Genomic DNA, 55785 nt, shown 5'->3' with positions numbered 1-55785 from the left:
GTACTATTAGGCGGTGAATTTTTTGCTAAGTGTCAATGAAAAAGCAATGGAAATTGCAGAAGAAATGATGGATTGGTCAGAGGAGTTAAAAATCAAAGCCCTGGAACTGAAAAACGGCGGCAAAGTAATAGATTGCGGAATAAACGTACCCGGGGGGTATGAAGCCGGTCTTTTGTTCACTGAAATCTGTATGGGGGGATTCGGGGGTTGTTCGGTATCCGTACATAAAATAAGCGATATACCGCTTGCTTTCATAGATGTTACAACCGATCATCCTGCGATGTCATGCCTCGGAGCACAAAAAGCAGGGTGGAGGATAAGTGTGGATAAATATTTCGCCATGGGTTCAGGCCCTGCAAGAGCTCTTGCGTTAAAACCCAAGAAAACCTATGAGCGGATAAAATATGAAGATGATTATGAGTATGCTGTTATCGCTCTTGAATCAAACCAGCTTCCTGATGAAAAAGTAATTGACACAATAGCGGAGGCATGCCATGTTGAGTCTGAAAATGTGATCGCATTAGTTGCGCCAACAGCAAGCATTGTTGGTTCAGTACAGGTTTCAGGACGGGTTGTTGAGACAGCTATATTCAAGCTTAATGAGCTGGGATATGATACCAAAAAGATAATAACAGGCACAGGATGCGCACCTATCGCGCCAGTGGTCAAAGACGACCTGAAGGCAATGGGAAGCACCAATGACAGTGTGATATATTATGGTTCTGTGTTCCTGACGGTCAAGGGATTTGAGGAGGATAAATTCAAAATGGTGCCGTCCAGTACCTCAAAAGATTACGGCAAACCATTCTACAAGACTTTCAAGGATGCTGGATATGATTTCTTCAAGATTGATGCAAATGTGTTCGCTCCGGCTGAAATTTCAGTAAATGACCTGGAGACGGGTAAGACATACCATGCCGGCCACCTGAATAGTGAAGTTATCCTGGAGTCTTACGGTATAAGCGGAATATAAACTATAACATATCAGATAACAGATTTTTCTCAGGTACGTCCCTTAATTTTTCTTCTGGTTCATTTAACTCAAAAAAGGCAATGAATTTTGTGCAAATTTTTTTCCGGGTATACAACAATTGACCCCCTTTTTTAAGGAATAAATTATATACTTCTTCAAACTGTGCTTTTTCCTCATCATTAAGCTCGATGGAGGATAATTTCCCGGATAAATGATTGATAGCGATCATCAAATTTACCTCTCTCACCCTTTTTAGCTTTGCTTTTTCCTCTTCGCTTTCGATATAGACACTTCTTTTTAATTCTGGCGACCAGCCAACGAGCTTTCGTTTAAACTCAATGAAAGTAACAGGAACAAATTCCCCTTCCCGGGGTTTGGAAAATTGCTTTATTAAATGATATTCGTCCATTTATCTGAATCTCGATTTCAAATGATTTAATAACTCCGGGACACTCATGCAAAGAACCACAGACTGCTCTATCATGAGATTCACAGTTCCCTCGATGCCCAGCGTCCTGAAATCAGTCCTGAGGCCAAGAACGGGTTTAGCTTTTGCAAAAGCAAAACCTATTTCCCATGCTGTTCCCGAATCAACATCAGCTCCATCTATAACTGCAACGATTATATCCGAATTCTCAATCCCCTTCAGGTTCTTATTGAAAATTATTTTCTGCCGGTCCAACATACCTTTTACATTGTTGGAATCCTCTTGCGGCAGGAACACATTAAAGCCGGCGCTTATTAACTCATCCCTGAGCTTGCGGTTAAAATCACACTCAGCTTCAGAAAAAAGTGGGGCTGCAAGATAAACAGTTTTCATAATATATATACCACTTGTTAGTTAAATAAGATTTCTAAAGCAACGTGAAAGTATTGACATCCTTTTCCCGGTATCCAATCCATCTTTCAGAATGTCAAACCACCTATTTACCATGCAGATCCAGTTTTGGTGGATTCATGAGTTTTAACCATTTATATAATAATAAGATAAGGCATATAAGTATCCCCAGGACTATTATCTCATCGAGCACCTCAGCACTCTTTTCATCCATTACTCCCTCTAGTAATTCTTCCAGTTCCACAATGGCACGGATTATGAAAAGGATCAATGACATAAGGATCAATTTCCAGCTTCCCTTGAGAAAAGACTCATTAAGAAAAGCACGTGCCCTGAGGGTGGCAGGATCGATCCTCCTCTGGGCTATATAGATCCTGGCTGCAAGATAAACACCTATAAGAGCGAATAATATTGTAAGGATCAATACAGGGATCTTTAACGTAAGCATAAGCTTTCATTTTTAACATATGTTGGATTGTATATATAGGGAGGTGTGAAATTAGTGTGAAATTAGTGTGACGTTATGCGCTGGCTATTGACTAAAAATATTAAAGTTTTTGGATCTCATAATCTCTAACCAGTTCGATATTTTTGACTATGACCTTGCAATCACAACCTTACAATCCCTGCACTCTGGCACGTTGTCAGGTGCCTGAACATTTCCCCCGGCATTGGCAGACCCTGATATATGAAGGCATAGTCGATTTGCAGGCAAAGCATGATTGCATTACGTTCCGGTGTTCCTTTCTTACATACTTCTATTGCCAGGTTCGCCTCTGGCATTATTTCAATTTCCCCCGTTTGTTTATTGATCATATATTCCCCCACTAGCCATTACAATAGGAATCAGGGGCTTCGTATTCTATCCTGAAATGGATTTTATACCAGTCACGCACTTCAGTTTTACTAACCGAATGTGAAGACCGATATCGTATCGAGTTGTAATACGAACAGTTTATCCACGTTCTGCATGGGCATTTTTTCATAATGCATTTAGTCATAACCTAACCCCCATTGTTCTTTAATAAAAGATATTTAAGATATCAATATATATAATCATCGGTCGGAAACATTTAAATTCCAAAAATTCATCATAATTAATGATTGCTGAAGGTTTTTAACTTTTTAACTTATATCCTTATATCCACCTCAGTCCATATTCTGGAATCTGATAAAAAAGGTGAAAATATTTTGAAAAATACTGATGTAATCATAGTCAGGTACGATGAACTTGCCCTGAAGAGCAAGAATGTCCGGACAAGATTTGAGCAGATACTGGTCAGGAATTTAAAATCAATGCTCAAATCAGAAGGCTGCAATTTTTCCAATATAACGCGTGAAATGGGGCGGATCTTCATACATTCCGATGACCCGAATGCCATAAAAAGCGCTTCAAAAGTCTTTGGTGTTGTTTCAGTCAGCCCTGCTTATACGTGCGAGGCTACACTTTCATCCGCTGCAGGATCATGCGCAGAAATCGCTAATGATGTTCTAAAAGAAGGCCAATCATTTGCAATCAGGGCCCGGAGGGCAGGAAATCATGATTTTACATCCAGGCATATAGGTATTGCCTGTGGTGACGCCGTATTTGACGAAATGAACGGTAACGTTACTGTTGACCTTGAGAATCCTGATGTTGAAATTTTTATAGAATTAAGACAGGAAAAAGGTTATGTGTTCACGGGATCGGTTAAAGGCGTGGGAGGCCTGCCGCTTGGAACCCAGGGAAAGATGGTGGCTCTTGTTTCAGGAGGTATTGATTCACCTGTTGCCGCATGGCTGATGATGAAACGGGGTTGCGATATAATACCCCTGTATTTGAATAACGATCCGTTTTCCGATGAGAGTACACGCGAGAGAGCAATGAGCTGCATTGATGTGCTGCAGAAATGGTCGCCGCATAAGAAACTTACAATTTACGAAGCGCCGCATGGTGAAAATCTCCTGGCATTCCTGAGTAATTGCAATAACAGGCTCAATTGCGTATTATGCAGGCGCATGATGTACAGGATCGCTGGCGAGGTACTGAAAATGGAAGATGCGCATGGGATAATTACGGGTTCATCGCTTGGCCAGGTGGCTTCCCAGACATCGGAAAATATGCTCGCAGAGATGTATGGCATGGAATACCCGATCTATCATCCCCTTATCGGGCTTGATAAGCTTGAGATAACCAATATGGCAAGAAATATCGGCACATTAGAGCCCTCAACAAAACCTGCGACATGCTGCATGGCAGTCCCGGAATATCCATCAACAGCATCTAAACCAAAAGAAGTCATAGAAGCTGAGAAACTTATAGATGTTCCCTCGCTGGTTGATAATATGCTGAAAAATATTAAAAAATTCACCCGATGACTCTTAATTCATCCGGTGATTCTTCTTTTTATGATCAACAATGAGACCGCTAATAGCAAGTATAATGCCTGGAATCCCGGTGCTTCCTTTGGTAATTTACCGCGTGATTCCTTTATAGTCTGCACCATATCTTCAGGCCCGAGATATCCGACATGCCGTGAGATCTCACTGCCCTTCGGATCAAGAAATACGATTGTAGGATAATATGCTATATTATATTTATTTTCGATATCGATCCTTATCTGCGTATTTACTTTTATAGCAACAAAATCCTTCAGTTCCGAAACAACACGCGGGTCAGGATACGTGCTCTTTTCCATTTCTATGCACGGGCTGCACCAATCTGCATAAAAATCAAGAATTACGGGTTTTTCCATTGAACTTGCAGCATCCATACCTTTCTCATAAGTGTACCATTGTGTTGTTTCGGCATTTACAGGAATGATTATTAATACTATTAAAAATAGTAATAACATTACTGATCTGCTCATCAGGATAGAATTAACTGTATTGGTATAAAATTATTTGTAAAAACATCAACAGGTTATTATACGATATCGTGATCATTATTATAATGAGAAAACTTTTTAAGCAATGAATGCAAATTCTATAATGGTAACAATGAACAAATATCTTTCCATTATACTAATAATCCTAATAGCCACAGCGTTATCCGGTTGTACAGGTGAGGGTGCTACGAAAGGAACACCTGTCGAGATACAAAAATTCGATAGGGCCAATCCAGACCTCAATGCGAATATAGTTGATATAAAGTTTGATAGAGATGACGTGAGGGCAGGAGAAGCTGTAATAGCCCAATTATTTATTGCTAATACAGGCTCTGAAAAAATCACAAATGAGACCATAGAAATAAAAGCCAGGCTTAAGACTCTTGATGATTCTCTTGCGAATCTTTATTTAAAAACAATGAGCGAGGAAAAGAAAACAAGGTTTATTGACCCGATAGAATTTGGAACAGAGATTGAACCCGGAACAGTAAAATCGATCAGTGCAAAATTCCATACAATCAAAGAGATGGAAGGAAGAAGCCTTGCAGGTACTTATGATATAACTATAACTCTAATAGTTAATGGGCAAAAGATCGAAGCAAGGGTAATTCCGATAACACTTTATCCCGGGGATGTAAGGGAATTTACCCCGGTTCCGACACCCAGCCCATCACCAACACCAACTCCGACAAATACTCCTGCTCCAGAGATCATCGAGACACAAACGCCGACTCCTGCCCCCACACCTGAGCCTGTTGTTGTAGCAACACCTACTGGAAAGAACTTTACAACATTTGTTAAAGATGACAAATACTTCCCCGATAATCTGAATATAGAACCGGGAGATATGGTTCTGTGGATTAATAAGATGGATTCCGACTATACAATTGTTGAAATGGATAAGAAAATCCCGGATATGGTTCTCAGGGCAAGAAATAGTTATATTTTTAACACTACAGGAGAATACAGGCTTGGATTATATTTCAAACCGATGCGTGGGGAGCCAAGAATCCAGACAATCAATGTAAGAGTTAATGCAACTAAATAACTTGCATTAATTCATAATCTTTTTAAAGTTATAAGACGATACCATACCGGTGAAATTATGGTATTAAAAAAAGTTTGTCTTTTTATTTGTCTCGTATTATTAATCACCAGTTATGCAACAGCAGCAACTCTTCAGGTCGGACAGGGTAAGACCTATACAACTATTCAATCAGCTATCGATGCTGCAAAAACAGGCGATACGATTCTTGTAGACGAGGGCATATACAATGAAAATCCTCTTATCAAAACAAATGGAATTTCAATAACAGGAAAAAACAGGGAAAAAACTATTATTGAAGGCAGAAAAACCAGTAGCGGGATCAGGATAGATGAAGTAAACAACATAGTAATAACCGGATTTACAATAAAGAACAGCGGTGGTGGGGGACAGGAAGATGCCGGGGTTGCGATTTATAAAGGGAGTGGAAATACTGTTTCAAACCTGATCATCACTGGTAATTCAGTGGGTATTTCCATATATCAGGGAAGCAGTAACAACATCATTTCAGGGAATACTATCGAATCAAACTCAGGATATGGTATTAATTTATATGCTTCAAATGATAATAAGATTTTCAATAATAATATAAAGGGCAATAAAATCGGAGTTTATGCATATTCTTCAAAAACAAATATCATATACCAGAATAATCTCATAGATAATAAAGACCAGGCTTATGATAATAGCGGCCTGAATTCATGGGATCTGGACAAAATGGGAAATTACTGGAATGATTTTCAAGGCAGCGGGGAGTATGTTATTAAATTAGGCGCTAAAAATGCGAAAGATAATTTTCCCCAGCCAAAAGCCTTTTCAGTAAAGTCTGAGCCTATCCCTCCACAGCCACCACTGAAAATGGAGGAAGCGGAAAAATCCATAACAGGGTTTACAATTATAGTAGCAATTATTTCATTAATTATAACAGGGATATTCCGGAGAAAAACCGGATAATTTTAATCCATGCCATCAAATATCGACTCCAGGTATTCTCTTTCACCTATCAATTCATTAATTTTTCCTTCTCTCGTTAATTGTCCTGGGTAGACCTTATCATCGATTTCAATAGTAAGATCGCCTTTATATCCTGAATCTCGCAAGCGCTGTAATATAATATCCATTTTCTTCTGGTGATGTGATGGAAAATGGGGCTTTCCATTGTGGGGTGCCCCGATATGAACATTTATGATCTTACCGCCAAGCTCGTTTATGAAAGATATGGGCGTCCGGGGCGAATTTAAATATGCATGGACTACATCGAATGTGAAAAACAGGCCTGGGAATTGATCCAGCACTTCTTTCATTTCCTCAGGACCGGAACACATCGATTGAACACCAGGCATGCTATTTTCAAGTGAAAGATTTACACCGCTACTTTTCGCCTTTTTAAAGGAAATTTCAAGATACTTCATGAATTTCTCCCAGTCCTCGTTTGTGGGTTTGCGGCGTGCTGTTCTTTTGCCGGGGTGTATAGTAACAACCCGGGCCTTAAGAATACTGGCAAGCTCAATAGACCACAACGTTTCCTTGAGTGTCGCCTCATAGACAAGATCATTATAAGAAGAAGGATTTAGATCCATGACAGGCGCGTGTAAAGTACAGCCCTGTGGCATGGTGGAAATTGCCTGTATCAACCGCGCAACAGTGGTTTCGTTATTCCGGTCCATCCAGAAAAGAGGTGTTTCTGCCCAGAATTCAACGCTATTAATGCCTGCTTTTTGCAGGATATCCATGATATCATATACAGGATATTCCCAGAGAAAGAGAGATGAGCAGGATAAACGCATCTGTCACCTGTGATTTTCCTATTCCCGGGTGAAATATAGCAATATGCTTAGAGCCACAAACTCAAGGATATCCGGGATCACGACATATATGGGGTTATAGCCCAGCAGGTTTATTATTATGGGATATACATGTGCCGGAGGCGGGCTGTTTATTATCAGAAGCAGCATGATCGCCCGTGAAAAACTCTGTAATAATAATGCGACCGTAAATATCATAAGGCCCAGAGTAAAGTTAGACTTGATCTTATTATATATCTGAATATATGAAACCAGGAGCACCAAAAGCAATACGATATTTCCTGCCGAAACATAATAAGCGATTTCAGTAATCTGAATAAAATTTCCTCCTGTTATTTTCAGTGGCTTTGTTTATCAATTTTTTCCCAAATCTGATTAAATTCATTTATATTAGCCTCCATTGTTTTGGAGATGAAATACATAGCGCCATATTTGTCACCTTCCATAGTTATTACACCGTTCTTGGTAAGCACATCAAGATGATGCCTTATGGTCTTATAATCCATATTCATAGCTTCAGCTAGCTGATTTGCATTATAAGGCCTATCAATGAGCAGTTTCAACATTAATGCACGGGTTTGTCCTCCACGTGTTCCTGCGATCAGATACCAGAGCAACTTCTTCAGAAAATTCTATCTCCTGTCAACACAAATAGATGAATAATATAATAATTATACCTTGTGGTTATAACAGTTCAAACAGAACCACCATAATGTCGTACTTTGAACTGCGCACAATACTCATCTGCGATTTTCTTGCATTTTTCAATATTCACTACTGGCAGATCAACCACTGTGAATCTCAATTCAATCCTGGAACTTGAAATGTCTTTTGCAAACTCAAGCATCTTCTCGTATGCCTTTATGTACCTGGGATCGCATAATTGGTTATAAGTATTAGCATCCTGGGCATTCAGGCTGAGCGATATGACTTTCATACCTGATTCAGCTAATTCTCCTGCAACATTCCTGTCAGGATATAAGAGTTTTGCATGTCCGCTTGTATCAAGCCTCACCGAAATTCCACGGGTAGTAAGCCATTTTGTGATCTCAAGCACATCATCCAGGCGCACAAGAGGTTCACCAAAGCCCGTGAAAACTACTTCATCATATTTTGTGAGGTCATGCTCGGAAAGCTGCTTTATTATTTCGGAAAGCGGGGGTTCCTTCGAGAGACGGAGATTATAACCGTATATCCCATCGGAGTAGCGCTTCAGGCAAAAAATACAATCAGCAGTACATCTATTTGTTATATTCAGGTACAGGTTGCCGTGTGCCTCGTAAATGACGGTATCTTTATTGTTTTTGTTTTTGTTCATCTTGCCTTGTTTATATTTGTGGCTCCTATCTCATATTACTTTCCTCATCTCGTGATTACTTCACACCCTTCTTCGTTGACTATAACAGTATGTTCAGACTGGGCGACAATTTCACCGTTCTTCTCTATTATTTCATAATATTCTCTTGCTCCCTTCAGTTCATTAAGATCAGTTACAGGGATCCATCTTGGAGCAAAAGGAAGCGAACCGAACCTGTTCCTGAGATCTGTAAGCATATTTCCTTTACACCCGTTGTTTATTGCAAAAATAAAGGGGCTGCCGGTTCTTATATTCCCGCTTCCGTATGTTGCGAAGGGCTCGATAGCAAAAACCATATCTTTCCTGATAGTATGGCTAAAAAAGCTTTTATAATTTGGAACTATGACGCCCGCATGCAGTTGATATTGTTCAAGATTATGACCGGTCAGATCTTTTATGGGATTAAAACCACGTTCTTTGATCGTATCTTCAATTATCTTCCCTATCTGATTCGTTTCAACCCCATCCTTTGTGGATGCAATAGCTTTTTCAAGCGCTTCTTCGCATGTACGGATCAACAGGGTGTGGTTATTTGTCCCGACTTCAATAGTAGCAGCAGTATCTGCAATATAGCCTTCAATGTGAGCCCCCAGGTCTAATTTTACGACGTCTCCTTTTCGAAAGCATAGCTGGTAATCCTGCGGAGTATAATGGGAGGCAATTTCATTTATTGAAATATTGCAGGGAAATGCAGGTTTTGCGCCCAGTTCTTCTATCCTTTTTTCAACATATTCCGCGATCTCAAGGAGAGGGATACCTTCCTTTATCCTGGAGAGAGCATCAGTCCGGACTTTTGCCGCAATTCTTCCGGCTTCAACATAGTAATCGTGGATATAATGGTTCATCTGTCTGTAGTAACTAATGCAACTCCTGTCAATATAAGTGCGCCTCCGATAATTTCAAGGGTTGATATCTGCTCATGAAGAAGGAGGACAGACAAAATAACAGCACTTACAGGTTCAATTAATCCGAGTATACTGGCGCTATGTGTCTTTACTTTTTTTAATCCGTTAAAATATAGTGAGACAGCCAGGATAGTAGGAAATATTGACAGGAGAATTAAATAAACCAGGTTATCAAGAACTATATCAAAAGGAGCGATACCAACAGGAAGAAGAATCACGGCCGCTATTAGAAAACTCCAGAAAGCCTGGGTGTAGCCTGAATAAGTTGAACCTGCATATTTCGAGATCATTATCTGGAAAGCATACATGATACCTGATGCAATCCCTGCAAGTATTCCTGCAGGATAATGTGTAAAATCAAGCTTTTGGGGATCAACTATCAATAGAATACCAATTATTGACATAACAAGGGCGATGAACCCCTTTTTTGTGGATCTTTCTTTTAAAAGCCATGGGGATAATATGGTAATATAAACAGGAGCTGTATATAATAATAAGACTGCGATTGAGACTGATCCTTCTAATACGGATATGAAAAATGCCAGCATTGTCCCGGCCTGCATTATGCCAAATAACAGTAAATAGATTTTTTTGTCTTTTAGCTTAATTATCCTGAGGTTTCCGGAAATGAGAATAAATATGAAAAATATAGCAAAAGCCAGTAAAACCCTGTAAAAAATAATACTCCGGGCTGACATCCCATGTATATATTTTGCAAATATCCCGGCCAGGCTCCACAATACCGCTGCAATGATTATTTCCCCGTATCCGGAGAAGCTTTTTTTATCCATTGGGTTCTGAATGGCTCATAAGACAAAAAAGATTGTGGAACGAAGTCTGTATATAAAATCATACAAAGATTTATTAATAATTAAGATTGTATCTTACGAAAATAAATAAAAAGAAGGGAATCTTAGTGGATGAAGAAGAATTTTACAGCAGGCTTAAAGATGAAATGGTTGACTGGCAAAGGGATGGCATTATAGACAGTGCCCGGGCTGAAGCCATAATGAAAAGACATGATGTTGAAAAAAAGACATACAAACCTGGCAATGTAATTACCGCTCTTTCAACGCTTGCCGTGATACTTATTGGGGTTGGCGTAATCCTGTTCTTTGCTTCGAACTGGGAATATATACCTGATCTCATCAAAATCGTATTGCTCTTTACGGCAACATTCTCATCATATTATGCCGGATATGTAATGAGATTTGAAAAACAAAATTACCCCAGGGCCGGTCATGCACTGATTTTCCTGGGTTCGATACTGGTAGGCGCCAGCATATTCCTTATCGGGCAGATATTTAATATTAATGTTGACGCATACTGGCTTGTCCTGCTCTGGTTCATTGCCATATCCCCGATGGGTTATGTTTTTGATTCAAGACCCTCTATCGGCTTAAATATCATCACCTTTACATACTGGCTGGTATTTTCGGTCAGTCCTGAATACAGGGGTATGTCATCACCGCTTCTGCTATTTTTACTGTTCGGCATTGCACTGTATAGTATCGGCCAGCTACATGAACTCACGGATAAATGGGCAAGATTCAGGATGACATATAAAGGATTTGGAATATTTTTTATTCTTATTTCATACTTTTATTTCAGCATCTGGCCGTCCGAATTCCGGTACATATACAACTATCCGCAGCAGGCGGGATTTTCAGTCACTGCACAATTTCTTTATGTTGCCTTTGCGATAATTGCAGTTATTTCTATTCTTGCAAATCTGATGGCAAAGGAAAAACTAAGGAGTATACAATATGAATTCTATTTGCTGCTTGCGGCTTTTATAGGCTGGATAGTCCTGTTCGTCATTAACACATATCCCCAGCAATTTTTTACAATGCGTGTTGAACAATATGGCACTTATTTTGAAATCAGTCCCAGTTCGGAAAAAATGTTATTTGCTGTATTGAGTGCATTCCAGATCGGACTTTCGATAGTGACTATCTCTATAGGATATTATAAGAATGAAGTGGACTTTGTTAATATGGGGATCATTTTTTTTGCCCTCGGCGTGATGCAGGTTTACATTAACCACCTTCAGGGGATGCTTCCTAAGGGCCTTGGACTCATCATTGGCGGGATTTTCCTGTTTTTCTTTGCAACATATCTTGAGAAAAAGAGAAGAAATCTTCTTAATGCCATGAAAGGGGTAGAATAATGGATAGGAAAATATTCGTAAAAGCAATGCTTGTTCCCGCAGTGATCCTTTTAGGATTTATCGGGTATAATTATTACACCTTAAGCCTGGGGCATGAAATATTGCTGAAAACTGTCCCCGTCGATCCAAATGACCTGTTCAGGGGCGATTTTGTGAACCTGCGGTATGAGATCTCGGCTATCGACCTTACCCAGATCGGGTATGACAGTCCTTTTATGGATGGAGAGAATGTTTTTGCGATCCTGGCAAAAGGTGAGAAGTTCTGGTTTGTAACAAGAGTTGGACATTTCAGCCAGCCACCGCAAAGAAATGAAGTATGTATCAAAGGAAAGGTAACAAATTCTTACCAGAATAAGATCAATGTGCAATGGGGCATAGAGAGCTACTTTGTCCCTGAAGGAAAGGGAAGGGATATTGAACGGGAAATCCGTGATGTTTCTGTCAAGGTATCAGTGGACAGGACATGCAGGGCGCTTATAAAGGAATTGTATATAAATGATAAGCCTGTGAGTTTTGGGAATTAAGCGAATTTTAGGCAAATATAAGTTCCAATTCACCCAAACGTATTAATAATCACATCTATATCTATATTGTAATGACCTCGGAAAATCTGATACGTGCAGCAATGGAATCTGATGAAATCTTTATCAGGGAACTCCACAGGATAATTAAGGATGAACTTCATTTGACAGCAGCGGATTTCAGCGAAAAATCAGGTATTCCTGCAAGTACAATATATAAATTATTATCAGGCCAGCGCGAACCTAACATTAAGACCTTAAGGCAGATAGTCTCAGTGCTTCGAAAAATTGAAGGAACTGAAAAAATAGAGTTTATCGCCGTTATCGCCGCTCGGCCAGTCCTTGATTATATCACTGAGAAAAAATTAAAAGTAGCCGGAAGGCTCCTTACGATCAGGGAATATTCCGCAACCTCAATGGAAGAAGCCATTATCGCCGCAGTAAAAGCTGAAAGGGACGGCGCAAAGGCGCTTGTATGCGCTCCTATCGTAAGCACCACGGTTGAAAAGATATTGCGAATTCCAGTTACCTCTATCATGCCAAAAGACAGCCTGATCGAAGCGATAGAACTTGCGGCGAAAAAGATGGGATAGAATTGTTAGAAAGAATTATCAAGCCTTGATTTTTTAAATAAGGTTGAAATGTTGTAATTTCTGATGCATTATTTCCCCTTCGAACTTGCATTACCATCCGCATCTGTCATTGCATCATCCGGAGATGCAGTACCAATAGCTGTATCACTGCTTGTCCAGGTTATGTTGATTTCTTCCATGGGATTACCATTTTGATCATCTGGCTTTTGTGGAGGAGTGGTAGTTCATGCTTACAGAGGATATATATCTTAATAATCTGGCTTTTGTGGAGGAGTGGTAGTTCATGCTTACAGAGGATATATATCTTAATAATCCAATATCTTCGATTTGAATTTTGATGATAAAAAGTACGACACAAACAATAGAAGCAGTATATGAAGATAATGTGTTGAAACCAGTTAAACCTTTAAAGGGAATCATGGAACATCAGAATGTGGTAGTAACGGTACGTCCTCACCCTACCAAAAAAGGACTTCGTGATGTGGCTGGGACATTGACTCATAATGAGGCAAAAGAACAGCAAAAGCTCATAGAAGAGGAGTTTGAAAAAATTGAAGGTGAATGGTAAGCTGGCTGTTGATACTAATGCAGTAATTGCTTATAGGGAAACCATTCCTGAGGTTTGTACCTTGATAGATTCGACTGTTTCTATCTTTCTTCCTGCTATCGTATTGGGTGAACTGCTATATGGTGCAAACAATAGCGCAAAACCTGAAAAAAATGAGCGTGACATAATCCTGTTTGCCAATAATTCTATTCTCATGTTAATTGATGAAGCTGCCGCAATAAGCTATGCTAAAGTACGTTATGATCTAAAAAAGAAAGGAAATCCTATTCCTGAAAATGATATATGGATAGCAGCATATGGCATGCGTCCCCAGTGATGAGGAGGTCTGAAGCCCTTAAGACAATGTGGAAAAACCTGAAAGTCTCAATCAGATAATCTGTTAAGTAAGAATACTACCCTTTAATCCTCTTCAGCCTGAACGTATTCTCACGTTCCATCTCTTCAAGCCTCAGCACAATGAAATCCCTGGCTTCACCAAGCTCCGGGATAACCTTGAACTCAAGAGCATTTACCCTGCGTTTGGTTTTTTCGATATCCTCAAGCAGTTTCTTCATTGTTGTCTCGATCTCAGCTGCCTGGATTATCTTCTCAACAAGGATCTCATAGGAATCAACTGCTTCATCAATACGGGAGCTTGTGCCGATAATACCGTAACCATGCTCGGAAAGGTTCTTATGCACGCTTGAAGCTTCGATTTTCGGGACTACTACTCCCATCACGTTCTTACTTTCAAGTTCAAGTTTGGGGTTATCCTTAAGGGCAAAAGCAGTGGATTTCACAACCACTACGCCATCGACCGATTTGGCGATGGATAGCTTTTGTGTTGCAAGGGCAAACTGCTTCTCAACTTCGCTTCTGATGTCCTTTGCTTTCTCAAGTATCTCGAAAAGTTCAAGGATCAGGCCGTCCCGCTTCATCTTAAGAAGCTTATGACCGCCCTGGCTGAGCTTGATCTTCTTCTTCAGTTCGATAAGCTCCGAACGTGTTGGTTTTATATTGTCCTTTATCGCCATACTACTCTTGCTTTCCTTCCTTTGCCTTATGGGCCGGATGGTATTTCTGGATATACTTGTTATCTATTCTTGTGAGCTGTGCTTCAGGTAGTTCTGCAAGCAGCTCCCAGCCTATGCCCAGAGTTGTCTCTATATCCCTGTTCTCATCAACGCCCTGGCGCACGAACCTGTCTTCGAACATATCCGCAAATTCAAGGAATTTCTTATCTCGATCAGAAAGGGCATCCTTGCCCACGATAGCAACCAAGCCTCTTAAGTCCTTGCCTTCTGCATATGCCGCATAACACTGGTCAGACACAGCTTTATGGTCTTCCCTTGTTCTTGTTGCGCCAATTCCGGAGTTCATCAGTCTTGATAATGATGGCAGTACATTTACTGGAGGATATATTCCTTTCCTGTGGAGTTCCCTTGAAATGACTATCTGGCCTTCGGTGATATATCCTGAAAGATCCGGAATCGGATGCGTAATATCGTCACCAGGCATGGATAAAATAGAGAACTGGGTAACTGATCCTTTTCTTCCTTTTACTACGCCTGCGCGTTCATATAGTGATGCAAGGTCAGTGTACATGTAACCCGGATAACCTCTTCTTCCCGGCACTTCTTCTCTTGCTGCACCCATCTGGCGCAGCGCTTCGCAATAATTTGTGATATCCGTAAGGATAACGAGTACATGCATATCGTGTTCGTATGCAAGATACTCAGCCGCAGTAAGCGCAAGTCTTGGCGTGATGAGACGTTCAACAGCCGGGTCATCCGCAAGATTCAGGAAAACCACTGCGCGCTCCAGTGCACCCGTCCGCTCAAAGTCAGCCATGAAGTACTGGGCTTCCTCATTGGTAATACCCATTGCAGCAAATACTACTGCGAATGGTTCATTTGAGCCCCTCACCCTGGCCTGCCGGGCGATCTGAAGTGCTATCTCATTGTGAGGAAGACCGGAACCTGAGAAGATCGGAAGTTTCTGTCCCCGGACAAGCGTATTCATTCCATCGATGGTGGATATGCCTGTCTGGATGAAATCCTTGGGCGGAAGTCTTGCGTAAGGATTGATAGCAGCGCCTGTTATTTCAAGCCTGTCCTCAGGAACGATGCGCGGCCCGCCGTCTAAGGGCTCGCCAGCTCCTGATAAGATCCTTCCAAGAAGGTCTTTTGAAACCGGCAGTTTGATCGTTTCGCCTGTAAACCTGACACCGCAGTCCCTGTTAAGGCCGCCTGTTCCTTCAAAAACCTGTACTACAACGATATCATCTGAAGTATCCAGTACCTGTCCTCTTTTGGTGGTCCCGTCCGGAAGATTGATATTGACCAGTTCATTGTAACCAACCGGTTCTGTCTTTTCCACAAAGATAAGCGGGCCTGCGATCTGGTTGATTGTCTTGTATTCTTTTGTCATGTTACTTACCTCTTAGTTTTGCAAACTCATCTTCCATGGTTTTCTGGATCACACCAAGCGCTTTGTCGAATTCTTTCTCATATTTGACTTTGGCAAGGTCGTCTTTTGATTTTAATTTGATTATATCTTCAATAGGCGCACCGCTATCCAGGGCATTATGGGCTTTATCGCCCCATGACATGATAGATTTCAATAGTTTGAATTGCTTATCCATGGGGCAGAACGTATCAACTTCATGATAGGCATTCTGCTGCAGGAAATATTCACGGATCATTCTTGCAACCTCAAGGGTCAATTGCTGGTCTTCGGGAAGCGCATCTGAACCCACCAACTGGACAATTTCCTGGAGTTCCGATTCTTTCTGGAGAAGTTCCATTGCGTCATTCCTGATTTTTACCCAGTCAGGAGAAACTTTTTCATCATACCATGGCCCAAGAGCTTTGGTATATAATGAATAACTGTTAAGCCAGTTAATTGAGGGGAAATGCCTCCTCTGGGCAAGCTTGGCATCAAGAGCCCAGAATACTTTGACGATACGAAGTGTATTCTGCGTAATCGGTTCTGAGAAGTCACCACCGGGAGGGGAAACTGCCCCGATGACTGTAATTGAGCCTTCTTTTCCGGAAAGTGCTTTTACTTTTCCTGCCCTCTCGTAGAATTCTGATAGCCTTGCTGCAAGATAAGCGGGATATCCTTCTTCACCCGGCATTTCTTCAAGACGTGAGGATATTTCTCTCATTGCTTCTGCCCAGCGTGATGTTGAATCTGCCATCAGGGATACATCATATCCCATGTCCCTGTAATACTCGGCAATAGTAATTCCTGTATAAACCGAAGCTTCCCTTGCTGCCACTGGCATATTGGATGTATTTGCGATAAGAACAGTCCGCTCCATTAAAGGCCGGCCTGTTTTCGGATCTTTGATCTCAGGGAATTCATATAGAACGTCCGCCATTTCATTGCCGCGTTCGCCGCACCCGATATATACCACTATCTCTGTATCGCTCCATTTTGCAAGCTGCTGCTGCGTAACTGTTTTTCCGCTTCCGAATGGACCGGGGATTGCTGCTGTCCCGCCTTTTGCAACAGGGAAGAGACCATCAAGGATTCGCTGGCCTGTGATCAATGGTGTGCCCGGTGTCATTTTTTTGCTTACCGGCCTTGGCTTCCTTACAGGCCATTTCTGCATCATTGTGAGTTCCTTGCCGTCTTCAAGGGTACAGATCACTTCATCAACTTTGAATTTTCCTTTCTTTATTTCACTTATGGTTCCTGAAACTGTGGGCGGGACAAGAATCCTGTGCTCGATATTCAATGTCTCCCGGACTGTTCCTATTATATCCCCGCCGTTAATTTTATCGCCTTTTTTAACAGTAGGGACAAAATCCCATTCTTTCTCGCGAGATAGGCCGTTCGCAGAAACACCACGTTTAATAAAGTCGCCCATCTTGTCCTTTAATACAGGAAGAGGGCGCTGGATACCATCGTATATGCTCTCAAGAAGTCCGGGTCCGAGTTCGACAGACAGGGACATGCCGGTATTTTCTACAGGTTCGCCGGGTCTTACTCCCGATGTTTCTTCATAAACCTGTACCGTGGATTTGTCTCCTTCAATACCTATTACCTCACCCATCAGGCCTTCATTCCCGACTTTTACCACATCATACATCTTGGTAGTTAAGCCGGTGATAATAACGACAGGTCCTGATATCCTATAAATTTCACCTTTATTTTTCATCTGTGACACCTGCTATTTTAATTTTAATTAGTATTATTTCCAGAGATCTACACCCACCGCTTGTTTTATCTTATCCCTGAGGTTTGTACTCTCACCCTTTCCGCCGATGGCTATCACTGTTGGCTCAACTGAGTCATCAAGTGTTTGTTGCATATGTGTGGGTAACATTTTCAGGTCATCATCATGGACAACAAGAATAGCCACGGTTTTATCATTCAATACACTCTGGATCTTTGATTCTATATCACTTGACGTTGCATCGAAAATTTTCTTGATGCCTGCAAGCCGAAATCCAATAACGAAATCACTATTTCCAACGACTGCTATTTCCATCTACATCACCAGGTGGGCTTTTATTATTTCCTCAGGGAGTTTTGTTTCTTTTCCTCGTACAATGATTCGCAGATTATCAACTTCGAGTTTCTTGCTCACTATATAATCAAGAACCGGAAGGATTGAAAGCGGATAATAATATGATATCCTGGTAACATAGATAAGACCATATTTATCAAGCCGGGTTTCAATATTGATCAGGGAAGCCAGATCATTACTTATGTCTGCTATTGCTTTCCAGTAGGAATATTCTTCAAGAGCCCTCACAAATTCAGGAAAAGATAGCGCTGCAAGCCTCCCAAGCTGTGCTTCTTTAAGTTCAATACCTCCTGGAATCAAGAGTTTGAGGATTTCCTCGCGTTCCATTCCCGCACTTTTCATCCTGAAGAGTGTCTTTAAGTTTTTCAAATCTATTTCTGTCCTCAGGAACTTCAGGAAAAAGTGGTCTTGCGAACTCTCGCCTGCTTTTATAAGGTTAGCATAATATAGTTTATCCAGATTGTTCTCGATATCGGCCAGAACTCCTTTATAACCGGAAAGTGCAGGATAATAGGGTGTTTTTGATAAAGCTGCAATAACCCCTTCTACACTTCCGATCTTGATTAGCTCCAATAGATCCCTGTATCTTAACTGGCCCGCAGAGACCACATCTTCAAGGATTTCCTCTTCGCTTGCTCCTGAGAATTTCCCGCGCAGTATGGTTTTTATATTCCATACGTCCCAATAACGAAGATATTCCGTTATTATATAGTTTGCTTCATTCTGGGATACTTCGATCAATTTGCGGTAAGTCAAAGCCAGGTTCTGGTTCAATGCATGTTCAAAAAGGTCAGTACCCCTGTACTTCTTTCCAAGTTCATCAACCTCATCCTTATATTCAGATTCCCCGATGAACCGTGTGATCTCAGGTATATCCATGTTAAGGAATTTGGGATACATCTCCTTCGGGATAAGTTTACCTCTCATAGCCCGAACCCTGGCCACAATATACGCATATTCGACAGCTTGTGATTTTACCATTCCTTTTTTCACCCGAATAAGATATCGGAAACTTGTTTTAAGGATTGTTCACTGACATTTTTCAGGATCATATCATACTTGAAATCCAGAACTACGCTTCCATCAGCGTTCTCCATAACAACGCCACCGATACAGTCAATCTCGCCTGCAAATTCCAGCTTTGTCATTTTGGAAACTGTTGATTTGTCTTTACTTCTTGAGTATATTTTACTGTTTCCTGACTGGTTTTTTTCGATGATCGATTTCAGGATCTTCTGGTTCTTCTCAGCCGGCAGGTTCAAGATCAGTTCCCTGGTTTCCTTATAGACCTCATCAAGGATTTCCTTGCGGGCATTGAGTTTTGCTTTTTTGACCTCAAGATTGGCGCTTGACAGTTCCTGCTGCTTTATTCTCTCAATTTCTTTTTTCACAGCTTCCTGTTTGGCAGCTTTTATTTTATCTGCGCTGGCCCGGGCATCTGCAATAATCTTAGAAACTTCCTGATAGGTTTCACCGCTTATCCTATCTGCCTCATTTTTGCCCTTGGCCTTTATTTCTTCAACTATCGCATCAAGTCCCATATATTTTCACTTTCTAAGCAGTGTTGAAAACGAACAACAAGATCAAAGCGACTACAAGTCCGAAAATTGCTATGGATTCGGGAATAACTGTCATTAAAAGTCCTTTACCGAAGAATTTTTCATCTTCTGCCATTGCGCCTACTGCTGCGGCTCCGATGGCCTGTTCACCCATACCGGCTCCAATTCCGCAAAGTCCTACTGCTATTCCTGCTCCAACTGCTATCATTCCAGCATCTACTACCATATTTTTTATTCCTCCGTAAATTTTCGTTTATGACCAAAGGGAAGGTATTTTACACCGCCCCCTTCATAAAATTTAGTAAAAAATTCCACATACTGAAGTCTCAATGAATGAAGTCCCGGGCCAAGTATTCCCAATAATAGGTTTATTACATGCCCAATGAACAAAACTACTACACCCGCCAGGGCTACTAATATTCCCTTACCCATTAAAATCCCACCCGGCTCTATGAAGAGATTCATTGCAATTTTATTTACTGCAAGTGCTATTCCTGCAGAAGAAAGTCCTATTGCCAGTATCCTTGAGTATGATAATATATTACTCAGAAGTGTGGGTAATTCAAGTATTGAAATAAAACCTTCACCCTTAATCAAAAGAATCAATCCGATGATCGCTACTACCGTTCCTGTAACCAGTATCGTATCACCTGTTTGGATTGGCGATTTTGACATCATTGCCGGCATTACCTTTGCTATTATTGTAACTCCACCAATTAATATCATCATCCAGCTTCCCTTTGCATAGATCGCATGCTTTAGACCATGCTCTATGACCTGATTCCTGAATCCGATGGCATATCCAAGAAGAACATGGAATATACCTATGGCAAAACACAATATAAGCAATGGTTTTACTTCTCCTAAACGATGTACAGGCAAATGTATCCCTGCTATTGAAGGACCCGCACCCAATATTCCCGGTTCGAACTGTCCATTGGATTCTATATCGAATATGGGAAACCCAAAAAATTCTCCGTAAATCACACCAAAAATTGTCGAGAGTACTCCTGCAATTAATAATATCAATGCTATTGCATTGAGTCCTCCGGATTTAAATTTCCGCATTAAGCCTAAACCCAGTGCTGTTACGATTATACCATATCCCACATCCCCCAGCATGAGCGCATAAAACAATGGATATGTAACGAATAGGAATAATGATGGGTCTATCTCTCCATATCTTGGGGTTGAAAAAGTATTGATCAGAAGTTCAAAAGGTTTTGCAACCGTTGGATTTTCAAGCTCTATCGGAACTTCCTTTTCGTTCACATCTTCCACGATCTTGGTTAAATATACTTTTCCGCCTGTGTTTTTATGCAATTCAGCTTCTATTTCATCAAATTTATTCGATGGGACCCAGCCATCTATGATAAAAGCATTCGGACTCGTGGCAAACTTTAAAGGTGCCTCCGATTTCTGAGTTTCAATTGAAAGATGTTCATCGGTAGCAATTATGAATTCGGAATATTCTTCTTTTAATTTATCAAGTTCTGTTTTTATTAAAGAATATTTCTCTTTAAGGCCGGTTATCTCTTTTGTGAGTTCATCCACTATCACTGGTGGATTGCCTTTTAACTGGGGAACCTTTATTTCAACATAGGTTCTTTCTTCCTGAAGGAGTTTTTGGACCTCTGTTTCAAATGCTTTCGGAATAAAAAGGACAAAAATTTTTCTCTTTTCATATTCCCCTGAGAATAATTCAAAATTACTGGTAATTTTTTTAACCCTGGATTCAAGGTCAATATCTATGTAACCTGTATACACTTTTAAAGTTTCATATCCGGTATAAGATTCCAGAGATAAAGGCAGTCCAAAGAAAGGTTTAACCGAAGATAACAGGTCTTCTTTTTCTTTCAGCCTTGACTCAATATTCCTTAATTCATCAAAACGGGACGAAACCTCTTTCTGGAGATTTGTGATCTTTTCATCAATATCTGAAGATAATTCTACTTTGGTTAATTTCCCGGGTTCGCTTTCCTTAAGTCCCAGCTGGTTGGAAATCGCCCGGAGAGAAAGAAGATGCTCTGAGAATTTAGATGCTGTTTTTAATGGACGGCCGATCTTGAAATCTTCAGTTTCTTTTGAGAAATCAGTAATATGAAGTACATTCAACTTATGAAGTATTGAAATAGTTGGCTCTATCTGGTCTTTTGTGCCAGCTATAACGACCTTTGTCATTTTTGTGGGTTTAAGCATTCGCCGCCCTCTCAAATTCGGTTACAATAAAATTCGCAGCTTTCGGGATATTCTTTTTGGCCTTTAATTTAATTTCTTCTGCTTCCTGATATCCTTTCTTTATGAGCTTTTCTTTTTCTTTCCTGCTTTCTTCCCGAGCTTTTCCAATCTCAGTCATATAATATTTAGATGCTTCTTCTTCTGCAGATTTTAGAATCTTTCTGGCCTCTGATCTCGCTTCATTTACTTTCTGGCTTCTGGCTTCTTGCGCCTGAATTACCATACCTTTGGCTTCATCTTCAGCCTGTTTGATATCAGATAAAATTTCAGCTCTTGTCATTTAATTCCTCTATGATCTAAAATAATAGCTCCGTTTTGAATTTGATTCTGCATAGAAGACCACCTACTTAAATTATTCGGTTTTAACTGAACTTATGCGCTTGCGCATCACTATTTTAAATGATAAATCGTTTTAAATGCTCGTAGATAGGCATTCTTTATGAAGGCTTATTTTTCAACTTCATATCCGGCATTCAGCCACCCTGTGATCCCGCCCTGCATATTGTAAACCTGGGTAAATCCATTTTCTGCAAGTACCCCGCTGGCCTTTGCGCTACGACTACCGCTTCTGCAATAAACGAGAATCTTCCTGTCTTTCGGGAGTTCTTTTAGCTTTTCTGCAAGTTCCTGTTCCGGGATATCCTGGACTGCCAGTAATGTTGAACCTTTGATATGTCCTGCTGCATACTCTCCCTCTGTCCTTACATCAAGAATAAATACTTCCTGGCGGTCGATCATCCCTTTTGCCTGCTGAACACTGACATCTGTATATTGGTATTGGTTTTTCATAGTTGGTTTTGTATAGCTCACACATCCCGAAAATATTGCCAGGATAGCTATACCCAGAATAATAATTTTAAATATCTCCATAATATATCCTTTATTTCTACTATGTATTAAGAAATACGGGTCGTTCTATTCTATTTTTTTCAGGCTGGACACTAAGACTAATTTTTATCTATCTGATAAACATCCGCACCTACACCATTTACCCGTATCTGTTTCAATAATGTTACATTATACATATTATATAGCTTTTCAAGATCAAACATATTGAAATTCTCGATAACAAGGATAGCAGGATATGAGATTGTATAAGGTGACCTGTAGAAATCACCCAGTTCTTTATATTCCCTGTGGGACTTCTGTCCGTACCCGATGTCTATTCCTTTATTGGCAGCCCCGAAAATGCCATAATGATTGAAACGGTTTAATATTAAGGGAGTCGATCCGGTTGTATTGATAAAACCAATGAGTTCGATATCAGCTTTCACATAATCCACATACTTCAAATTGATCTCCATTACACCTGAACCATCCAGGGTCAGTGAAGGGTTTTCCCCGTATATTTTTTGTGTGGCAGGGTCAAGGAAAACATAAGGGTTCTGGCTGTAAACACTATATACAGACTGGGCTGCAAACAGAAGAACCATAGAAACAATGATTATTGCGAACAATTTCCTGTTCTTTCCTGATAAATTAGATATTGCCCATGCAGATTCCAGATAGAATGCAGGATACAGGACTATCACATATCTTGGAAGGTTAAAATCCCTGATAGGTGCCACAGTTATGAAAAACAGGAAGAAGAACAAGATCAAAGGCAAAAGCACCTTAATTTTTTCATGATCCAAGATTCCACACTGTCTATGTCTGTAAAACCAGATTAGAAGAGAACATATTATCAGAACAGCCAATATCCAGTTATAATTTATTACGAACAGTTGTTCAGAGCGCATAATGAGATTTTCATTAAATATTGAGTCAAAATTCATTATTGGGGAATCCCTTGGGAAGAGGAACCAGCCCCTTCTTGTATAGTTCCCGTATGCCCAGCCGATGAATACTAAGATCGGAATTAACTGTGCTACAAAAATATCTCTTAATTTATATTTGTTAAATTTTTTTTTCTGTGTATAATTTATTAAAACGGTATAATTTGTTAAAATTGTGCCAAGTAACATAGCTGCCATAAATAAAATCCCGATTTCTTTTATCATCACAAGCATTATCCCGGAAATAGCTAAAAAAATATAATTTTCTTTTAAATAGAAATAATAAGCTGCCATCAAAAGAGCCATGCTCGGAAGATCAAAATTCAGATTTACGGACTGAGCGATGAACAGGGGGGAAAACGCAAGGAGAAACGATGCACCACATGCGATTTCCTTGCCTGCAAGCATTTCCCCGGCTTTGTATGTAAAGATGATGGCTGCAATTGAAAATACCATCATGAATACATGAATCATTTCAGGCGAATATCCGAATATTTTAAATAACGTGCCAAGTGAGAGAAAAATGAATGGGGGTTTACCGAAAAAATCCACATAGAGGTTTATATTGTTTTTAACAGTATCCAGTGCGGTCATGGCTGTTGTTGCACCGTCCCACCAGGGGGGAAGATCGATAAAATATAGTGTATAAGCCATTACAAACACGCATAAGAATGCTATTTTTTTTTGCATATCGACTGCCCCAGGACTTTAACAATCAGATAATATTTATAAGTAACATCATCTCGATTCAAAACGATGCTTAATTCCCTTAACCGAAATGAGAGTAATAGTGTAAAATGAAGGCCTGATTCAAGCGAATAGATTTTTATAGTTTTAAACCGTTTTTGGTTTTGGCAATAAACAAATCTTGATTTTTATTATTGTAGGGATGGATAAAGGTAAACATGTTATGAAGACAAATCATAAAGTTATTTTCGCAGACTCCAGCGATATGAAAGATGTTCCATCTGGTAGTGTTAATCTAATTGTGACATCTCCGCCGTATCCAATGATCGAAATGTGGGACGAACAGTTTTCTAATCTCAATCATGAGATTAAGAATGCACTTCAAAACGAAGATGGGATGAAAGCATATACCATAATGCACAATGAGTTAAACAAAGTTTGGAATGAAGTAGACAGAGTCCTTGCTCCAGGGAGTATTGCCTGTGTTAATATAGGCGACGCTACAAGAAAAATAGGGGAACATTTTCAACTTTATGCAAACCATTCCCGTATAACCTGTCATTTTGAGAATATGGGATATCAGGTTTTACCTTTGATTATCTGGAGGAAAGAAACAAATAAACCCAATAAATTCATGGGATCCGGTATGCTGCCGCCGAGTGCGTATGTGACCTTAGAACATGAATATATTCTGATATTTCGCAAGGGGAGGAACAGAAATTTCAAATCCGATGAGAAACTAAACAGGCAGCAAAGCGCGTACTTCTGGGAGGAGCGGAATTCCTGGTTTTGTGATATCTGGCAGGATTTGAAAGGTATCTCACAGAAGTTAAATCATGAGGACTTGCGTGAGCGGTCCGGAGCATACCCGTTCGATTTAGCATACAGATTAATAAATATGTATTCAGTCCAGGGCGACACTGTCTTAGATCCCTTCTTCGGTACCGGCACCACTATGCTGGCTGCAATGTGCTCGGCAAGGAATTCAATAGGATATGAGATAGATCCTGAGTTTCAGAAAGTTATCGATTTTAGACTGAATGAGATAATGAGCCTTTCTAAAGAAATAGTTTTTGACAGATTGAAAAGACATATTCAGTTTGTCAATGATAGGGTTGAAGAAAAGGGAGCTTTAAAGCACAAATCCATAAAGTATGGATTCATGGTTATGACCAATCAAGAGACAAACATCTCATTACCCTTCATAAGTGGGATTGTGCCTTCCAATGAAAACGAATTTGATGTAAGTTATAGTGCAGAAATACCTGAACTAATTATTAAAATAAAGAACTCTGGTCCACTTCAACAAAAGTTTGGGTGTTCAAATTTCTAAGTTAGTAAATTCTTAATCTGTTTGATTATCTGCATGTTTATTATTTCACCGTTTGTTTGAGAAAAAATATATAAAACGTCTCCTCCATAATCTTTTCCATATTGGTCATTCTTTCTTTTATTGGCTTCTTTAGCTTTTCTCAAAAAAAGCGAGTCACGTAAGTAACTCTTAGGTTTTATTTGTATTCCGCATATTGCTACGTTATTTTTAAGAAGTTCATAATCTACAGCGTATCTATGATCTATTTCTCCAGAAACTTTTCGAAGTTCAATATCAGGTAACAGTTTTTTTAAATTATTGATTGTATTATGTTCCCTAATAATTATGCCGTTCCATGTTTCACATAGTGTTCTAAATCTTACACAATCCACACATTCAATCAAAGATAGTCCGTATTTATTGCCCCTTTTATTTAATTCTTCAAATAGTATTTTTCCCTTCTCTGCGATTTCTTCCTTAGTTCTGCCATACTGAAAATTAATATTTTTTAGTTTCCAGCTTAGACTATCTAATTTAGTTTCATGTTTGTACTTTAACAAGGAATCATTCAATATATTGACTATGCTTTCTGGAAATCCTTTAGATTTTGATTTTCTTTCATTTCCTGATTCATAATAAAAAGCTTCCCAATCTTCTTTTTCACTACAACTTTGAGACTCAATTAATGTGGATACATATCCAACACTCCAAGTATCGTTAAGACATAAATCATTCCATAACGCATGGTCGATCTAAATTTCTGCTCATCGAGAGTATTTACAAATTCATCCATTTACTTAACCATTATATGAGATTATTAATTCGTTCTATTTCTGCGTGAATTTCTGAACAAATATCTGTGTTAAGATGATTTCCTTTTTTATCTTTGTAAACCATAAAGACTTTTCCACCAAAATCCACAAGAAATTTTCTATGTTGATTTCTTAGATTCCCTTTAAATTTACCATAGACCGAAGGGCTATTATAGCTGTGTGGTTTGACCTGTATCCCCACATATCTTTCACCAATTTTTAGATAGAAATCAACACTATACAATCTATCCCATTCATCGGGCGCCGGGATGAATTGATATCCACAAATTTCGATTCCATTCAACCGAATTCCCTCCGATATCCATCATATGTCCTTTTTATGACTAAATTGAACATATAATCAATGCAATCTTGTTCATTAACTGTATTTAACAAATCTGGATGAAATCGCTTTTCATGTGCGACAGATTCAGTAATTTCTTTGTATAGTTTTTTCCCTAAACCTGTTATGTGGTCTCTTGACCTTACATTTTCAAAGTAGTATTTTTTCCACTCTTCTATAGAATTTGGCTTGCATTTGCGAATATTCTCAGAAGTAGCTCCCACATTTTTTTTAAAATTAAGTTGCCAACGATTCATTGAATAATTTAAAATAAATTCTTTATCTGCTAATGGCATTTTATTAATCCTTCTCAAAACAATTTAAAGATGTTGTGGGTTAAAACAGTTTTCTACTATTATTAGTAAAAAGTTTATATATTATAACATAAAGTTATGATAAGTGTAAAAATAATTAAAATAACGTAAATCATATAGTAGAATTAATGAGATTTTTGAAAGTAGTATTAGAGATTAATGATAAAAATATTGAAAGAATTAAAGTAATAAGTAATGCTTTATCTAACGAATCACGAATCAAGTCACTTTTGCTTATAGGAGAAGATCGGAAAATGTCTTTAGATTCATTTCACAAGGAAGCTGAAATGGAGGGTATCTATTCCAATATCGAGACATCTTATAGAAATTTAGAAATTATGGTGACTTCAGGATTACTAAAGAAAACATATGATTCTACGATAAAAAAATTAGTATATGGTATAAATGAAGAAGTCATTGAAGTGAATAAATGATTAGGTACGCTATAAGGTCTAAACATAACTAAAATTAATCATAACCCCGTACATCCTGGAAACGTCTCGAAACAGCATGATAGAGTTTTCCATGACAGGGAGGTAACCATGGATATTCTTTTGCGTGAAACGGAATAGAAGATCTAATTACTGCGCCCGTACTGCATGACAGCTTCAACCGTAGGAAACATTTAAACGCGACTCTGCGCAGTTCGCAGTATCGCCCAACCCACTCACTCTTAAGCGGCTCGTCCTCCGCAGAGGATGCGGGCTTAGCCTGCACCTTCGGAGAGCCACCGGGGAGGGGCGCAAAAATCCAGAAATATCTTTTTCGCGTGATTAGTAGATGATATATGCTAGTGGTGTGATTTCTACCACTAATTTACAAATAAGTCTTTGCATATTTTAAATACGCTTCTATTTTAAAATCAAGAAAAACCATTCAACACAATTTGATTATAAAATCTTTCTTTGTAGCATCAAACACTTGAAGATGCCTACGGAAGACCAAAAACCGATTTCCTTTCATATTTCTCTTTTAATCCGTTTATTAACTCTTGAGGAATATTAACTTTTATTCCTTTTTCTTCATTTATTTTATAATATTCAAAAAGTAACTCATATAATCTATGAGGTTCAAATTTTAAAATATATTCTTTTTCTTTAATTTCGAAACATTTATGCTTTTTCCATACCTCAAATAATTTTCTATCTATGCCACTTGATTTTGATGGATTTATAACATTTACTTTTAAAATAAATTGTAAAATTATTGGAACCGCAATAAATATCATAAATGTGAGGAAAATGCATGAATAAGAAATAAATTTCTCTCTTTCGTCTATAATTAATGACCAAGTTGCAATATAAGTTATAAAGATTATTACGATAGAAATTATGATCATAAATATAACGCCCATTGCTAAGTCATTAATCCAACATATCTCCCTTGTTAAAGATTCTATTCTACTGCATAACTCATTTTTCTCATTTTTCTTATTATAAACAATATCATTAATCCATATATTATATCCTTCTCTATATTGTCCCATAAATTGTGTGGAAATAACACCAAACAAACCAAAAAGAATCACTAAAAAAACAAGTAATGTCATCATGGTAATCGATAAAATATTTAGCAGTCGATCAAACGGATAAAAATTAATTCAAAAGACTAACCAAAAGCCAACTATTATTAATATGCCACCAATATATCCCAATTGAACCAATTTTGCCATTTTTTCAGTTGCCATGATTTCCTCCAATTAATCTTCGAAAGGGATTATTATATATATATTTTGTTGTTGGATTTAAGACGTTAATATTATATTTACCTATTATATCTTAAACCTTTCCCAATCAAATCTATCCGTAGTAAGATTTTTCCTATTTTCGGAAAGATTCTCAATTTGATGATTCACATTTATGACTACCCGAAATATTCAAATTGAGATTACATCACTCCAAATTACATATGTACAATTTCGTTAATAAATGCTTTGGTTGTCCTAGCTTTGCACTTAAAGTATGAATCTTGCTCCTAAAGTCTGCCATCTACAAAAATTTTAATAAAATCTATGAGAATTAATAAGAAGTTAATACTTAATATATGTTAAAAGCTATTTCGACTGAATATATATGCCTAAAGTCGGAGTAGCTGATACAACTTTTTCCAGGATAAATATGGGGAAGGTTGCGATAGATGAATTGCGAAAAAATGCTTCCGTGCAGATAGAGCGCTATACTGTTCCCGGGGTAAAGGACCTTCCTGTGGCATGCAAGATATTGATCGAAAAGAAAAAGTGTGATATTGTAATGGCGCTTGGCATGCCCGGCTCCCAGCCAATCGATAAAATGTGTGCCCACGAGGCATCACAGGGGATAATCCAGGCGCAATTGATGACAAACACGCACATCATTGAAGTCTTCGTGCATGAAGATGAAGGAAATGATGAAAAAGAGCTTGCATGGCTTATGGAAAAAAGGACCCGTGAACATGCACAGAATGTCATTAAACTCCTTTTTAATAAAGATAAATTAGAGCGCGAGGCCGGTACGGGACAGAGACAGGGGTTTGCTGATGTCGGGGCGATAAGGTAATTCAACCGATGATTCATGTTAAACTCCGCCAGAGGCGGCGCATACGACGGGGCCTGGGGTCGCAACCCCAGCGCCGTTAAAATATTATTACTGAAAGTGTTAATAGTATGCTCTTTGCGGTGATATAATCTTGTGAAAAATCCAGAAAGTCGCTGGATATTAAGGTTAAGAAAAAAATTTTATGAACAAATGATGGACAGGTTGGGGAGTGGGGGTTAGTATAAAATTAGATTACCTGCCCATCGTACCATCCATAATACATTATTCTATTTAAAGTTGACGCTCAAAGGTTCTGTTAAGTTGTCGGTTGCTCTGAGCTTTTCAAATCCTTGCCAAAAATCGTTTGCTGGCTGGATCTGGTGAATCTTCGGTGGTCAGTATAAAATTATTTTGGCGATATGGTGGTTGGTGAATCGGTGGGTCAATTATTAAATAACACTATTTATATTTCGGCAAAGGAAAAACTAATAAAGATTAATCGAATATTATTACTTGAAAAGGTTCATTATTTAGAGATATCGCATCATACAAGATATCATATTCTGGAGATTCTATATCTCCAATCCGAATAACCCATATAAATCTTGGAAACGGTTTTGTTAAAATCTTATATTTATCTGAAAAAGTTTTTGTAAATAAATAATTTTTATATGATTTTATTTCTTTTAATAACAATTCGGCTTGGAATTCTTCTTTGAAATCTAATAAATTCTGGTATATAGAATTAAAAGTTAATCTAATTTTGGGGTATATAGGAATTAATAATTTCTCGACAAAAATATCATCAAAACCATATAAGTTAACCCAATCATTTACCCAATGAGAGAAGTCTCCATTATTATCTCTCGCCAAAACTTTATGATAGCTACCTATTTGATCGTCGTGAATATAAAGTTCTTTTAAGTTACCGTTGTTATCATGTCGGTAACCACTAATAACAACTGCGTGTAATTCCTCCAATCTATTATTTTTACAAAGCTGGATGCATGCAATGATTGGCAATCCTAAACTAATATATGCCTTCACAGCGTCAGAAACAATATGCTTTTGAATCAATGAGGGAGTTTTTTCAACATTTATAAATTCAGCATCCATACCTATTGAATTGAAATAATCTTTCATCTGAAAAATATTCAATCCGCTAGATGGAAAATTACGGTCTAATCCAGGAAACGAAACAGAAGTTCGAGTTATTTCAAATGGAGACTGTATTTGTGTCTCAAAAAGTGCATTTAAAGCATATAGAGATACCCAAATGGCTGTAGTGGCGCATTTGGCAACCATAGTGTCTTGAGTTTGATAAGGGAGGGATCTATGGTCAAAGGAAACCCAAATAAAGAGACTGGATATGAGTTTGTTAGATAATGGCGTTGTTCATTACCATCATATTTTGGATAAGTTTTTAGAAGAGTGCGTCCTATGAAAGGCTCATTACGTTGCTTTATTGGCTTGACAACCACAAAACCAAGATAAGAATTTTTTAATAGATCTTCGATTTCTTCGTCTCGTTCAAACAATTTCCTAAAACGTTGTTTTGAAAAGGATTTTGAAAAAAAATGCAAACGGGTTGTAAATCTTTCATGTGATTCAAAGGAACGTGAATAAAAATAAGAATAATCTAGAAAATAATCTTTATCAATATAATTATATTCTACAATTACAGTTTTTGCTTTCAATGTCGCCAGATAACGATTTAAATATTGACTTTGCTTGGAGTTCCCCATTTCTTCATGAACTCGTATAAATGGGAGTATTTTAGTGATTTTCTTTTTCTTCATGCAATAAATCAAAAATCAAATTGTAAAATATTTTAATAGGTCATCTACGTCTAAATAACCTATTTGTTTGCACAAATCTCTAGATTCATCTGTGCGATTCTTATCTATAATTTTGTCAAGCTTATCTAAAAATGCTCTTCTTGAATAGCCAATTCTATTACGGTCTACGTTTAATTCATAACCACTCATTTATATCCCTCGCTTTTAAATCGTTGTGGTGCTTTGATGAAATAGCCACATTTTTAAACCCGCTCTGTTTAATTTGCATCATTGAATCCATACCAGCATACACGTTTTGCTAGGCTATCTCCTTAAGATACATATCCTATATATATGTATCTACATTGATTTATTATTGCTTCATATATATATAGTAATCGGCATGGTATGCTTCCACTGGAAAAGCTTTCATGTTTTAATCTCATGCTCAACACTTTTCCGATCATTCCTATCCATCTATTTATTGGATATCTCACGAAGTCACAAACACGAAGTTTAAACACGATGCACAAAACCTATTCCATGAAGGTAAGAAGGTTACAGGAAGACGACCTAACGTGCTTATAACCGATGGATTACCATCGTATCACGATGCTTTTAATCATGAATTTTACACTCGTAAACTTCCACAATCCAAACATATCAACTCCATAAAGCTTGATGGGGATACAAATAACAATACAATGGAGAGAGCGAATGGAGAAGTTAAAGATAAAGAAAAAGTTATGAGGGAGGTTAAAGGTAGCATACCCCAATTCTTCCAGGGTATCAGATATTCTATAATTATATCAGACCGCATCAGACATTAAAAGGTAAACACCTGCGGAATCTTGCGGTATTAAGGTTGAAGGAGAAGATAAGTGTCTTACGTTAATTCAGAATCAGAGCACTACAAAAATAACGGTGCTCAGTAAATTATTTAAAATTTAAAACTACCAGTATCAAAATAAATAAAATATATAATCCCATAAACAAACCGAACAACCAGAATGCCGTTAAAATGATATGTGGGATCACCTCAGGGTATGATACTTTTGAATTTCTTAACTCTTTATAAGGCTGGAATATATTATTTTGTGAAGTAAACGCTAAGACCCATCCACTTACAAACAAAACTATTGAAAAAAACATAGTATCTGTGTTAGGATCAATTTTTTTACTCTCTGTTATAATCACAATAACACCAAGTACCATGTTCAATGTACCCAGTAAGTAACGAAGGTTTTTCAAAACAGAAATTACTGAAGGTAATTTAATAATGTTTGCCTCCTTTTCTGGGATGTAATTCTCGGTGTTCATCATCAAGTTTCTCCAACTGCTTTTTTAGTCCACCAACATCTTTTTTAAGAACAATAATGTCACGCTCATATTTATGCACTTTGTTTTTAATATCATTAAATATATTTACTTCCTTTACCACGAAATATCCAACAATAGAAAAAAGTATAAAATCTAAAAGGCTTGCCCCTTCTAATATTTTTGGTAATAAGGTTTCAAATCCCATTTTTAAAATACTTTTATACTTTGAAAGTAGATAAAGATATCAGCATTAAATCAGCAACCGACTTTTGACAACCAATTGAAAATATCAAACCCTCCGACAACTTGACAGCACCCGCTCAAAGAATTGTTTTGTATAGTGAATCGCGGTGGGCGTTCGATTAATCTTTGAATTCCTATCGGGTTATTTAACACTGAATGACTATCCAAAACCAGTTACGATGGACAGGTTGGGGAGTGGGGGTTAGTGTATATAAAAAATGACCTGCCCATCGCAACTCCTGCAACATCATTGTTGTATATATAAGTTCCGATTTTTTTTTCACTATCTTTTTGTGTTGGTATTCTTTCCTAAATACACTTCTGCCTTATCCCATATAGTAAAGAATTTATCCCTCAGATCTTTGGCAAAGTTTGCATCTCTTATATTCACCACAGCGAAAAGTTCATCGGGATTCAGGGGATTCAGCATCTGGAGCAATACATTTTCCCCATCGATAATATCAAAAGGCGTAGCTGGAATCATAGCGAGGCGGCAATTGAATTCCTTTCCAATATGCCTCATCAGTTCCTTGATGATCGGTAAATCTTCAAGCCTGTTGAAATCTACGCTATTATTAAGAATTACTTTAACCTCTACACCTTTTTTTATGGAATCATAAAGAGCCCCCATAATTTCAACATAATCTTCTTTCAAAAGCACATTTTTAATTCTCTCTGAAGTCATTTTCGAAGCCATAAAGAACAACAATTCTTTCCTGGAGCCCGATATGATCTCCCGGACAAGCTCATTAGATTCATTTCCAATGGCTACTGTCCAGAATGTTTTTTCTGTCTTCCTGGCAACAACCCCTGAGAGTTTATTTTTAAGGTCAACCGCAAGAGCTTCGATTTCCTCTGAAGCCTGCTTTAATTCCTCCTGTTTTGTAGAGCAAAGATGTGTCAGCGCAGCTGCAGGGTCAACACATGCGTATCTGCGCGGTCTTGTATCCTGTGCCCTTACAAGATGAACTTCTTCGAGGCTTGAAAGTACACTATAGATGCGTCCCATTGGTATTTTTGCATTGAGCGCAATCTCATCAGCCTCAGCATCCCCGAGTTTTAGAAGAGCAATATAAGCCTGGGATTCGTAGCCTGTAAGTCCGAGTTTTTTTAGTTTCTCAATCACAGGGGATTATTTTTACCTGTTGATATTTAAATTTTTTGATTTAAACAACTGCAAAGTTGTTTAAAACACAACATTTTAAATACTTGTATTTACAAATAAGCGTGAAATCCAGGAGACCTAATGGCTGATTTCCTTCAAACCAATTTAACAGGACTTGCTCAAATACAAAAAAAGCACACAAAAATACTGGCTATAGCAGTGATTCTTATGACAATATTCCTGGGTATAGGCCTTAAGGACCTGACCATAAATTCGGACTTCAGGAAAGAAATGCCAAAAGAACTTCCGATCTTTAAACTCAATGACCGCATTACTGATAAATTCGGGGGGCAGGACGCTGTTGTCATTGCAGTGGAAATCGATGATACAGTAGATTCTAAAAATTCGGTAAGGGATATACGCGACCCAAGGGTAATACAGGCCATGATGCTGCTGGATGAAGATTTAAGAGGCGAGGCAAGCGTCACAAGCGTCAGTTCGCCTGCAAGTTTTTTCAGGGGGCAAAATGGAGTAACACCTGAAAATATAACAAAAACCCTTCGCAGCAATCAAATGGCTGATGGATTCTTCAGTAAGAACTATAAGATGGCACTCATGTTCGTGGGCGCCGATATAGGCACAGGAGAAGAACAGATACAGATTTTTGATAATCTTATCCAGGAGCATATCAAAAATACTCCAAAACCCACTGGTGTGAAATTTGGAATAACCGGGGCGCCCATAATCCGCATGACAATTTTTGATCTTTTAGAAAGGGATGCTGTTTTAACACTCGCTGTTTCGGCTATCATAATCCTGCTTTTGCTTTTTGTAATGCAGCGCTCATTTACTCATGGATTGCTGGTATTTGCTCCGCTCTCCTTTGGATTGATATGGACGATGGGAACACTCGGCTGGCTCGGAATCCCGCTTTCCGTTGCAACTGTGGGTCTATCCTCCATGATCCTGGGGCTTGGAGTAGAATATGGCGTATTCGTACTGAGCAGGTATAAAGAAGAAAGAGCTAAAAATGTGAGCCAGCTTGATTCCATGAAGACCACAGTTTATGCAATCGGTACTGCTGTTATAGGTTCGGGTTTGACTACGATTGTAGGTTTTGGTGTTCTTTCATTTGCAAGCGTTCCCATGATCCAGCATCTTGGCCAGACACTTGCCCTGGGTATAGCATATTGTCTTCTTGCCGCTCTTTTTGTAAATCCTGTTTTCATTCTCCTGGAAGAGGATTATGAATATTGGAGTACACACAGGAAACTTGAGAAACTCGCCATGAAGAAAGAAATGCATGCACAGAGGGTGAGGTAAATATAATATGATCAAACCCCTGGAAAAATACTCAGAGTTCATTACACAGAATCCCTTCACTGTGCTTGTGATCATGCTTCTGGTAACAGCATACGCTATACAGATGATCGGCACGATCGAAACAAAAAAATCCGATATGAAATCAATGCTCCCAAAAGATGTGGATTCAATAACTACATTGAACAGCATTGAAAATGAATTCGGAAGCACAAATTTTGCGTTGTTTGCGGTAGAGGTGGATCCTTCTAATATCGGCTCTGATGAAGTGCGTGATGTCCGTGACCAGCGGGTATTGCTCTATTTGAACCAGCTGTCAGAGCTTGCTATCCATACTGAAAATGTTATTGAAGTAACAAGCGCGGCGACTGTACTTAAAAGTATCAACCAGGGGAGACTCCCGCAGTCAGCAAGGGAAGTCCAGGAACTTGCAGGAAAAAACGGTCTGCTTGACAATTACATCAGCAAGGATTATACTACTGCTCTTGTGAGGATACAAACTACTGATGATGTTGATCTTAAGGCACTTGAAATCGAGCTTGATAAGATAATTAATGAAGTTCCCCAGCCTCCCGGTATCACAACGACTCTCGGTGGTGTGGCAATGGAAAGTGTTGTCATGGAGAAAAATATCGGGCCTGATATGGCAAAGACGTCCCTGTATTCTCTTATCGGAATACTGATAATCATCCTTGTGCTCTTCCGTTCCATTAAATACGGGTTCACCCCGATGACCACAATAATTTTCGGAACGACCTGGGCAATGGGTTATGTAGGATTTATCAGGATGGGCATGAGTTCCCAGACATCGGGAGTCTTATCCATGATCATGGGTATTGGAATTGACTTCGGGATACAGGTTGTAACCAGGTACAGGTTTGAAATGGCAAATATCCCGGAAATAAAAGAACGACACCCTGACCTTGAACTTGGTCCGAAGCATGCAATGGCTGTCACTCTTAACAATGTAATAATCCCAATGTTAACCACAACGCTTGCCGCGCTGATAGGTTTCCAGGCGATGTCTCTCGGGAAACTCACTTTCCTTGGCGATATGGGAACGATTATGAGTTATGGTGTTGCTGCGAGCATGGTCGCAGCCATAACAATAGTCCCGGCGCTTGTAATAATATTAGATACAGTTGATTTAAAAAAGTATATAAAATTATTTAACAGATTTGAGGTAGAAAATGAATAGAATGTTAAAGCAGACAGCAGTAACCGGCATGATTTTCGGGTTGTTGCTGATGATAATGATATCAGGCCCTGTTTCATCCGCTCCCCTGACGGGAGCGCAGGGAAGCAGGATACAGGCAAATTTCATGAACCAGGACCCTGACCCTGCGGATGCAGGAAAGGATGTTGATCTCAGATGGCAGATCACAAACACAATTCCCGGAACAGTAGAGGCTTTGAAATTCCGTCTTGATGCTCAATACCCGTTCCTGTTTGAAGCCGGGGATTCTCCTGATAAAGATCTCGGGGCATCTGTGGGAACAAGTGATAACAAATTGTATTATGTACTCCATTATAAGCTCAGGATAGCGGATAATGCCCTTAAGGGAACGTATAATGTTACGCTGAACTGGGATACCGGAGATGGCTGGACAAAGAAAGAATTCCCCATCTATATAGACCCAAAGAGGGCAGATTTCGTAGTTGGGGCGCTTGTGACATCGCCTGAAAAGATAATTGCCGATACCAAGGAAGCAAAATTATCCGTAAACATTGATAATATCGGAAAAGGCGATGCCCAGAACGTCAAAGTGAAATTATTGTTGCCATCGGGTTTTACGCCCACATATAGTTATTCGGATGAAGACAGCCCCGGGATTATTTCGAAGGGGACGGGCAAGACAACGAACTTCTATGTGGATGTCGATGAAAACGTAAGGGAAGGGGAATACAAAGCACAGCTTGAGATCACTTACAGGGATGAAAATGATGAGAACAACACCTACAGTACAAAGACACTTGACCTTATCATACCCATCAAACCCGCTCCTTATCTAATCGTAGAATCAATAACAACTACACCGGAGAAACTTGTGCCAGGCTCCAATGCTGAATTCAGGATCAAAGTAAAAAATACGGGTAATGAGAAAGCCGATTCCGTATCCCTCCGGGTTTTTAAGGATGCTTCGCAGCCATTTGAATTCAATGAGAAATCAGATTTCATAGGAAAACTTGAAAAGAATGACAGCGGCGATGCTGTGCTTCGAGTTACGGTCGATAAGAATGCTGCAGCCAAGAAATACCTTCTTGACGTTGAATTAAGGGGTATCGATGAAAAGAACAACGTGGTAATATTCAGGCGCACAGTCCCGATAACTGTTGAACCGGCAGCTCCAACACTGCCTGTGGCCGGAATTTTCGGCGGTTTGATCGCTATTGTCGTTGTTGGAACCGCAGGATATCATTTAAGAAAAAGGAAAAACCAGTGAAGGCATTTTTGCCTTCATTTTTCTATTCCTGCATCCGTATGAATGAAACAATAACCGCCCTTGATAGATTCATGCACCCGCATACGTACTTCCTCTGCTATGCGGGCTGCCTCTTCAATGGGAGTCCCTTTTAGTACATCGATATGCATTCCCATATGAATAGTATCAGGTCCTATATACTCAGCGCGTATTTCGTGCACCCCCATTACGCCTTCTACCGAAAGAGCAAGATTTTCCACAGTTTTCAACAATTCTGGTCCCGGTGAACGTCCCAGCAAGAAGCTTAAGTTTTCCCTGAACAGTCCTATGGCGTTGTAAGCTATTATGGTAGCAACTACTATAGAGGCAACAGGATCAGCAATATATTGACCCCGTATGATAAACAACGTGCCTGTAAGCGCAGCAACCAGGCCCAGCTCGTCATTGAATAACTCAGTAAGCTGTGCTCTGGCAGCAGCTCCATGCTTTTTTTGCCTGAGCATGTTTATCAGGGGAATTCCTGCAATAAACATCGATATGATAATCACTCCCAGAGCCAGGTTCAGGTTCTGATAACTCCCTGCTTCAGGCGCAAAGAGTCCTGGGATTGCTTCCCTGTATAATTCGAAACTGGTGAATGAAATAAAAAGAGTTGCTGCCACAAGTGCAGCCACATTCTGTGCCCTGCCATAACCGAACATGTGGACTTCGTCCGCTTGCCTGTGCGAATATATTAATGCTACAAGTAGAAAGCCTGACACAAAGATATCGCTAAGAGTGTGCAGCGCTTCAGCATAAATAGCCATGACTCCGGTCATAAAATATACTGCCAGTTTCATGACGAAAATCAGGATATAGACTCCAACTGCTATCTTCAATGCACGAATATCGCTTTCCTGCGAGGAGGCGGTTGCGTTGCTCATTTCTGCATCATTTGTTTTCTGAAGTCTATATCCCAAGTTTCCGCCTGAAAGATGTCAATATTTCCGGCCCCTCCTTCCCGACAACAACGGTATCCTCAACCCGTACTCCGAATTTTCCGGTATATAATCCGCAATTCCCGACCGCCATAACAGTATTTGTTTGAAGAGGCACAGCTTCTTTTTCACCATGAAAAAAAGCATGGCCGGGCGGAAGAGGCGCTTCTTCGAACTCAATCCCTACGCCATGTATCGGAGGGCCGAAAATATGTTCACCATGCCCAGCATCCCGAATAACAGCATGCAGCGTTTCCTCAAGATCGCCGATATTTGCGCCTGATTTTACTTTCCTGATAGTTTCCTGCTGCGCCTTAAGATATATATCATAGGCCTTCTGCTGTTCTTCATCAGGTTTTCCGGCACAAACTGTCCTGCACATATCAGTGCTATATCCATTAACGATCGGATGAATATCGATCATCACGAGGTCACCGGTCCGGATTTTCCGGGTTGTTGGAAGGCCGTGGGCAATATTGGTTCTGGGACCTGAGCAGACATAAGTCCGCCAGAACTCCTCGGCGCCAGCTTCACGCATCGCATATTCGGCCTCAGCAGCTATATTTGATTCTGTCATGCCGGATTTAAGAGAGTCCACAGCAGCCTCCATCCCGAAATCCGCAGCTGCAGCAGCTCCTTTTATTAATTTTATTTCTTCCTCGTCCTTGACTATCCGTAGTCTTGACATGATATGGGTGCAGTCTTTTACGGAGATATCTCCGGGCTTGGCATGCGGATGGGTAAGCATCCCCATCATCGATTGTGTCAGGAAAGTATATTCAAGACCTATTGCCCCTTTATTTATATTGAAGTCCTTAAAATAGTGAGCTATCGAATGGATCATTCCCACTTCATCATCAAATCCCGCTATATGGTCAAACTCTGCAAGTTCCTTTACATCTTCAATATCTGTCTTTGGCACACCAAGTGCAACTTTTCCATCCTGTGTTATCATGGCAAAAGAGCACAGGCGCCCATCTCCGGTAAGATAGAACATGTTTGCCGGTTTTGCAAGAAGTAACGCATCAAGCCCCTCTTTTTCCAGAAGGCGGCTGCATTTTTTCAAACGCTCTCTATATATGGATTTCATTTTAAATCTCCTTATTTAAATTATTTCGTTCACCTTTTATTTTTATTGTACTTATTAAAATAAGATCATACGCGATCAGCAATCCTCCCACAAAGGCGATCAACCCGCCAATTAATCGCCATTCAAAATACGGTAATAGTGTATTCTGGACGCTCATGAAACTCAAACCCCCGACCCTTTGCTGGTATACCTGGATGACCCCTGCGATTATCAATGCAATGATCATATTTAAAAAACCAATAACAAGAAGCCAGAATCCAATTTTCCCCCTGTACTGTGGAAAATCCAATCTTCCGGATATTTCCGGGATTGCAAGATACGCAATTCCGATAACGAGTAATAGATATGTGCCAGGAGTGGCAAAATGTGCATGTGATGACGTTACCTGGGTCCCGTGCGTGAAAAAATTGATCTGTGGCAAAGTATGGAGAAAGCCCCAGAGTCCTGCCCCGATAAAGTTACCGAGTGTAGCTCCGATAATCATGTAAAGCACAACTTTATTCGGGATAGGTTTTTTGTTCTCTTTCAGGTCTTTATATGCCGACCAGACCATAAGGAAAAGAGGAACAGGTTGAAGTGCGCTAAAAAGCCCGCCAAGGAAAATCCAGATGCCTGGTGTCCCTATCCAGTAATAATGATGACCCTGTCCGATTATCCCTGTAAGAAAAATGAGTGCAACTTCAATAGCCAGGTATTTTTCAATTATTTCACGGTGCACCTGAGTCATTGCCAGGAGAATAAGAGCTATTACGCCTGCTGCTATTAATTCAAACGAAGCCTCGACCCAGTAATGAACTACCCACCACCTGAAATACTCAGCAGCTACAATACTGTCAAACCATATTTCACCGGGAACATACATTAATATCGAGCCTATTGCGCCAGCAGCAAGGACAAGAATGGGTGAACTTAACTTGTTCTTGCTTTCAAGGATCGTAGCGATCACGTTGTAAACAACGCTCAAAAGCCCCACCGTAAGAAGTATATCCCAGAATCTTCCAGCTTCAAGGTATTCTCTTCCTTCTACCAGCCACCAGTTCCTTCCTGTGAAAAAAATCTCAGAAACGATGATCCCGATGCCAATAAGAAGAAGGAACCAGAACTGGATATCGATCAAAAACGGATGCTTTATGTCGCGCCCGGTCTCAGCCGGAAGCAGATAATACAGGCCGCCAATAAATCCAAGAAGCAGCCAGAGTACCATTAAATTGAGATGAAGCGCTTTTAAAATATCAAATGTTAAATTTAACGGCAGATTTGTTGAAGAGTCTCTTGCAAGGAAATCAACGCTCATCACAAGACCAAGAAGCATCTGGGCAATAAATAGCAGGACAGCGGCAATGAAGTATTTCCCTGTTTTTATTTTTGATGGATATTCACTCATTACTCAAGTCCCCTCATCATTTTTTTATTCTCATAAGCAAGAATTATCGCGAATATCAGCACGTTTATAAATACAATCCCTGATACTACCTGCCAGATACCAAAAAAATCCAGTTTTTTTGCAGATGTACTGTCCGGATTACCATCCCTCTCCCATGAACCATCGCCAGGCCAGCCATTGGTATCAAGCATATCTGTATATTTCAAAAAAGCGGTTATCCTGTAAGCATCATCTTCTTTCATACCTCGATCCCGCATTGGCTGCATACCCTTTGCCGGTGCGCCTGCAAGAATAAAACTGGAAAGTGCTGCGTCATTTTCTCCCATTCTTTTATAAACCGTTGTCATGTCAGGTGCAAAATATGCCCCATTCCCTACGATAGTATGGCAGCCCATACACTGGTATTGCTCAAAGGCTTTCTTTCCTTCAACTGCATTGTATGTGTTTTGATTAAAATTCACAGTTACAGCTAAAGGATCAGGATTCCTGTTGGCAAAATCCGTGTAGAATGAGATTATGCTAAACGGAATCATAAGGAGTGCAGGGATAAGAAGCCCGATCAATATGAGCCGATTATTGTTCATCTTTCTTTAAGCCCCCTTATAAAAAGATATAATATAAAAATCGCCAATCCTGCTGAAACTAAAATTATTGCGCCACCGCCTGTTGTGTTATACCATTCCTTTCCGGAGTACCGAGGTTTTGTTGGCGCAGGAGTAATTTGAGGCTGAGTAATTTGAGGTACTGTGAGCTGATAATCACTGAACTGGAATATGAATAGATATTTTACGGCATCCCAGCGTTCATTTTCAGTCAGGTCGTTCTTATATGGGCGCATAGCTGTCCCCGGGATGCCCTGTGTTAAACGATCAAAATAGACGGATGGTTGCTTTACGGCCGTCTGGCTTAAATTCGTAAAATCAAAAGCTTCGGGCAGACCATATCCGTTTCCCAGCATACCGTGGCATCCCGCACAGTCCTTCTCATAGATTGTTCTCCCATTTTCTGCTGATTGCCTGTCGATCCAGAAAGCCCAGAGATATGCTATAACATCCCATATGTCTTTTTTTGGAAGTTTGCTAAAAGATGACATAGCAGTTCCTGGAATTCCATTTGCTATCGCATCAAAAAATATTGTCGAGTTGGAGTTGACCATCTTTTCGCTATTCGTGAAATCGAAAGCGCCGGAAAAAGGTGATCCATCCCCTTTTTCACCATGGCACCCTGCACAATTCGAAATATATATTTTTTTTCCTGCTTCAATTGAGGGTCGTTCATCCGGATAGTCGACAGCTACGGCGCTTGCTGGAGATGTGATTATACACAAGCTTATTAAAATAAAATATATTTTCCAATTGATTGAATTCATGACTGCCCCTGCATCAATTCCCTTATATATCAGATAATTCTCTCACTTTCACTCTCACTTTCACCTTATATATATTAGATTATTATGAGAAGTATTAATCGTTTCTATTTTTGACTCTGGATGAATAAGAATTATATGCATCTGCCGCATACATTGATATTATATGATTTCTTTAATTGTGATTGTTCAGTTGAGCTGACCCATGACAACTGAAATCCTCTCTCTTGCAAAATATCTCGCCTCTTCACGCTCAGAGTTTACACTCCTGGAGATGAACCAGTACCTTAGCAGGAAATATGAAGAAAAAGAGTTATATACGATTTTAAAACCGCATTTTTATGATCTTGATCTTTTTTGCAGTGCCAACTACAAATGTACAAGACTGGTAAGGAGACCTCTGCCGCACGGCGAGAAGATTGTCAATGAACTTGAGGCGCTTTTTAAGAATCCGGGATTGCCCTTTCACATGGAGAAATTGATCGAAGCTTATATAGAAAAATCGTGTGGCAAAAACTGGCATAAAGGCGAAACTGCTACATGTATCCGTGAAAATATCGTGAAGCAGAAAGAGGAATACTGGAAAGGAAAAGGGAAAGGAGAAGGAGAAGGAAAAGAAGAATCCCGGTATCCAATGATAAGGATAATATCCTACCTGCTCTATCATTTCCCTGTATATTTCTGCCAGTACCAGTACCTTTTGCTTGAATTATTCAAGGGTGGAGTACTTACGAACAAAATGAGTATTGTTGACGTTGGTTCAGGTCCCGGGACAATTACACTCAGTACACTTGATTTCTTAAGGAAACTCCAGGATATTTATTCCAGGAATAAAATGGATGTTAAACTCAATATCAGGATAGGTTCGATCGAGCATGAGCTGGAAAATATCGAGTGTTACAGGGAACTCACGTCCGGCTTCCTCCTGGGCAGTAATGCGAATATATCGAATTCAAATATAACAATTGATGAACCGGTCCATTCACCTGTTGAGACCGCGCCTGTTCCCGGAGATTGTGACTTTATTATATTCTCAAATGTCCTTGCTGAGTTAATATCTCTTCCTCATGAACGTGCCGATGTTGTGGAAAGGGTTGCTTCAGCGAGCAAAAATCCCACACTAATAATTATTGAGCCTGCTGACCTTGATAATTCAAAGGCTCTGCGCATCAGCCAGCACGCTCTGGTCAAAAAAGGATTTAATGTATATAGCCCCTGCTCTTTTATATGGGGAAGACTATGCAGCGGCATTAATTGCTGGAGTTTCCAGGAGCCTGGGAACATTAAGGTGCCAGGCTTCATGGAAAAGATTGCTGATACAGTCGATTCTTACAGGTATTTGAACACTGACATGAAATTTTCATCAGTCATTTTAAGGAGAGACAGGCTTACCAGGAACGCTTATCGAGCGAAGGGAAAAATCATGGCTCTAACAAGTCTCAAAAAACATATCAAGAAACACATAAATGTTGCAGCATCAGTTATGTCCGGAAATCTTGGCGATGAGAAAACTTTTGTGTTCAAGATATGCGACGGCACAGCTTCATCACCATGCTATGCTATAATGCCGCTGTACCATATGAGTGATAATAACAGGGCGCTTATCGATGCGGGTTATGGGGATATAATCGAGATATCCGGCACCCTTGTACGCGAGAACGTAGAACAATCGTCTTTTAATCTTTTTATCAGCCGGAATACGATCGTTAATATTATAGGTTAGTTAATACTATTGTCGTTATACTATTCTATTATCCCTGTACTATTCTATTATCCCTATACTATTCTATTATCTATTCACGCAGCAATTTTAATATTTTTAAACCCTGCTCGATACATTCCATTTTATCCTTTATCCTTGCGAGTTCTGTCTCGTTTTCAAGACTTGCTGCCAGTTCACTGACTTTATTTATGATTATATAGCTGATCTTCTCGTTAATGTGAGATATATCGGCTGATTGTGGAGCTGTCTGGATAGCCGTTGCCATGTTCTTCTTTTGCTGGCCTTGATCTATCCGTTCCATCTGCTGTTTTTGCTGTCTTTCTGTTTCCTGCGGCTTAGCAATTTGTTTTTTTTCCTGGATTTCCTGGAAATCACATACGGGACAAACAATTTTTCCCTGGTACCGAAACATCGGAGCTCCACATTCATGATGTGTTGCAAGCATTGTTCCTCCCTTTTCAAGGAGTTTTGTTATTTTTTGGATATTATCATCCGAGTCTTTGCCAACCATGATATCACCGAAAGTCTTTTCAAGCAATAATTTTAATTACAGTTTTTGTTTCATATTTATATCACGTGGTGATAACTGTGTCGGAAAATCTTAGTGAAATTATAAAACAATGTACTGAAGTGCTTGACAGGATAGTCAGTGATGATTCTGTCCCAAGAAACATCAGACGCTCAGCAGATAACATAAAAAACGTTCTTTCCAATGAAAAACAGCCAATATCAAAAAGGGCAGCAATTGTAATATCGAATCTTGATGATATCGGGAATGACCCCAATATTCCAATACATACAAGAACGTTAATATGGGGATTATCAAGTAAGCTGGAGTCAATCCCTGTTGACCGGTAAGTTCATTTTTTAGATTTCTACCTACCCTATTGTTTCTACTGGAGAATTGGGAAATTAGAACTTAACTCCAATTGATTAGTTCTGTGTTTTGTTTTGTCTTTTAATTGTCCAACTTATAATATTTAAAAAAAACAGTACAATTATTTTTTTAATAAATAGAAATATTTTTGGTAATAATAGAAACCTTTATATATAGTTAAGTCATAACTGGGTCACATCGGTTTTTTAAAATTTCAAAAAAATAACCAAAATCATTTTTTTAAAATCTCCACACGAAATAATGGGGTGGGTTTACACGCTCTCCAGTGGAAACAATGGGGTCATGAGGATAAAATTTTGCTTAAATCACGTACATTATGATGAATATGATTAATTAAACGATACATTGCGGCATCTTTTATGTATATGGACATATCCGGACAGTGGTATTTCCAATTGAAATAGAGGGGTCGTTACCATTACTCTTAATACCTATCCTTCCATTGGAGTAATATGTACGAGGCTAAGGATGGAGACAAATAAATCACCAATAAACGGTATTTTCGAAGATATGTTGATGCGTGCAACGATCTTTGAGAACAGAGAGGTACTGAGATCAACATATACTCCGGATTATCTTCCGCACAGGAACGATCAGGTAAAAGGATTGGCTACAATATTAGTTTCGGCTTTAAGGGGTGAAACCCCTTCTAATATCCTGATATACGGAAAGACCGGAACAGGTAAAACCGCTGTGGCAAAACATGTAGGCAGGGAACTTGAAAAAACAAGTGAAACGCATGATATCCCATGTGTCGTTGTATATATTAACTGTGAAGTGGTGGATACGCAATACCGTTTGCTGGCATCCATTGCACGGCATTTCGATAAGGACATTCCCATGACCGGGTGGCCGACAGACCAGGTATATTCTGAACTAAAGGGCGCTCTTGACTTGGATAAACGCATAGCAATAATAATACTCGATGAGGTTGATAAACTTGTATGCAAAGGAGATGATGTGCTTTACAATCTTACCAGGATAAATTCGGACTTGAAAAAATCAAAAGTCAGTCTTATAGGCGTCACGAATGATCTTAAATTCACAGAATTCCTCGATCCAAGGGTTAAAAGTTCACTGGGCGAAGAAGAAATTATTTTCCCGCCTTATGATGCAAACCAGATAAGGGATATCCTTAACCAGAGAGCACAGATGGCTTTTAAACCCCAGGTACTGGAAGAGACTGTTATCCCTCTTTGTGCTGCTTATGCAGCCCAGGAACATGGGGATGCAAGGCGTGCACTTGATCTTTTGCGGGTATCAGGAGAGATCGCAGAACGAATAAAATCGAGCAAGGTCCTTGAAGCGCATGTCAAACAGGCCCAGGAGAAAATAGAAATAGACAGGATAGTAGAGGTAGTGAGGACCCTGCCGAGCCAGTCCAAGCTTGTTCTATTGAGTGTGGTTCTTCTCGGATACAATGGTGACAGCAACCTCACAACAGGCGAAGCGTATAATATTTACAAGCAGATGTGCAGATTGATAGGAATAGAAATCCTGACCCAGCGAAGGGTTACGGATTTGATATCCGAGCTTGATATGATGGGTATCCTGAATGCAACTGTTGTAAGTAAAGGCAGGTACGGAAGGACCAAAGAAATCTCTTTGAGCGTTCCTTCCGAAAGCACTAAAAGAGTTTTATTCGAGGATTACAGGTTAAAACCGCTGGAAGATTTCAAGCCGCCCAACCAGACAAAGTTGTACGCCTGAAATCATCTCTTTTTATTATTTAAAACATGCAAAATTCCCTCTGGGAATAAGCGAAATACATCCGAGCAATGGTACCCTGCCAAATCTTGCTTTCCCGATCACCCATTCTTTTTTAATAGGCTGCAGGTGACTTATACTGCCTTGCTGGTCATATGCAGCATTAGTTTTTGTATTATCACCTTTTGTAATGTAGCCGGCATGTGGGGCAAGAGGTCCTCCGGGCCACATGGGTTCGCTTTCGTTCACGTAATACATGGCTCGATGGATAATTGGTGTAACTCCCTCAATCCCACGTGGTTTGTATAAGATGACATCGCCATATTCATCAAAAGACAAATAGTTCATCTTTTTCCCCTCTTCATTTGTGATTATTTCCGTGCGATTGATACTTTCAACAAATATGATATCACCGATCCGGATGTGGGGGATCATGCTCCCGCTTTCTACTGCTACCATTGGTGTATATAGTCCCAATGCGATCTTTGAAACCGAGGCGAAAATAAGTACAACTGTAAGTACAAAGACCATATCACGCAAAAGTCCTGCAAAGAAACTATCACTTTCTTTAAAATATTTTACTATTTTTTTTAGACCCATAAACAGATTGAGATAATATCAGTTATCATATTAAGACTTGTTCCTTATTAATCCAGATTCAAGCCGGATTTATACACAATTACTGGTTAAAACAGGCGAGATTTCCTCTCATGGTGAGTGAGACACACCCGATCAAAGGTACTGGTCTGAAACGGGCAACACCAATTACCCATTCCTTCTTGACTGGCTGCAAATAACTTATGCTTCCCTGCTGGTCGTATATCGGATTTGTATCGTTATTATCCCCTTTTGTAATATAACCCGCATTGGGAGCAGAAGGCCCGCCCGGCCACATAGGTTCGCCTTTATTGACGTAATACATTGCTCGATGAATGATAGAAGTTCTCTTCTCATCTCCGGACCGCATGTATAAAATTACATCACCGTAATAACCAAAAGATAAATATCCTGTTTTTTGACCATCCTCATATGTTATAATTTTCGAGCGGTCCGCGCTTTCGATAAAAATTATATCGCCTATATTCAGATGGGGGACCATGCTTTTACTTTCTACTGCTACCATCGGGGAAAAACGGCCAAGGGCAATGTAAGAGACCGAAGCAAAAATCGCAACTACTATAATAACAAATAAAAAATCCCGAAGAAGCCCAACCCAGAAATTATTGCTTTCCTTTATTTCTTTTATAGTTTCTTTTATCCCCATGATGTATATGTAGTCAGTAAGAATTATTAATTGTTACTATTTCTGTTATTATTTATATTTCTGTTTCTAATTCTATTTCTTGAATTCTCACATCTTTGTTGAGAAGGTGGAAAACATACGGATTTATTAATATCAAAGCTGTATTCGAGGCAAAAGGAAGAATATTAATGGAGCTCCAGAAACCCAGAGGCACGCGTGATTTCCTGCCGGAAGAAATGATTAAGCGCAGATATATTGAAAATAAGTTACGCGAGGTCGCTACACACTGGGGATACGGGGAGATAAAAACACCGACATTTGAACATATAGAGCTTTTTACGCTTAAATCCGGTGAAGGGATACTGGGTGAAATATATAATTTCAAGGATAAGGGTGACCGCGAGATAGCGCTTCGTCCTGAACTGACCGCCCCTGTAGTAAGGATGTATGTGGAAGAGCTCCAGAGATCGCCAAAGCCCCTGAAATTCTTTTATTTTGATAACTGCTTCAGGTATGAGCGTCCCCAGAAAGGACGTTTCCGTGAGTTTTTCCAGTTCGGGGTCGAGATAATCGGAAGCGCAAGGCCTGAGTCTGATGCAGAAGTAATAGCGCTTGCGGTTGAAATGTTAAAAAGTGCAGGTATCAGTGGAGATCTCCATGTGGGAAACCTGGGAATAGTGCGGGCTCTTTTAAAAGATACCAGGCCTGAACACCAGGGCAAGATCATGCGGCTTGTGGATAAGAAAGATGATAAAGGGCTTGAGGAATTTCTTGAAGAGATCAATGCACCTGATGATATGAGGGGAAAGTTGTTCCGCTTAATTGGATTACATGGTGAAAATGCAGTTCATGAGGCGCGCGAACTTGTTGGGGATATTGATGCGATATCGCAATTCAAAGCGCTTCTTGATCTCCTGGATGTGTATGGCCTGGAGTATCAGGTTGATCTCGGGATCGCAAGAGGTCTTGATTATTATACAGGCATGGTGTTTGAGATTTATTGTGAAGGACTTGGCGCCCAGAACCAGGTGTGCGGCGGCGGGTCATACAGGCTTGCGGCGCTTTTCGGGGGCGAAGACACGCCATCAACCGGATACGGTATCGGGTTTGACAGGATAATGGAGATCTGTGAGGTACATCCCCAACCACCCGGACGCATTGTGGTAGTATCGTTTGAGGACACGCGCAAAGAAGCAATAATTATTGCAAGTAAGCTAAGGGAGCATCTCCCGACATACTTAGATGTCATGGGGCGCAAGTTCAAGGACCAGATCGCTTATGCCAATACGATTGGCGCAAGTCATGTGGTTATCGTGGGAAAGAACGAGCTTGATGCAGGGAAGGTGGCGCTTAAGGATATGAAGACCGGGGAGCAGGTGCTGGTTACGGTGGAGGAAGCGGTTGAAAGAGTGAAAAGCTAATTTTTCAGATTTTCTCTCAAAAACTCGATATTTCCCTTTACAATGTCCGCACTTCTGACAGCTTTCAATTCATTGAATATTATCAATGATTTATTATAAAATTCCAGTGCTTTCTCTGGCTTTCCCCAGCCCTGGTACACAAGTCCGATGTTGTTAAAGTCTATTGCTTTTCCCCTTATATCCTTAAGTTCCTCATCTATTTTTAGTGCTTTCTCGTAAAATTCCAGCGCTTTCTCCTGTTTTCCCCAGTCCTGATATACACCCGCGATATTGTTGAGATGTGTTGCTTTTCCCCTTATATCCTTAAGCTCCTAATCTATTTTTAGCGCTTTCTCGTAAAATTCCAGCGCTTTCTCCGGCTTTCCCCAGTCCTGGTACAAAAGTCCGATGTTGTTAAGATCTATTGGTTTTCCCCTTATATCCTTAAGTTCCTCATCTATTTCGAGTGCTTCGGTGAAATACTTGAAGGCATCTTCAGGTTTTCCTAGATAATATACCTCATTACCCAGAGTACGAAGAATATTGGCATCTTTAACAGGCTTTCCTTTTACTTTTGAATATTGGTCAACTTTCTCGCGCGTTACATTCAAGAGTTTGAGCTTATCATTGCTGAGTTCAAATGAAGCATCATTAATAACGGCTCCTGTCATTTCAGGTAAATTCCGGATAAAACAATCGCTGATATTTTTCAAAACGGTTTCTTTATCAAGATCAAGAGGACTCAGATTCTGGATATTTATTGTGCAATTAATAAGATTAACAATGGGAGCAGACGCATTTTTTATCTCAGGTGAATTAATTTTTATAGTCGCTCTTCGATACTCATATTATTGGCGTTCTGCTGAATTACACCTGAAGAGTTGCAGGCAGATTGGGAGACAACGGGGGGATGGGCAGCAGGTTTCTTGCGATAATTCAGGTAAGCAATAATCACCCCTAAGGCTGATACTATCAGGGCAAGCACTGTGGAATCTACGACCATCCCGAACAACTGGATATCTACCATCTGGACAAAACATAATTCAAAAGGCAATAAAACTATCCTGAATAATTATCGTATGTCCTCGGTTAAGAGAAAAATCAGGCATAGAACACGGATTGTGCGGATGACGCGGATACGCGCGGATTGGATTATCCGTGCAAATCCGTGTAATCTGATTAAGTATAAATACAAGTTATACCAGACATAAACACTGGAGATAACCAAAATGGAAGCCATAATGAAAGTCGGTCCAAAAGGGCAGGTAGTCATTCCCCAGGAAATAAGACATGCTCTGAACATCTATCCTGGATCAAAGGTACTTTTCAGGTTAGTTAATAATAAATTAGAGATAGAAAAACCTCCGCAGGATGCAGTTGCCATCTTCAGGGAAAGTGCAAAAGGCATGGGTAAACTCAAGTTCCATCCTCATGAAGCGTATGAAGAGGAACTGGAAGAGAGGATAAATTGAATTATTTTGATTCAAACCTGATAATCTACGCGATGCTGGATGAAACAGAGATTGGAGAGTGGACAAGAGAGTTAATGGAACGGATACAGACCGGGGAAATGACTGCCTGTACTTCTTTTCTCACATTTGATGAAGTTTTTTATAAGGTAAAAAAAGTCAAAGGCCCTGGTGTGGCCATTAAAAATCTTGAAGCTTTTCTAACTATGCCAAATATGAGGTTTATTGATGTTAATGATGGTGTAATATGGAAAGCTCTTGAACTTATCAGGGGATATCATCTTCTCCCACGGGATGCTATACACGCAGCATCAGCGTTCATTGCAGGTGCAGAGATTATATTTTCAGAGGATACGGATTTTGATAATATCCCGGGTTTAAAGAGAACGTGGCGGGGAATGAATAAATAGAATAAATCCAGGCTCACATAGGTTTCACACGTTCTTCACACCAAGCTTAATCAAAATGTGAAAAGATTAGCAAGTGTCGGGATCGATTATGGTTTTACCAAGAAAATTCAAGAGAAGGGCAATAACCTCAAGAATAATGATTGAAAGAAAGAACAGGAGCCTGAGGGAGGATTTTAATCAATTTGATCTGGGTTCTAACTATTGAATACATCCACTGGCTTTCACACTTACAATGGAAATCCACATATTTTTCACACCTATATTAATCAAAGTGTGAGTTTTATTGATGATGGTTAGAATGAAGGGTCTAACGGATGGAAGAAATATGAAATGTAAGCACCTGGAAATAAACTGCGTAACGCGAATTATTAATAAAGAATGTGAAGAGCTCCGGGCATGTGAATTCGGAGTATCCTGTAATTTTCAGGATAAGCAAATAGCAAACTTATCTTAATTTTCTTTAATTAGATATATTCGCGACATGCATCGCCACGCCGTTCACAACGGCGTCTCCTTTTTATCAGAAGAAGAAAAAATCTCTGTGATTTTGACTTTTCGGATGGGTTCGTTCAGAGCAATAGACTTTTAATATTCCAAACCAGTATTATTACAGGAGCAATGGAAAACCATTCATAGCCAGCAGTTGGTTATGCTTCAGGAAGATATGACATTTTTCAAAGTGGGGAGAAAATCATGAATGAAATCGAAATTTCGGATGAAGATCTGGAAGGATATCTTGCAGCGAGAAATTTTACCAGAACAATTGGTGAGGAGATAGTGAGCAATATCAAAGTCGGCATGACTGAGAAGGAAGTAAAGGAAGTTGCCTCTCGGATTTTCAATAAGAATGGTGTGAAACAGCACTGGCACATGCCTATCATAGGTGTGGGTGAAGGAAGCACAAAATTGAGAAGTGCGTATGCTCTTGTATCCAGCTATTTTACAGAAGATAAGCGTATTTTGCAGGAGAATGATATTATATTAATAGACATGGCTCCGATTTACAACGATTATCCGGGAGATTATACAATAAATCATGTAATGGGAAGCAATCCTGACCTTGAGGCTCTGGCTGCATATGCGCATGACGTTTCAGTAAAGATTGCCGGGCATATAAAAGAGGGAATGATCGTAGCAGATGTATTTCGCTGGGCACAGGAACTCGCGGGTAAAAACCCTGAATATACTTTAGCATATCCTCCCTTTATTTCCATGGGACATCGTTTACGCAGGGTCCCTCCACTATGGCAGGTATTTCCTGAACCAGGTCTTAATTATTTGCTCTTCGGAACCAGTGGACCTTTTATTACATCAAGTAATAACAGACCGATGAATGGACTCTGGATAATCGAACCTTACTTTATACACAAAGAGCGAGCCGCTAAATTCGAACAGCTTGTATTAATCGGAAAGGAGACACTGATTCTATGAAAGTGATAACAGATGCTCTTTGCCATAACATATTTATGTCTCAAAATCCATAATACTTTTGCGGTTAGTTATTTGGTTAAAAGATTACTTATAATCATATATTCAGGAGGTTAGATATGAAATCGATTATCACAGCAGAACTTGAGATTGCAGCTCTGGGGACCGGAAGCACAAGTATGAGTCCTTATATTTCAGAGGCTGTAAAGGCTATTGAAATGTCGGGCATTAAATACCAGTTAACCCCGATGGGGACAGTAATAGAGGTATCCTCTATCGATGAAGCTTTCAACGTAGCAAGAGCAGCTCACGAAGCGCTTATAAAAAAAGGCGCAAAAAGGGTTGTCACACACCTTACAATCGATGATAGAAGGGATGCTCCAAAGGATATGGAGGAGAAAGTAGAGTCTGTAATAGAGAAAATCTAGCCACTTCTGTTCAAACTTCGTAAGTCGTTTAATCGATGAGCTGCGCCTCTGCTGGAAACAAAACATATATTATATTTATTAAAATTGAAATCCAATTAATCCATAATGTGGTTCGACGCACTCCGCCAGGCTTTACAGTATCTTTTATCAGTGATACCTGCAACGATCGCAGGTATTATCCTGATGGAACTGTTGATAGAAATGGGATGGGTCCAGAGGCTTGGCTTCATAACTGCGCCCTTTATGCGCTTCGGGCACCTCAGGGAGGAAATCGGCGTGAGCTTCTTCGTGTCCTTCGGATCCCCAACAGCCGGGAATTCAATGGTGGCACAGCTTAACAAAAAAGGATTGATTGACGATAAAGAAACCCTGGTTTCCTCTCTTGTAACATCTTTTCCTGCAACATTCATCTTTGTAAGGGATCTTACTCCTGTACTTCTAATATTGCTCGGAACAACAGGAATCATTTATCTTGGCATAGTTGTTGGAGTCGGGCTTCTTCGGACAGCAATATCCCTTATTCTCGGCCGCTTTCTATTGCCTCCCAAGAAGAGTGTAATTATACAACAGGGAATAAAGACAAAGAAATTCAGGGATGCACTGAAAAGTTCGATATTATCTTCATGGGTTCCCCTGCGGAGAATTATCCCAACAATGATAATAGCTGCAATAATCGTATTTCAGCTTATCGATATCGGTTTTTTCGATATGCTATCTGCATATCTGAAAGGCCTGCCTGTCCTGAAATCTCTTCCGGTGCAGGCTCTCCCCATCATTGCAGCATGGTTTGCAAGTAACGTCGGGGCATATACGATAGCAGGTAAGCTTTTAGCTGATGGCGTAATGACGTCAAAAGAAATCGTGATAACGTTACTCCTGGGCCGGGTGCTTTCAAGCATAGTGCGCCTGCGATTCACCGTTCCTTATTATACAGGGATTTTCTCTCCTAAATTGGGAATGCAAATAATGCTTCTTGCCACGCTGATGCAGGAAGGATTAACCATAATTGTTATTACCTTTCTTGTGGTCTTATGGTAACCGGATTTGAACTAACCGCAAATGCTCCGATCGGGATTTGAACCCGAGTCACTGGCTATCTTTATTTCAGCACCTTCTGGCGCTTAAAACTTGAAAGGCCAGAATGATTGGCCTGCTACACTATCGGAGCGCAGTAGGCCTAATAATACACAACTATATTTAACGGTTTGGTAAGAAAAATTAATTGAAAGTCTAAACTGCCGGTAATTTTCAGATTTTTCAAATATCAGTCGATATATTTATATAGTGCAAAGAAGGGTTTTTAGTATGGTGTCGAAATGGAAGATAAATGTCCGAAATGCGGTGAAACCCTTATAACCAGGACCATTAAGAAAAAAATAGGTCTTGGCAGTATTGACTATCCGGTTGCCCAGACATGTCCGAAATGCAATTGGAACAAAGACCTGACAGGTGCAGGAGATATAGCTGCAACACCTGTAATGCAGGATTCAGGTGAAGTTAAAAAAGAAGAGAAAAAAGCACAAAAAGAGGAAAAAGGGCAAAAAGTGCAAACAACGCCCCGGGTAAAACCACTGGATTTGACTGCCCCCTCTTCAAGCCCGGCAGATTCTGTATCCAGTATCAATTCGTTGATCATGATTGCTCTGGCAATCCTCGTTGTAAGTGCTATTGCATGGGTATTTTTCATGGATACGGCTGAAGAAAAACAGGATACTCCGGTTGCGGCTTCAACACCAGCAATTACCAGCACTCCGGTCCTGACCCCGGCAATCACAGTTGTTCCGGAAGTTACGGCGTCAGGAAAGCAAATATCGGTGAAACTTGAAACAAATAGAGGTATTAATCCAAAATCAGTCACAGTAAAGGCCGGCGATGAAGTTGTATGGACAAATGATGGAACATACGCAGTTACTCTCGTAAGTTCCGAAGGTCTTTTTGAAGATAAGTTCCTGAATAATGCCAAACGCACAAATTATACATTCAGGAAGTCCGGGAATTTCAGTTTCTATCTTAAAGGGGATAAAAACCTTGCCGGGAATATAATCGTTGAACCTTAAACCATGGTCCAGTCAAGCTGGAACCCATCAAGGGTCATGAGGATTATCTTCTGCTTCAGGCCAGGCAGATCATAAGGTAACTCTTCAAACCCTACATATAATTCATCACCCGGATTTATTTCCGGGGGTGCATTTGGTGTCTTGCCGAAAAAGTATTTCTTATCTGCCTTTCCATCCAATACAACTACATTTCTCCAGCCTTTTGCCTGTGCCACTCTTACAACAGTACATTTCCTTTTGAATTTCTTTAAGGTTTTTTTCACTCCACCGATCTCGGTTTCGGTAGTCTGGATCATATCAGC

At 39.7% G+C, this 55785-nt stretch carries 68 protein-coding genes and 1 tRNA gene (1 of these 69 cut by a window edge); 25 read left to right on the top strand and 44 right to left on the bottom strand.

The genetic code is table 11. From position 1 onward, the window contains the following. Nucleotides 1-22 precede the first annotated feature (22 nt). Nucleotides 23-973: a methenyltetrahydromethanopterin cyclohydrolase gene (gene mch, locus FIB07_07145; protein NJD52630.1), complete on the top strand. Its 951-nt coding sequence runs from the start codon at nt 23-25 to the stop codon at nt 971-973. A gap of 1 nt (nt 974) precedes the next feature. Here mch and FIB07_07140 read toward each other — a convergent pair whose 3' ends face one another. The 4 genes from FIB07_07140 to FIB07_07125 all read right to left on the bottom strand — a co-directional run bounded on the left by FIB07_07140 (nt 975) and on the right by FIB07_07125 (nt 2627). Next, the gene (locus FIB07_07140) at nt 975-1382 is read right to left on the bottom strand and encodes a hypothetical protein (protein NJD52629.1); all 408 of its coding nucleotides are present in this window, start codon (nt 1380-1382) and stop codon (nt 975-977) included. After that, nucleotides 1383-1802, bottom strand: a complete 420-nt coding sequence (locus FIB07_07135) for a nucleoside 2-deoxyribosyltransferase (protein NJD52628.1) — start codon at nt 1800-1802, stop codon at nt 1383-1385. Between the two features lie 94 nt (nt 1803-1896). Continuing rightward, nucleotides 1897-2259, bottom strand: a complete 363-nt coding sequence (locus FIB07_07130; protein NJD52627.1) for a hypothetical protein — start codon at nt 2257-2259, stop codon at nt 1897-1899. A gap of 161 nt (nt 2260-2420) precedes the next feature. Continuing rightward, entirely contained in the window at nt 2421-2627 is a 207-nt protein-coding gene (locus FIB07_07125; GenBank protein NJD52626.1) for a hypothetical protein, read from the bottom strand. Nucleotides 2628-2969: 342 nt separating this feature from the next. Here FIB07_07125 and thiI point away from each other — a divergent pair, with 342 nt between their 5' ends. Continuing rightward, nucleotides 2970-4169 (top strand): tRNA 4-thiouridine(8) synthase ThiI, encoded by a 1200-nt coding sequence (gene thiI, locus FIB07_07120; GenBank protein ID NJD52625.1) that lies wholly within the window; start codon nt 2970-2972, stop codon nt 4167-4169. An 8-nt stretch (nt 4170-4177) separates the two neighbouring features. On the opposite strand, the gene FIB07_07115 is transcribed toward thiI, so the two are convergent. Next, nucleotides 4178-4660 (bottom strand): DUF255 domain-containing protein, encoded by a 483-nt coding sequence (locus FIB07_07115; GenBank protein ID NJD52624.1) that lies wholly within the window; start codon nt 4658-4660, stop codon nt 4178-4180. A gap of 103 nt (nt 4661-4763) precedes the next feature. On the opposite strand from FIB07_07115, the gene FIB07_07110 reads away from it, so the two are divergent. Together FIB07_07110 and FIB07_07105 are read left to right on the top strand one after the other, a co-directional pair. Continuing rightward, on the top strand, nt 4764-5726 hold the full coding sequence (locus tag FIB07_07110) for a hypothetical protein (protein NJD52623.1): 963 nt from the start codon (nt 4764-4766) through the stop codon (nt 5724-5726). 57 nt (nt 5727-5783) lie between these two features. Then, a complete protein-coding gene (locus FIB07_07105; GenBank protein NJD52622.1) occupies nt 5784-6677 on the top strand; it encodes a hypothetical protein in 894 nt (297 codons plus the stop codon). 2 nt (nt 6678-6679) lie between these two features. Here the strand turns inward: FIB07_07105 and FIB07_07100 are convergent, their stop codons facing one another. From FIB07_07100 to FIB07_07075, 6 genes are all read right to left on the bottom strand, one after another. Then, nucleotides 6680-7510: a sugar phosphate isomerase/epimerase gene (locus tag FIB07_07100; GenBank protein ID NJD52621.1), complete on the bottom strand. Its 831-nt coding sequence runs from the start codon at nt 7508-7510 to the stop codon at nt 6680-6682. Nucleotides 7511-7528: 18 nt separating this feature from the next. Further along, nucleotides 7529-7726: a hypothetical protein gene (locus FIB07_07095; protein NJD52620.1), complete on the bottom strand. Its 198-nt coding sequence runs from the start codon at nt 7724-7726 to the stop codon at nt 7529-7531. 140 nt (nt 7727-7866) lie between these two features. Further along, nucleotides 7867-8154, bottom strand: a complete 288-nt coding sequence (locus tag FIB07_07090; GenBank protein NJD52619.1) for a winged helix-turn-helix transcriptional regulator — start codon at nt 8152-8154, stop codon at nt 7867-7869. Between the two features lie 68 nt (nt 8155-8222). Next, nucleotides 8223-8846, bottom strand: coding sequence for a radical SAM protein (locus tag FIB07_07085; GenBank protein NJD52618.1), 624 nt, complete (start codon nt 8844-8846; stop codon nt 8223-8225). 44 nt (nt 8847-8890) lie between these two features. Next, a complete protein-coding gene (locus FIB07_07080; protein NJD52617.1) occupies nt 8891-9730 on the bottom strand; it encodes a type II methionyl aminopeptidase in 840 nt (279 codons plus the stop codon). Then, nucleotides 9727-10581 carry an EamA family transporter gene (locus FIB07_07075; GenBank protein ID NJD52616.1) on the bottom strand — a complete coding sequence of 285 codons (855 nt, stop codon included), beginning with the start codon at nt 10579-10581 and terminating at the stop codon, nt 9727-9729. Before FIB07_07075 ends, FIB07_07080 begins: the two co-directional genes overlap by 4 nt. A gap of 125 nt (nt 10582-10706) precedes the next feature. Between FIB07_07075 and FIB07_07070 the strand changes: the two genes are divergently transcribed. The 5 genes from FIB07_07070 (at nt 10707) to FIB07_07050 (ending at nt 13958) form a co-directional block, all read left to right on the top strand. Next, entirely contained in the window at nt 10707-11960 is a 1254-nt protein-coding gene (locus tag FIB07_07070) for a DUF2157 domain-containing protein (GenBank protein NJD52615.1), read from the top strand. Further along, the gene (locus FIB07_07065; GenBank protein NJD52614.1) at nt 11960-12484 is read left to right on the top strand and encodes a GDYXXLXY domain-containing protein; all 525 of its coding nucleotides are present in this window, start codon (nt 11960-11962) and stop codon (nt 12482-12484) included. The genes FIB07_07070 and FIB07_07065 overlap by 1 nt, the downstream gene beginning before the upstream one ends. Before the next feature lie 71 nt (nt 12485-12555). Next, nucleotides 12556-13074: a helix-turn-helix domain-containing protein gene (locus FIB07_07060; protein ID NJD52613.1), complete on the top strand. Its 519-nt coding sequence runs from the start codon at nt 12556-12558 to the stop codon at nt 13072-13074. Between the two features lie 337 nt (nt 13075-13411). After that, nucleotides 13412-13642 carry a DUF104 domain-containing protein gene (locus FIB07_07055; protein ID NJD52612.1) on the top strand — a complete coding sequence of 77 codons (231 nt, stop codon included), beginning with the start codon at nt 13412-13414 and terminating at the stop codon, nt 13640-13642. Continuing rightward, complete coding sequence (locus FIB07_07050; GenBank protein ID NJD52611.1) at nt 13617-13958, top strand: type II toxin-antitoxin system VapC family toxin; 342 nt, start codon at nt 13617-13619, stop codon at nt 13956-13958. The genes FIB07_07055 and FIB07_07050 overlap by 26 nt, the downstream gene beginning before the upstream one ends. 76 nt (nt 13959-14034) lie before the next feature. Here FIB07_07050 and FIB07_07045 read toward each other — a convergent pair whose 3' ends face one another. The 11 genes from FIB07_07045 to FIB07_06995 form a co-directional block, all read right to left on the bottom strand. Continuing rightward, entirely contained in the window at nt 14035-14655 is a 621-nt protein-coding gene (locus tag FIB07_07045; protein ID NJD52610.1) for a V-type ATP synthase subunit D, read from the bottom strand. Between the two features lies 1 nt (nt 14656). Next, nucleotides 14657-16051, bottom strand: a complete 1395-nt coding sequence (locus FIB07_07040) for an ATP synthase subunit B (GenBank protein NJD52609.1) — start codon at nt 16049-16051, stop codon at nt 14657-14659. 1 nt (nt 16052) lies between these two features. Further along, nucleotides 16053-17789 (bottom strand): ATP synthase subunit A, encoded by a 1737-nt coding sequence (locus FIB07_07035; GenBank protein NJD52608.1) that lies wholly within the window; start codon nt 17787-17789, stop codon nt 16053-16055. Between the two features lie 33 nt (nt 17790-17822). Next, nucleotides 17823-18122 carry a V-type ATP synthase subunit F gene (locus FIB07_07030; GenBank protein NJD52607.1) on the bottom strand — a complete coding sequence of 100 codons (300 nt, stop codon included), beginning with the start codon at nt 18120-18122 and terminating at the stop codon, nt 17823-17825. Beyond that, a complete protein-coding gene (gene ahaC, locus FIB07_07025) occupies nt 18123-19142 on the bottom strand; it encodes an ATP synthase A1 subunit C (GenBank protein ID NJD52606.1) in 1020 nt (339 codons plus the stop codon). It lies immediately after the preceding gene. Nucleotides 19143-19150: 8 nt separating this feature from the next. Continuing rightward, nucleotides 19151-19702 (bottom strand): V-type ATP synthase subunit E, encoded by a 552-nt coding sequence (locus FIB07_07020; GenBank protein NJD52605.1) that lies wholly within the window; start codon nt 19700-19702, stop codon nt 19151-19153. 13 nt (nt 19703-19715) lie between these two features. Next, nucleotides 19716-19946 carry an ATPase gene (locus FIB07_07015; GenBank protein NJD52604.1) on the bottom strand — a complete coding sequence of 77 codons (231 nt, stop codon included), beginning with the start codon at nt 19944-19946 and terminating at the stop codon, nt 19716-19718. A gap of 5 nt (nt 19947-19951) precedes the next feature. Next, nucleotides 19952-21919: a V-type ATP synthase subunit I gene (locus FIB07_07010; GenBank protein ID NJD52603.1), complete on the bottom strand. Its 1968-nt coding sequence runs from the start codon at nt 21917-21919 to the stop codon at nt 19952-19954. After that, the gene (gene ahaH / locus FIB07_07005) at nt 21912-22238 is read right to left on the bottom strand and encodes an ATP synthase archaeal subunit H (protein ID NJD52602.1); all 327 of its coding nucleotides are present in this window, start codon (nt 22236-22238) and stop codon (nt 21912-21914) included. Before ahaH ends, FIB07_07010 begins: the two co-directional genes overlap by 8 nt. A gap of 167 nt (nt 22239-22405) precedes the next feature. Then, on the bottom strand, nt 22406-22828 hold the full coding sequence (locus FIB07_07000; GenBank protein ID NJD52601.1) for a rhodanese-like domain-containing protein: 423 nt from the start codon (nt 22826-22828) through the stop codon (nt 22406-22408). Between the two features lie 77 nt (nt 22829-22905). Then, nucleotides 22906-24423: a glycosyltransferase family 39 protein gene (locus FIB07_06995; GenBank protein NJD52600.1), complete on the bottom strand. Its 1518-nt coding sequence runs from the start codon at nt 24421-24423 to the stop codon at nt 22906-22908. 220 nt (nt 24424-24643) lie between these two features. On the opposite strand from FIB07_06995, the gene FIB07_06990 reads away from it, so the two are divergent. Further along, nucleotides 24644-25753, top strand: a complete 1110-nt coding sequence (locus FIB07_06990; protein ID NJD52599.1) for a site-specific DNA-methyltransferase — start codon at nt 24644-24646, stop codon at nt 25751-25753. Here the strand turns inward: FIB07_06990 and FIB07_06985 are convergent. From FIB07_06985 to FIB07_06975, 3 genes are read right to left on the bottom strand one after another with little or no spacing between them, the layout of a single operon-like run. Continuing rightward, on the bottom strand, nt 25750-26484 hold the full coding sequence (locus FIB07_06985) for an MjaI family restriction endonuclease (protein NJD52598.1): 735 nt from the start codon (nt 26482-26484) through the stop codon (nt 25750-25752). The two genes, FIB07_06990 and FIB07_06985, sit on opposite strands and share 4 nt — an antisense overlap. Nucleotides 26485-26536: 52 nt before the next feature. Next, a complete protein-coding gene (locus tag FIB07_06980) occupies nt 26537-26866 on the bottom strand; it encodes an MjaI family restriction endonuclease (GenBank protein ID NJD52597.1) in 330 nt (109 codons plus the stop codon). After that, nucleotides 26845-27183 carry an MjaI family restriction endonuclease gene (locus tag FIB07_06975; GenBank protein NJD52596.1) on the bottom strand — a complete coding sequence of 113 codons (339 nt, stop codon included), beginning with the start codon at nt 27181-27183 and terminating at the stop codon, nt 26845-26847. The genes FIB07_06980 and FIB07_06975 overlap by 22 nt, the downstream gene beginning before the upstream one ends. A 146-nt stretch (nt 27184-27329) precedes the next feature. Here FIB07_06975 and FIB07_06970 point away from each other — a divergent pair, with 146 nt between their 5' ends. Then, complete coding sequence (locus FIB07_06970; protein ID NJD52595.1) at nt 27330-27635, top strand: hypothetical protein; 306 nt, start codon at nt 27330-27332, stop codon at nt 27633-27635. A 497-nt stretch (nt 27636-28132) separates the two neighbouring features. Here FIB07_06970 and FIB07_06965 read toward each other — a convergent pair whose 3' ends face one another. Beyond that, on the bottom strand, nt 28133-28753 hold the full coding sequence (locus FIB07_06965; protein NJD52594.1) for a hypothetical protein: 621 nt from the start codon (nt 28751-28753) through the stop codon (nt 28133-28135). Between the two features lie 520 nt (nt 28754-29273). Here FIB07_06965 and FIB07_06960 point away from each other — a divergent pair. Continuing rightward, nucleotides 29274-29735 carry a riboflavin synthase gene (locus tag FIB07_06960; protein ID NJD52593.1) on the top strand — a complete coding sequence of 154 codons (462 nt, stop codon included), beginning with the start codon at nt 29274-29276 and terminating at the stop codon, nt 29733-29735. Between the two features lie 474 nt (nt 29736-30209). On the opposite strand, the gene FIB07_06955 is transcribed toward FIB07_06960, so the two are convergent. The 5 genes from FIB07_06955 to FIB07_06935 all read right to left on the bottom strand — a co-directional run bounded on the left by FIB07_06955 (nt 30210) and on the right by FIB07_06935 (nt 34181). Then, nucleotides 30210-31019, bottom strand: coding sequence for a hypothetical protein (locus tag FIB07_06955; GenBank protein ID NJD52592.1), 810 nt, complete (start codon nt 31017-31019; stop codon nt 30210-30212). Beyond that, the gene (locus FIB07_06950; protein NJD52591.1) at nt 30968-31513 is read right to left on the bottom strand and encodes a hypothetical protein; all 546 of its coding nucleotides are present in this window, start codon (nt 31511-31513) and stop codon (nt 30968-30970) included. Before FIB07_06950 ends, FIB07_06955 begins: the two co-directional genes overlap by 52 nt. A 915-nt stretch (nt 31514-32428) precedes the next feature. After that, nucleotides 32429-32815, bottom strand: coding sequence for a hypothetical protein (locus tag FIB07_06945; protein NJD52590.1), 387 nt, complete (start codon nt 32813-32815; stop codon nt 32429-32431). Then, complete coding sequence (locus FIB07_06940; GenBank protein NJD52589.1) at nt 32766-33017, bottom strand: hypothetical protein; 252 nt, start codon at nt 33015-33017, stop codon at nt 32766-32768. Before FIB07_06940 ends, FIB07_06945 begins: the two co-directional genes overlap by 50 nt. 321 nt (nt 33018-33338) lie before the next feature. After that, entirely contained in the window at nt 33339-34181 is an 843-nt protein-coding gene (locus FIB07_06935; GenBank protein ID NJD52588.1) for a TrmB family transcriptional regulator, read from the bottom strand. Nucleotides 34182-34301: 120 nt separating this feature from the next. Here FIB07_06935 and FIB07_06930 point away from each other — a divergent pair, with 120 nt between their 5' ends. Genes FIB07_06930 through FIB07_06920 form a run of 3 tightly spaced genes read left to right on the top strand, consistent with a single transcriptional unit; the run spans nt 34302 to nt 37924 of the window. Further along, a complete protein-coding gene (locus FIB07_06930) occupies nt 34302-35483 on the top strand; it encodes a hypothetical protein (protein NJD52587.1) in 1182 nt (393 codons plus the stop codon). A 7-nt stretch (nt 35484-35490) separates the two neighbouring features. Beyond that, complete coding sequence (locus tag FIB07_06925; GenBank protein NJD52586.1) at nt 35491-36678, top strand: hypothetical protein; 1188 nt, start codon at nt 35491-35493, stop codon at nt 36676-36678. Then, the gene (locus FIB07_06920) at nt 36671-37924 is read left to right on the top strand and encodes a hypothetical protein (protein ID NJD52585.1); all 1254 of its coding nucleotides are present in this window, start codon (nt 36671-36673) and stop codon (nt 37922-37924) included. The genes FIB07_06925 and FIB07_06920 overlap by 8 nt, the downstream gene beginning before the upstream one ends. A 14-nt stretch (nt 37925-37938) precedes the next feature. Here the strand turns inward: FIB07_06920 and FIB07_06915 are convergent, their stop codons facing one another. Genes FIB07_06915 through FIB07_06895 form a run of 5 tightly spaced genes read right to left on the bottom strand, consistent with a single transcriptional unit; the run spans nt 37939 to nt 42723 of the window. Then, nucleotides 37939-38862 carry a cation transporter gene (locus FIB07_06915; protein ID NJD52584.1) on the bottom strand — a complete coding sequence of 308 codons (924 nt, stop codon included), beginning with the start codon at nt 38860-38862 and terminating at the stop codon, nt 37939-37941. After that, on the bottom strand, nt 38852-39970 hold the full coding sequence (locus tag FIB07_06910) for an aminopeptidase P family protein (GenBank protein ID NJD52583.1): 1119 nt from the start codon (nt 39968-39970) through the stop codon (nt 38852-38854). The genes FIB07_06915 and FIB07_06910 overlap by 11 nt, the downstream gene beginning before the upstream one ends. Nucleotide 39971: 1 nt before the next feature. After that, entirely contained in the window at nt 39972-41354 is a 1383-nt protein-coding gene (locus FIB07_06905) for a nitric-oxide reductase large subunit (GenBank protein NJD52582.1), read from the bottom strand. After that, nucleotides 41354-41938, bottom strand: a complete 585-nt coding sequence (locus tag FIB07_06900; protein NJD52581.1) for a c-type cytochrome — start codon at nt 41936-41938, stop codon at nt 41354-41356. Before FIB07_06900 ends, FIB07_06905 begins: the two co-directional genes overlap by 1 nt. Then, nucleotides 41935-42723 (bottom strand): cytochrome c, encoded by a 789-nt coding sequence (locus tag FIB07_06895; protein NJD52580.1) that lies wholly within the window; start codon nt 42721-42723, stop codon nt 41935-41937. The genes FIB07_06900 and FIB07_06895 overlap by 4 nt, the downstream gene beginning before the upstream one ends. 202 nt (nt 42724-42925) lie before the next feature. Here FIB07_06895 and FIB07_06890 point away from each other — a divergent pair, with 202 nt between their 5' ends. Further along, nucleotides 42926-44443 (top strand): hypothetical protein, encoded by a 1518-nt coding sequence (locus tag FIB07_06890; protein NJD52579.1) that lies wholly within the window; start codon nt 42926-42928, stop codon nt 44441-44443. 70 nt (nt 44444-44513) lie between these two features. Here FIB07_06890 and FIB07_06885 read toward each other — a convergent pair whose 3' ends face one another. Next, on the bottom strand, nt 44514-44954 hold the full coding sequence (locus tag FIB07_06885; protein ID NJD52578.1) for a hypothetical protein: 441 nt from the start codon (nt 44952-44954) through the stop codon (nt 44514-44516). 68 nt (nt 44955-45022) lie between these two features. Between FIB07_06885 and FIB07_06880 the strand changes: the two genes are divergently transcribed. Both FIB07_06880 and FIB07_06875 read left to right on the top strand, forming a co-directional pair. Next, nucleotides 45023-45301, top strand: a complete 279-nt coding sequence (locus tag FIB07_06880) for a UPF0147 family protein (GenBank protein NJD52577.1) — start codon at nt 45023-45025, stop codon at nt 45299-45301. 508 nt (nt 45302-45809) lie between these two features. After that, nucleotides 45810-47051 carry an ORC1-type DNA replication protein gene (locus FIB07_06875; protein ID NJD52576.1) on the top strand — a complete coding sequence of 414 codons (1242 nt, stop codon included), beginning with the start codon at nt 45810-45812 and terminating at the stop codon, nt 47049-47051. Between the two features lie 15 nt (nt 47052-47066). On the opposite strand, the gene FIB07_06870 is transcribed toward FIB07_06875, so the two are convergent. Then, on the bottom strand, nt 47067-47648 hold the full coding sequence (locus FIB07_06870) for a S26 family signal peptidase (protein NJD52575.1): 582 nt from the start codon (nt 47646-47648) through the stop codon (nt 47067-47069). Between the two features lie 79 nt (nt 47649-47727). Next, nucleotides 47728-48312 carry a S26 family signal peptidase gene (locus FIB07_06865; protein NJD52574.1) on the bottom strand — a complete coding sequence of 195 codons (585 nt, stop codon included), beginning with the start codon at nt 48310-48312 and terminating at the stop codon, nt 47728-47730. 167 nt (nt 48313-48479) lie between these two features. Here FIB07_06865 and FIB07_06860 point away from each other — a divergent pair, with 167 nt between their 5' ends. Beyond that, on the top strand, nt 48480-49712 hold the full coding sequence (locus FIB07_06860) for a histidine--tRNA ligase (GenBank protein ID NJD52573.1): 1233 nt from the start codon (nt 48480-48482) through the stop codon (nt 49710-49712). Here FIB07_06860 and FIB07_06855 read toward each other — a convergent pair. The 3 genes from FIB07_06855 to FIB07_06845 form a co-directional block, all read right to left on the bottom strand. After that, complete coding sequence (locus FIB07_06855) at nt 49709-50011, bottom strand: tetratricopeptide repeat protein (GenBank protein ID NJD52572.1); 303 nt, start codon at nt 50009-50011, stop codon at nt 49709-49711. The genes FIB07_06860 and FIB07_06855 overlap by 4 nt on opposite strands. A 12-nt stretch (nt 50012-50023) precedes the next feature. Then, a complete protein-coding gene (locus tag FIB07_06850) occupies nt 50024-50404 on the bottom strand; it encodes a tetratricopeptide repeat protein (GenBank protein NJD52571.1) in 381 nt (126 codons plus the stop codon). Between the two features lie 110 nt (nt 50405-50514). Next, nucleotides 50515-50718, bottom strand: coding sequence for a hypothetical protein (locus FIB07_06845; GenBank protein NJD52570.1), 204 nt, complete (start codon nt 50716-50718; stop codon nt 50515-50517). Between the two features lie 202 nt (nt 50719-50920). Here FIB07_06845 and FIB07_06840 point away from each other — a divergent pair, with 202 nt between their 5' ends. The 5 genes from FIB07_06840 (at nt 50921) to FIB07_06820 (ending at nt 54464) form a co-directional block, all read left to right on the top strand. After that, complete coding sequence (locus FIB07_06840) at nt 50921-51163, top strand: AbrB/MazE/SpoVT family DNA-binding domain-containing protein (protein ID NJD52569.1); 243 nt, start codon at nt 50921-50923, stop codon at nt 51161-51163. Continuing rightward, nucleotides 51160-51570, top strand: a complete 411-nt coding sequence (locus tag FIB07_06835) for a type II toxin-antitoxin system VapC family toxin (GenBank protein ID NJD52568.1) — start codon at nt 51160-51162, stop codon at nt 51568-51570. Before FIB07_06840 ends, FIB07_06835 begins: the two co-directional genes overlap by 4 nt. A gap of 693 nt (nt 51571-52263) precedes the next feature. Beyond that, nucleotides 52264-53001: an aminopeptidase P family protein gene (locus FIB07_06830; protein ID NJD52567.1), complete on the top strand. Its 738-nt coding sequence runs from the start codon at nt 52264-52266 to the stop codon at nt 52999-53001. Between the two features lie 116 nt (nt 53002-53117). Then, entirely contained in the window at nt 53118-53426 is a 309-nt protein-coding gene (locus FIB07_06825; GenBank protein ID NJD52566.1) for an MTH1187 family thiamine-binding protein, read from the top strand. A gap of 105 nt (nt 53427-53531) precedes the next feature. Next, nucleotides 53532-54464 (top strand): nucleoside recognition protein, encoded by a 933-nt coding sequence (locus tag FIB07_06820; GenBank protein ID NJD52565.1) that lies wholly within the window; start codon nt 53532-53534, stop codon nt 54462-54464. A 22-nt stretch (nt 54465-54486) separates the two neighbouring features. Here FIB07_06820 and FIB07_06815 read toward each other — a convergent pair. Further along, nucleotides 54487-54594, bottom strand: a tRNA-Glu gene (locus FIB07_06815). Nucleotides 54595-54742: 148 nt separating this feature from the next. On the opposite strand from FIB07_06815, the gene FIB07_06810 reads away from it, so the two are divergent. Then, a complete protein-coding gene (locus tag FIB07_06810) occupies nt 54743-55483 on the top strand; it encodes a hypothetical protein (GenBank protein NJD52564.1) in 741 nt (246 codons plus the stop codon). Here the strand turns inward: FIB07_06810 and FIB07_06805 are convergent. Beyond that, nucleotides 55480-55785, bottom strand: partial view of a hypothetical protein gene (locus FIB07_06805; GenBank protein NJD52563.1) — the 3' portion only. Its footprint extends 15 nt past the window's final position; only the last 306 of its 321 coding nucleotides appear in the window; the start codon falls outside the window, past its right edge; its stop codon occupies nt 55480-55482. The two genes, FIB07_06810 and FIB07_06805, sit on opposite strands and share 4 nt — an antisense overlap.

The sequence above is a fragment of the Candidatus Methanoperedens sp. genome (assembly GCA_012026795.1).
Classification (GTDB): Archaea; Halobacteriota; Methanosarcinia; order Methanosarcinales; family Methanoperedenaceae; genus Methanoperedens.
The sequence above is the reverse complement of the archived record's forward strand: the minus strand, read 5'-3'. Positions and strand labels throughout refer to the sequence as shown.

Excerpts from the sequence above, each read along its gene's own strand:
- FIB07_07140 (NJD52629.1), bottom strand. The coding sequence starts at position 1,382 with ATGGACGAATATCATTTAATAAAGCAATTTTCCAAACCCCGGGAAGGG.
- FIB07_07130 (NJD52627.1), bottom strand. The coding sequence starts at position 2,259 with ATGCTTACGTTAAAGATCCCTGTATTGATCCTTACAATATTATTCGCT.
- FIB07_07125 (NJD52626.1), bottom strand. The coding sequence starts at position 2,627 with ATGATCAATAAACAAACGGGGGAAATTGAAATAATGCCAGAGGCGAAC.
- FIB07_07115 (NJD52624.1), bottom strand. The coding sequence starts at position 4,660 with ATGAGCAGATCAGTAATGTTATTACTATTTTTAATAGTATTAATAATC.
- FIB07_07110 (NJD52623.1), top strand. The coding sequence starts at position 4,764 with ATGAATGCAAATTCTATAATGGTAACAATGAACAAATATCTTTCCATT.
- FIB07_07105 (NJD52622.1), top strand. The coding sequence starts at position 5,784 with ATGGTATTAAAAAAAGTTTGTCTTTTTATTTGTCTCGTATTATTAATC.
- FIB07_07100 (NJD52621.1), bottom strand. The coding sequence starts at position 7,510 with ATGCGTTTATCCTGCTCATCTCTCTTTCTCTGGGAATATCCTGTATAT.
- FIB07_07095 (NJD52620.1), bottom strand. The coding sequence starts at position 7,726 with ATGATATTTACGGTCGCATTATTATTACAGAGTTTTTCACGGGCGATC.
- FIB07_07085 (NJD52618.1), bottom strand. The coding sequence starts at position 8,846 with ATGAACAAAAACAAAAACAATAAAGATACCGTCATTTACGAGGCACAC.
- FIB07_07080 (NJD52617.1), bottom strand. The coding sequence starts at position 9,730 with ATGAACCATTATATCCACGATTACTATGTTGAAGCCGGAAGAATTGCG.
- FIB07_07075 (NJD52616.1), bottom strand. The coding sequence starts at position 10,581 with ATGGATAAAAAAAGCTTCTCCGGATACGGGGAAATAATCATTGCAGCG.
- FIB07_07065 (NJD52614.1), top strand. The coding sequence starts at position 11,960 with ATGGATAGGAAAATATTCGTAAAAGCAATGCTTGTTCCCGCAGTGATC.
- FIB07_07060 (NJD52613.1), top strand. The coding sequence starts at position 12,556 with ATGACCTCGGAAAATCTGATACGTGCAGCAATGGAATCTGATGAAATC.
- FIB07_07055 (NJD52612.1), top strand. The coding sequence starts at position 13,412 with ATGATAAAAAGTACGACACAAACAATAGAAGCAGTATATGAAGATAAT.
- FIB07_07045 (NJD52610.1), bottom strand. The coding sequence starts at position 14,655 with ATGGCGATAAAGGACAATATAAAACCAACACGTTCGGAGCTTATCGAA.
- FIB07_07040 (NJD52609.1), bottom strand. The coding sequence starts at position 16,051 with ATGACAAAAGAATACAAGACAATCAACCAGATCGCAGGCCCGCTTATC.
- FIB07_07035 (NJD52608.1), bottom strand. The coding sequence starts at position 17,789 with ATGAAAAATAAAGGTGAAATTTATAGGATATCAGGACCTGTCGTTATT.
- FIB07_07030 (NJD52607.1), bottom strand. The coding sequence starts at position 18,122 with ATGGAAATAGCAGTCGTTGGAAATAGTGATTTCGTTATTGGATTTCGG.
- ahaC (NJD52606.1), bottom strand. The coding sequence starts at position 19,142 with ATGGTAAAATCACAAGCTGTCGAATATGCGTATATTGTGGCCAGGGTT.
- FIB07_07020 (NJD52605.1), bottom strand. The coding sequence starts at position 19,702 with ATGGGACTTGATGCGATAGTTGAAGAAATAAAGGCCAAGGGCAAAAAT.
- FIB07_07015 (NJD52604.1), bottom strand. The coding sequence starts at position 19,946 with ATGGTAGTAGATGCTGGAATGATAGCAGTTGGAGCAGGAATAGCAGTA.
- FIB07_07010 (NJD52603.1), bottom strand. The coding sequence starts at position 21,919 with ATGCTTAAACCCACAAAAATGACAAAGGTCGTTATAGCTGGCACAAAA.
- ahaH (NJD52602.1), bottom strand. The coding sequence starts at position 22,238 with ATGACAAGAGCTGAAATTTTATCTGATATCAAACAGGCTGAAGATGAA.
- FIB07_07000 (NJD52601.1), bottom strand. The coding sequence starts at position 22,828 with ATGGAGATATTTAAAATTATTATTCTGGGTATAGCTATCCTGGCAATA.
- FIB07_06995 (NJD52600.1), bottom strand. The coding sequence starts at position 24,423 with ATGCAAAAAAAAATAGCATTCTTATGCGTGTTTGTAATGGCTTATACA.
- FIB07_06990 (NJD52599.1), top strand. The coding sequence starts at position 24,644 with ATGAAGACAAATCATAAAGTTATTTTCGCAGACTCCAGCGATATGAAA.
- FIB07_06975 (NJD52596.1), bottom strand. The coding sequence starts at position 27,183 with ATGCCATTAGCAGATAAAGAATTTATTTTAAATTATTCAATGAATCGT.
- FIB07_06970 (NJD52595.1), top strand. The coding sequence starts at position 27,330 with ATGAGATTTTTGAAAGTAGTATTAGAGATTAATGATAAAAATATTGAA.
- FIB07_06965 (NJD52594.1), bottom strand. The coding sequence starts at position 28,753 with ATGATGACATTACTTGTTTTTTTAGTGATTCTTTTTGGTTTGTTTGGT.
- FIB07_06960 (NJD52593.1), top strand. The coding sequence starts at position 29,274 with ATGCCTAAAGTCGGAGTAGCTGATACAACTTTTTCCAGGATAAATATG.
- FIB07_06955 (NJD52592.1), bottom strand. The coding sequence starts at position 31,019 with ATGGTTGCCAAATGCGCCACTACAGCCATTTGGGTATCTCTATATGCT.
- FIB07_06950 (NJD52591.1), bottom strand. The coding sequence starts at position 31,513 with ATGAAGAAAAAGAAAATCACTAAAATACTCCCATTTATACGAGTTCAT.
- FIB07_06945 (NJD52590.1), bottom strand. The coding sequence starts at position 32,815 with ATGATGAACACCGAGAATTACATCCCAGAAAAGGAGGCAAACATTATT.
- FIB07_06940 (NJD52589.1), bottom strand. The coding sequence starts at position 33,017 with ATGGGATTTGAAACCTTATTACCAAAAATATTAGAAGGGGCAAGCCTT.
- FIB07_06930 (NJD52587.1), top strand. The coding sequence starts at position 34,302 with ATGGCTGATTTCCTTCAAACCAATTTAACAGGACTTGCTCAAATACAA.
- FIB07_06925 (NJD52586.1), top strand. The coding sequence starts at position 35,491 with ATGATCAAACCCCTGGAAAAATACTCAGAGTTCATTACACAGAATCCC.
- FIB07_06920 (NJD52585.1), top strand. The coding sequence starts at position 36,671 with ATGAATAGAATGTTAAAGCAGACAGCAGTAACCGGCATGATTTTCGGG.
- FIB07_06910 (NJD52583.1), bottom strand. The coding sequence starts at position 39,970 with ATGAAATCCATATATAGAGAGCGTTTGAAAAAATGCAGCCGCCTTCTG.
- FIB07_06905 (NJD52582.1), bottom strand. The coding sequence starts at position 41,354 with ATGAGTGAATATCCATCAAAAATAAAAACAGGGAAATACTTCATTGCC.
- FIB07_06900 (NJD52581.1), bottom strand. The coding sequence starts at position 41,938 with ATGAACAATAATCGGCTCATATTGATCGGGCTTCTTATCCCTGCACTC.
- FIB07_06895 (NJD52580.1), bottom strand. The coding sequence starts at position 42,723 with ATGAATTCAATCAATTGGAAAATATATTTTATTTTAATAAGCTTGTGT.
- FIB07_06890 (NJD52579.1), top strand. The coding sequence starts at position 42,926 with ATGACAACTGAAATCCTCTCTCTTGCAAAATATCTCGCCTCTTCACGC.
- FIB07_06885 (NJD52578.1), bottom strand. The coding sequence starts at position 44,954 with ATGGTTGGCAAAGACTCGGATGATAATATCCAAAAAATAACAAAACTC.
- FIB07_06875 (NJD52576.1), top strand. The coding sequence starts at position 45,810 with ATGGAGACAAATAAATCACCAATAAACGGTATTTTCGAAGATATGTTG.
- FIB07_06870 (NJD52575.1), bottom strand. The coding sequence starts at position 47,648 with ATGGGTCTAAAAAAAATAGTAAAATATTTTAAAGAAAGTGATAGTTTC.
- FIB07_06865 (NJD52574.1), bottom strand. The coding sequence starts at position 48,312 with ATGGGGATAAAAGAAACTATAAAAGAAATAAAGGAAAGCAATAATTTC.
- FIB07_06860 (NJD52573.1), top strand. The coding sequence starts at position 48,480 with ATGGAGCTCCAGAAACCCAGAGGCACGCGTGATTTCCTGCCGGAAGAA.
- FIB07_06845 (NJD52570.1), bottom strand. The coding sequence starts at position 50,718 with ATGGTAGATATCCAGTTGTTCGGGATGGTCGTAGATTCCACAGTGCTT.
- FIB07_06840 (NJD52569.1), top strand. The coding sequence starts at position 50,921 with ATGGAAGCCATAATGAAAGTCGGTCCAAAAGGGCAGGTAGTCATTCCC.
- FIB07_06830 (NJD52567.1), top strand. The coding sequence starts at position 52,264 with ATGAATGAAATCGAAATTTCGGATGAAGATCTGGAAGGATATCTTGCA.
- FIB07_06825 (NJD52566.1), top strand. The coding sequence starts at position 53,118 with ATGAAATCGATTATCACAGCAGAACTTGAGATTGCAGCTCTGGGGACC.
- FIB07_06820 (NJD52565.1), top strand. The coding sequence starts at position 53,532 with ATGTGGTTCGACGCACTCCGCCAGGCTTTACAGTATCTTTTATCAGTG.
- FIB07_06810 (NJD52564.1), top strand. The coding sequence starts at position 54,743 with ATGGAAGATAAATGTCCGAAATGCGGTGAAACCCTTATAACCAGGACC.